Consider the following 56,526-nt stretch of genomic DNA (forward strand, 5'->3'; position numbering starts at 1 on the left):
CACCGCGACCGGTTCGGTACACCCGGGTGGCGGCCTCGTCGAGCCGCCGGGCGGCCTTCGGCGTGAGCAGATAGCCCGGACCGGAGGCCAGACGGAGCGGATGAAGCCAACCTTGTCGCACCATTCGCGACACTGCCGTACGGACTGCGGGCGCCGCGATCTGCAGTGGGGCGAGTAGGCGCACGAGGGCCGCGACCGGGGCCCGGGAGCCCCTGGCGCGCAGGTAATCGCCGTACAGGTCGAAGAGTGCGGACCGCGCCTGCATGACCGCACATTGTGACAGCCCGAAAGACGATATGCTAGACGCTGTCACATCCGCCCGGGCTGGGTTTGGGTTCGCCGGTGTTCATCAGGGAAAATGTTTGATCGGCACGGTGGGCCGCAACGCGTTGACACGTGAAACGGCCTGTACGGCCGCCGGTCGGAAACGAGCACCGCGTCGCGTGGGGCTGAGCACGTGACGTGGCTGCTGGCATTCCAGGAGCAATGGCTGTGGGGCAACCCACCAACCCTGACGTAGGTCTGAGGGGAGACAAGATGGCGGCGATGAAGCCGCGGACGGGCGATGGTCCGCTGGAGGTCACCAAGGAGGGTCGTGGCATCGTCATGCGCGTCCCGCTGGAAGGTGGTGGCCGTCTCGTCGTTGAGATGACTCCGGACGAGGCCAACGCGCTGGGTGACGCGTTGAAGTCGATCGCCGGCTGACGTTTCACGCGAGCCCGCCGGTACGGTACCGCCCGTACCGGCGGGCTTTCCACGTCTTACGGAAAGGTCATCCTCCCGTGTTCGCAATCCGCTTGACCACGACCGCTGACGAGGCGGCCACCTGGGTCGTACCGGTCGGCCCCGATGGGCCGGCCTCCGCCTCCGCCGCATCTGCCGCCTCCGCTGGGGAGCCGAACGCCGCCGCGCTGGACGCCGAGACCGCCGCACTTGTCGCGCAGACCACCGGCGCCGCGCAGGCCGGCCAGGTCACCGTGCTGCCGCGCCCCCTGAACCGCCCGGCCCGGGTGCTGCTCACCGGCACCGGCGACGGCGACGAAGCCGGCTGGCGTGCCGCCGGAGCCGCCGCCGTCCGGGCCGCCGCAGCCGACGAGGTGCTCGAGGTGCGACTGCCGGCGGACGCCGGTCAGGCCGCGCTGCGCAGCCTCGCCGAAGGGATCTGGCTGGGCGGCTACCGGTACCGCGACGCGCCGAAAGCGCCCCGGTCCGGCGAAGTGCGGATCATCACCGGCACCCCCGAGTCGTACGAGCAGAGCCTCACCCAGGCGCAGATCACCGCCCGCGCCACCTGGCTCGCCCGGGACCTGACCAACACGCCGTCCTCGGTGAAGAACCCCGAGTGGTTCGCCGGCCAGGTCGTCGCGGCCGCCGCCGAGCGCACCGGCGTCACCGTGACCGTCCGCTCCGGCGACGAACTGGCCCGGTTCGGCGGCCTGCTCGCCGTCGGCGGCGGCTCCGAGTCACCGCCCCGGTTCGTCGAACTCAGCTGGCAGCCCGCCGGCGCCCGCACCCACGTCGTGCTGGTCGGCAAGGGCATCACCTTCGACACCGGCGGCATCTCGATCAAGCCGCGCGACGGCATGAAACTGATGAAGAAGGACATGGGCGGTGCGGCCGCGGTGGTCGCGGCCGCGCTCGGGGCGGCAGACCTGAACCTTCCGGTACGCATCACCGCGCTCACCCCTCTCGCCGAGAACGCGGTGAGCGGCTCCGCGTTCCGCCCCGGCGACGTGATCACCCACTACGACGGCTCCACCAGCGAGAACACCAACTCCGACGCCGAAGGCCGGATCGTGCTCGCGGACGCGCTGGCCTACGCGGCCGAGACGCTGCGGCCCGACCTGGTGCTCAACCTGGCCACCCTGACCGGGGCCAACGCGGTGGCTCTGGGCAAACGGACCGCTGCCCTCTACAGCCCCGACGACGACCTGGCCGCCGCACTCACCGAAGCGGGCGCGGCAGCCGGCGAACGGATGTGGCGGCTCCCGCTGGCCGACGACTACGTGGAAAACCTGCGCAGCGACATCGCCGACCGGGTCAGCGCCCCCGCCGGGCCGGGCTCGGTGATGGCGGCACTGTTCCTGCGCGACTTCTTCGGCGACACCCGGTGGGCCCACCTGGACATGTCCGCGCCCAGCTGGGCCGAGGCCGACGACCTGGACCTGAGCAAGGGAGCCACCGGCTGGGGAGCGCGCACGCTGCTGCGATACCTGGCCGCGCTCTCCGCCTCGCCGTCCTGACCCCCGTCCCGGGTCGACCGTCCCGGGCCAGCGTTCGACCGTCCCGGGTCAGCGTTTGACGGCGGCCAGCAGGCCGGCGCCCGACGGGATCACGGCCGGGATCCAGTCCTCGGACTCGCGGATCGCTTTCACGGTCTCTCGCACTATCAGCGTGTCGACGTCACGGGCGGACGGGTCGGTGATCCGGCCGCCCGCGTGAGCGCCGTTCACGATCAGGATGCCGCCCGGGCGCAGCATCCGCAGGGCGGCCTCGGTGCAGGCGGCGAACTCGGTGGTGTCCGCGTCCACGAAGATCAGGTCGTAGGCGCCGTCGGCGAGGCGGGGCAGCACGTCCAGGGCACGGCCGCTGATGATCCGGGTACGCGACGGGGCGATCCCGGCCTCCTGGAACACCCGGCGGGCGATCCGCTGATGCTCGTGCTCGACGTCGATCGTGGTGAGCACGCCGTCGGGACGCATGCCTCGCAGGAGCCAGATGCCGCTGACACCCGTACCCGTGCCGATCTCCACCACCGCCTTGGCGCTGCCCGCGGCAGCCAGCAGGGACAGGACGGAGCCCGCGCCGGGTGAGACGCAGGGCAGGCCGAGCTCGTGCGCCAGGGAACGCGCGGTCTGCTGGACCGGGTCCTCGGTGGCGTAGGTCTCGGCGAACGGCGTCGCATGCGGCGCCGGCTGACCGAAGGAACGGGCTGGACCGATGATGACGACCTCCGTGCGGCAGTGGTGACGGGCGTGGCGCAACCACGCACATCGGATAAGAGAGTAGAGCGATGCTCACCGGTGATGCACCGCGCCGTCGATGCATAAACAACCCACGGTGCTCCGCACGGTGAATCGGTGGGAAGGTGGTACTCGGCAAATCCGTGTCATCCTGGATGCGCGGAGCCGGGCGGACTGAGTGGAGGACCGACGTGACCGACGGCTGGAACTGGCGCCGGCCACCGGGGTCCGCCACCCCGGGAACACCTGACCCGGCGTCGGCGTGGTGGTCCGACGCACCGGCTGATCCGTGGCGCGACCCGTGGGCCCCGGCGGCCGTGCACGTCGCGGCCGCACCGGTCAGCGGCGCGCCGCAGCCGGAGGTGGTGCCCGACCCCGACGCACCTCGTCGGCCGTTCGGCCCGATCCTGGCGATCTGCCTGGTCACGGCCCTGTTGGCGGGCGGTCTCGGCGGCACCCTGGGCTTCGTCTTCGCGGTCCGCGGCGGCTTCGCGGCCGGCGGTGGAACCCAGCTCGGCGCGGCCTCCCAACCGGCACCAGAGTCCCTCCAGCGGGCCCCCGAAAGCCTCGCCGGCGTGGCCGAGCGGGTGCTCCCGAGCGTGGTGACGGTCCGGGTCACCGGGGCGATCGGCTCCGGTTTCGTGGTCTCCGAGAACGGCTATGTGATCACCAACGACCACGTGGTCGAAGACGCCGGTGACACCCTGGCGGTCTCGTTCAGCGACGGCACCCAGGCCTCGGCCCGGGTGGTCGGCCGGGATCCGGAATCCGACATCGCAGTGATCAAAGTCGCAAAGTCGGGGCTCGCCCCGGTGCGGCTCGGCGACTCCGACACCATCGCCGTGGGTGACCCGGTGCTCGCGTTCGGTTCGCCGCTGGCTCTGGTCAACACCGTCACGTCCGGCATCGTCAGCGCCCTGGACCGTCCCATCCAGGCCGGCGAGGCAGGCGGCGCCACCCGCTACTACGCGGCCATCCAGACCGACGCCGCGGTCAACCAGGGCAACTCCGGCGGCCCGCTCGTCAACGCGGCCGGCCAGGTGATCGGCGTCAACTCGGTGATCCGCTCGGTGGGCGCGACCGACACCGAGGCCGGCAACATCGGCCTCGCCTTCGCCATCCCGATCAACCAGGCCGAGCGGGTCGCGAAAGACATCATCGACACCGGCAAGGCCAGGCGTACGGTCATCGGCGCCGAAGTGGTGACCGGTGAGACCGCCGGCGGTGCCCGGCTCCGCGCCGTCGAGCCGGCCGGCCCGGCGGCCTCCGCCGGACTGCGCAGCGGCGACGTGCTCACCAAGATCGACGGGCACCTGCTGGAAGACGGCACGGACCTGATCGCGCTGGTCCGCAAGTACGCACCCGGCTCCACCGTCCCGGTGGAATACCGGCGAGGCACCAAGGGCGACGCCACCTCGGTGACACTCGCCGCAGACACGAACTGACGCACCGGGCGGGGTGCCCTCGCACACCCGCCGTGCGTAGTCTTGGGCCGGGACGCCTGGGAGGCCGAGCTGTGTTCGAAAATCTGAACTGGTGGGAGATCGGCGCACTGCTGATGCTGGCGCTGCTGATCTTCGGGGAGCGCCTGCCGAAGGTGATCGGCGACGGCCTGCGGATGCTGCGCGGCCTGCGGTCCATGGCGCAGAACGCCACCACCGACCTGAGCCGTGAACTCGGCACCGACATCCAGCTCGAAGACCTCCACCCGAAGGCCTTCATCCGCAAACACCTGCTCAGCGAAGACGACGAGCAGGCCATCCGCAAGCCGCTCCAGACACTCTTCGACGACGTGAAGCAGGACCTCAACGGCGTCAAATCCGAGCTGAACGACGTGGCATCCGCAGCCGACTTCAAGAACGCGAGCCCGGCCGTGCCCAGCAGCGCGCCGGTCGAGAAGGCCCGGCCTGCGCAGCGGTACGACTTGGACGCGACCTAGCTGGCTGGCTGGCTGGCTGGCTGCGCTTCGCTCCGCGGCGATCGCCTTTCAACCGGCGGCAATCGCGGGAGTGGCTGGCTGGGCTCCTTCGCGGCGGTGGGCCAGGTAGGGGAGTGCGGCGTGGTGCTGGTTGCCGTTGCTCGGTTGGGGTTCCTGCTGCGGTCGGCGTTCCCCCGGTTCGCGGCGGGGATAGGTGGCCGTGGTTGGCTGCGGTGGGTTCGCATGGCGGTGTTGATCTGCTGGCGGTGCGAAATCGCGGTTTCAGCCCCATGATCACAGCGATTTCGTAGCGCTAGCAGATCAACATCTCGCCATGGTGCGGGTCTCCCGTACCGGGCCGCCCGGTACGGGCGGTATGTCCGGCGCCACCCGGCCAGAACGGCACCAGTGGAGGCAGGCCGGCGCCACCGGGAGCAACGGGCGGCTTCACCCCGGGTCAGCCCGGCTTCACCGCGGCCCAGCCCGGCTTCACCGCGGGCCAGACGGCACCAGTGGAGGCGAGCAAGCCGGCTTCACCGGGGTCAGAACGGCACCAGTAGAGGCAGGCCGGCGCTACCGGGGTCCAGGCCGGCGCCACCGGGCTAGAACGGCGCCACCGGGGCCAGAACCGGCAGTCCTGATCTGATGCGCGGGCGGCATCGGCTGGACGACGATCGGAGTGCGACGTCTGTGGGGGTCGGCCCGGCGCAGCAGTGCGGCAGTGCCCGGGCGGCGTCAGCGATCACGTAGGCGTCGCGGGCTTCGGTCTTCGCCGTGCGAAGGTGCTGGTCAGTGAGCCAGTGCGGTGCCAGGCCCGGCAGGTGGGGCCATCTGGTGCCACGCGCTCCAACCACGGCGCCGGGTAGGGCGCCGATCGAAGCGGGCTGGTCGACCATGTCCAGGATCCAGCCGCGCCGCTCGTGCCGCCGGCGCAAGCGGGTGCCGCTATTGCCGCTGGTGCCGCTCGTGCTCGTGCCGGCCGTGCCGGCTTGTGCCGCCCGTGCCAGTGTGCCGGCCGCTCCAGCCGTGCCGGGAGTGTCCGCCGTGCCAGATCCACATGCACCCCCGCCGGCCCCTCACCGATGCGCCGAGCGTGCCTGCCATGCCGAGCGTGCCCACCGCGCCCCCGTGCCTGGCGTGCCGCCCGTGCCAGTGTGACCGCCGCTCCGGGCGCGCCGGCCGTGTCTGCTGCGCCAGGCGAGCTGGTTGGCCAGGTCTACAGGCGCGCCTTGCCTGTGGGCAGCGCCGCGTCATGCAGCCGCGCCCGCTGGATGCGGTGCGACCGCGTGATGACCCGTGTTGCCGGCATCCAGGGTGAGGAACACGCCGTACCCGTTGATCACGTCTGGTCTCCGCCGGCGAGGCCTCGGTGCCCGGCCCGGCGACAACACCCCCGGATCGTGCGTGACGGGGGCAGTAAGACATGCCGGACCGAGCGACCGGCCAGCCCCGGCCGGGTGATCGACAGGCGACGGGGGCGGGGTGGCCGGCCTTGTGGCGATTGCCTGGCGGCAATCGTGGGGTGGCTGGCCTGGCGGCCGGGGCCGGGGGCTCCGGGTCAGGAGCGTTTGGCGTTGACCATCAGGCCCAGGGGTTTGCCTACGAGGGATTCGCGGCGGACGGCGAGTTTGTCGGCCACGCCGTCGAGTGCCTTGGCGGCCGGGGCGTCCGGGTCGGCGAGGACGATCGGGGTGCCGGCGTCGCCGGCTTCGCGGACGCGGGTGTCGAGCGGGATCTGGCCCAGCAGCGGGACCCGGGCGCCGACGGTCTTGGTGAGCGACTCGGCGACGATCTCGCCGCCGCCGGAGCCGAAGACCTCCATGCGGGAGCCGTCCGGCAGTTCCAGCCAGGACATGTTCTCGACGACGCCGACCAGGCGCTGGTGGGTTTGCAGGGCGATCGCGCCGGCCCGTTCGGCGACTTCGGCGGCGGCCGTCTGCGGGGTGGTGACGACGAGGATCTCGGCGTTCGGCAGGAGCTGGGCCAGGGAGATGGCCACGTCGCCGGTGCCCGGGGGCAGGTCGAGCAGGAGCACGTCCAGGTCGCCCCAGTAGACGTCGGCGAGGAACTGCTGGAGTGCGCGGTGCAGCATCGGGCCGCGCCACACGACCGCGGCGTTGCCGGCGGTGAACATGCCGATCGAGATCACTTTCACGCCGTGCGACTGCGGCGGCATGATCATTTCTTCGACGCGGGTGGGTTTGCCCTCGACACCGAGCATCCGGGGCACGGAATGGCCGTAGATGTCCGCGTCGACCACGCCGACCGACAGGCCCCGCTTGGCGAGAGCCGCCGCGAGGTTCACGGTAACGCTGGATTTGCCGACGCCGCCTTTGCCGCTGGCCACCGCGTACACCCGGGTGCGGGAACCTGGCTGGGCGAAGGGGATGACAGGCTCCGCCGATTCGCCACCACCGCGCAGCGTGCTCTGCAGCGCCTTGCGCTGTTCCTCGTTCATCACGCCGAAGTTGATCTCAACTCGGTCAATGCCGGGGATCTTGGTGACGGCGGCGGTGATGTCGTTGTTCAGCTTGTCCCGCAGGGGGCAGCCGGCGACGGTGAGCAGCAGGTCGACCTTGACGAGGTTGTCGCTGACGGTGAAACCCGAAACCATGCCGAGTTCGGTGATCGGGCGGCGGATCTCGGGGTCGTCCACGGTCGCCAATGCGGCCTGAATGGCGTCCTCGAGCGTCGATGCAGGTGCGGACATGTCAGCAATGCTACGTCGATGGTCAGGGGCACTCCGCGTCCCGGTGAGGCTGGTGCGCCGGTGATCGCCCGCAGGTCACGGCGAGGGCCGGGGCCTGGGCTATTCCAGCCGCCGCTTCTCGCGCCGCAGAGCCGCCTCGTCCAGTTCGTCGGCGAGCCGGCCCAACTCGTTGCGCAGGAAGTCACGGGTGGCGACCTCGCCGAGCGCGATCCGCAGCGCGGCGATCTCCCTGGTCAGGAACTCGGTGTCGGCCTTCTGCATGGCCGCCCGACGCCGGTCCTCCTCCATCGCCAGCCGGTCCCGGTCGGCCTGGCGGTTCTGTGCGAGAAGGATCAGCGGAGCGGCGTACGACGCCTGCAGGGAAAGGATCAACGTGAGGAACGTGAACGTGTACGGGTCGAATCGCAGGTTCACCGGCGCCAGGGTGTTCCACGCGAACCAGGCGGCGATCAGCACCGTCATGTAGACGATGAACTTGGCCGTGCCCATGGCCCGGGCGATCGCCTCGGACCAGCGGCCGAAAGCCTCGGGGTCGAATTTCGGCAGCCGCACCCGACCCGGCTCGATCGGCTGGTCCAGTCGGTCCCGGCGGGGTTCGCTCATTGCTGCACCGCCTGCTCGTCATCGTGGGCGTCGCGGTCACGCCAGTCCCGTGGCAGCGAATGGTCAAGCACGTCGTCGACCGTGACCGCGCCGAGCAGCCGGTGCGTCGAGTCGACCACCGGCATCGCGATCAGGTCGTACGTCGCCATCCGCCGGGTGATCTCCAGCAGTTTGGTCTCGGTGCGCAACGGCTCGATGCCGCTGTCCACCAGCCCACCCACGATCGACGCCGGCGGTTCCCGGAGCAGCCGCTGGAAGTGCACCATGCCGAGGTACTTCCCGGTCGGGGTGGCGCTCGGCGCACGCGCCACGAAGACCTGGGCCGCGACGACCGGGTGCAGTTCCGGTGACCGGATCCGGGCCAGCGCCTCGGCGACGGTGGTGTCCGGGGTGAGGATCACCGGTTCCGAGGTCATCACGCTGCCGGCGGTGCCGGGCCGGTAGTTCATCAGCTGCCGGACCGGCGCGGCCTCCTCCGGCTCCATCAGGTCGAGCAGTACCACCTGCTCGGCCTTCGGCAGCTCGGCGAGCAGGTCGGCGGCGTCGTCCGGATCCATCCGTTCGAGGACGTCGGCGGCGCGTTCCCGGTCCAGCCGGGCCAGGATCTCCACCTGGTCGTGCTCGGGCAACTCTTCCAGCACGTCGGCGAGTTTGCGGTCGCTCAGCGCGGCGGCCACCTCGTTGCGGCGCGCGTCCGGCAGGTCCTGGAGGGCGTTCGCCATGTCGGCGGGGCGCATCTGGTCGAGCAGCGCCAGCAGGTTCGACGTGCCCTGCATGTCGGCCGGGCCGACCAGGCCGCGGATCCGGGTGTACTCCGCCTGGTAGACGTGCCCGCGCCGGGCCAGCCGGCCGGTGTGCTCGCGGACCGCCACCCGGGTGACGATCCACTCGGTGTTCCGGTTCAGCTCCATCCCGATGTCCACCACGGTCCCGATGTGGTCCGGGCCGTCGCCGTGCTCGGGGGCCACCGTGACCCGCCGGTCCAGCAGTTCCTCGAGCGCCAGCAGCTCGTTCTGCCGCTTCTCGAACCGGCGCAGGTTCAGGGTGCCGGTGCTGAGCACGACCGACTCGGCGTCCATGCTGGTCACCCTGCCGATCGGCAGGAAGATCCGGCGGCGCAACGCCATCTCGGCCACCAGCCCGACGATCTGCGGCGGCCGGTTCGTGGTGCGCAGCCGCACCACGGCGTCGCGCACCCGGCCGACCCGGTCGCCGTTGGGGTCGAACACCGGCAACCCGGCGAGGCGAGCCAGATAAACCCTCGTCCCCATGGTCACGCCCTCAGGTTAGGTTAGGGTCCGGACATGTCCACCGTGGCGTACGAGATCGTCGACGTGTTCACCGATCGGCCTTTCGCCGGAAATCCGCTCGCGGTGGTGTACGGTGCCGATTCCCTCGCCGCCGACCAGATGCACGCGTTGGCGCGTGAGTTCAATCTGGCCGAGACGATTTTCATACTTAACCCGGCCGCGGTGGGCGCAACCTACCGTGTGCGGATCTTCACGACCGAGGGCGAGATCCCGTTCGCCGGCCATCCGTCGGTGGGTGCGGCGGTCAGCCTGATGCGCCGCGGCGACGTGCGCCCGGGCACCGTGGTGCAGGAGTGCGGCGCCGGCCTGCTCCCGATCGAGGTCACCGCCGCCGGCTCGGCCACGCTCACCGGCGGAACCCCGGTGCTGGGCGAGCCGATCGCGCACGAGCCGCTGCTCACCGGCCTTGGCCTGACGGCCGCGGACTACGCCGGGGGAGAGGCCGCTGCCGCACGATCCGCCGGGTGCGGCCTGGACTGGGTGTTCCTTCCGGTACGGCGGGACGCGCTCGCCAGGCTGCGCAGACCCACCGATGGCCCGGACGTGTGCGTCTTCGCGTGGGCGGAGGGCGTGGCGCATGCGCGTGTCTTCGTGCCGGGTGATGCCGTCTGGGAAGACCCGGCCACCGGCTCGGCGGCGCTGGGCCTGGGCGTGTGGCTCGTCGCGTCGAGCCGGCTGCCCGGCGACGGGGTGTCGTCCTACCTCGTCCACCAGGGCCACGAGATGAACCGTCCGTCGCTGCTGGAGTGCACGGTGACGGCCGCCGGGGGTGCGGCCGTCTCGGCGACGGTGAGCGGTCACGTGGTGCCGATCGCTTCCGGCCGGATCGCGGTGCCGCCCTTCGTGGGCTGAGCGGCCACCTTCAGGTCAGCGATCCCGGCCCGGCGCGGACCGGCCCCGGTCGGGGGTCAGCGCTTGCGGACCCGGTGCAGGCGGAACGGGCGGCGGGTCTCGACCCGTGCCGGTGTCTCCCGCGGGGGAGCCGCCGCCGACTCGGCGGGCAGCTCCGGGGTGCCGACGGCGGACTCGGCGGCCGGGGTGAGCCGGACCACGGCGCAGCCGGTCTCCGCCCAGCGCGCCACCACCTCCTCGGCGGTGCCGGTGGCGTTGAGCCGTTTCGCCGCCAGCTGCGGGGCGAGCTCGGCCCACTCGTCGCTGCCCGGAGTCAGCCGCGTGACGTGCGCGTCGGCGGCGACGATCAGGCCGCCGTGGTCGCCGCGGAGCCGGATCGTGGCGCGTTCCGCCTCGGCCAGCCCCGGCGCGAACTGCTCACCCGGCCCACTCACCACGAGCAGGGAGTTCTCCGCGGGCATGCACCACAACGCGTACGCCGGGCTGTCGCCCACCGAGATCCAGGCGATCGCCGCTTTCTTGATCGCCTCGTCCAGCACGCCGGAGGTCACCGGGTCATCCTGTCAGACCAGCGCCGGAGTGTGCCGGAGCAGGGTGAGCACGTCGGTGAGGGACCGGACGGTACTCCCGGCGAAGTTCGTGTCCGCGTCGAAGACCAGATGGTTCGCCAGGTCGGGCGCGGCCAGCCGGACCGGGGTCATGCCGACCGCGGCGGCGCCGGTGAGTTCGTGGCTGCCGCCGTCACCCACGTAGAGGCAGTCCTCCGGGGCGATTCCCAGCCGATCGCAGGCGGCCAGGTAGATCTCGGGATCCGGCTTGCACACGCCGAGCTCCACCGAGTAGATCTGTGCGTCGAGCAGCGGCGCCACCGGGAGGCCGGGCAGGAAGGCGGGTAGTTCGTGGGTGCAGTCGCTGATCACCGCGGTGCGTACGCCGCGGCGCCGGATCGCGGTCAGCGCGGCGACCGCGTCGGGCCGCAGCTGGGTGTCGGCGCGCAGGGCGTCGACCCGGGCCGGGACTCCGGCGCGGATGGCATCCGGGCGTGGCCGGCCACCGGCCTGCTCGATCACCCAGCGCAAGGTGGCCTCCGCCGAGCCGTAACGGCCGCAGGCGCGGGCACGGAAGGTGCGGTCGAGGACGCCTGTCACGGCCTCCGGGTCGGCACCGAGGGACCTGGCAATGTCCGCGTGCTGGGGACCACGCTGGACAGAACGGGTCAAGGTGCCGAAGAAGTCAAACACGACCGCACGGTATGCGGGCATGTAAATCGGCCTCCCGGGCATCGAGGGAAGAAAGTGGCCGAACGGCCGTCGGTGACTGTATCCACTCCGTCACTGTCCGCCAATAGAGATGTGCAACTTGCGCAGGACGGCTGTGCAAGAAGCGACGGCCGGGGATGAATATGCGCTCACCGAGTCAAGATGGCGCTGCGGTCACCCGTACGCCCGGCGCCCTGTCCGCGGCCATGCCGCCACCCGGCACCGTTCTCGCCCTGGTCGTGGCCGTCCTCGCGGTCTCCTCCTCGGCCCCGCTCATCGCTTTCGCCGCGGCACCGGCGCTCGCCGTCGCGTTCTGGCGCAACGCCCTCGCCACCGTGGCGCTCACTCCCGTGGCCCTCACCGCCCGCCGCGCCGAGGTGTCCGGTGTCATCCGCGGCCCGCGCCGCCGCGACGGCCTCTTCTGCGTGCTCGCCGGGGTCGCCCTCGCCGTGCACTTCGCCACCTGGATGCCGGCCGTCCAGCTCGGCTCGGTGGCCACCGCGACCGCCCTCGTCGCCACCCAGCCGGTCTGGCAGGGCCTGATCGCGGCCGCGCAGGGCCGGCGCCCGTCGGCCGCCGGCTGGCTCGGCATCGGGCTCGCCGTCGCCGGCGCGGCCTGGGCCACCGGTGCCGACCTGGGCGTCTCCGCGCAAGCCGTGTGGGCCGACGTGCTCGCCCTGCTCGGTGCGATGGCGGCCGCGGTCTACACGGCGCTCGGGGAGCGGGCGCGGTCGGCGCTGAGCACGACCACGTACACCTGGATCTGCTACGGCACCTGCGCCGCCATCCTGCTCGTTGTCTGCCTGGTCGCGGGGGTCGACCTGAGCGGCTACGACACGCACACCTGGGCCGCGATCCTCGCCCTGGTCGTGGGGGCGCAGCTGCTGGGGCACTCGATGTTCAACTACGCGCTCCAGCACACGTCGGCCACCGCGGTGAGCGTCCTGATCCTGATCGAGGTACCGGGCGCGGCACTCATCGCCTGGTGGTGGCTGGGGCAGGAGCCGCGGACGAGTTCGCTGCCCGGCCTGGCGCTCCTGCTGGCCGGCGTCTTCGTCGTGATCCTGGGGGCCGCCCGCGCGGGCCGCACCACACCGGCCCCGTCCTGACGCCGCGCTTTTGCCGCGTCGTGCGTGGCTTTCGCTCTGTGCGCGGCCCCGCGGTTCTTTCCCGTCCGGCGGCTTTCCCTCTTTCGGTTATGGCTGGATAAAACGCCCTATCTTGCTGCTAATCGGGCGGAACGTGGCGCTAAGGCGGTCGTTGCACCAGAGATCGAGGCCCGGCGGCGGAACCGAGGGAGTGCCATGCGACGCGTACGGTCGACACCGCTCCTGGCGATCCTGACCCTGACGGCGGCCGGCTGCGGCGCGCTCCAGCAGCCCGAGGGCTCCCAGCGGACCGGCCTCACCGGTGACCGGCACACCGCGGGGTGCGCGATGGCGAGAGCGCCGCGGCACGCGGTGACCGGAAACGTTCAGGTCCCGCTCACTCCTGCGCGGCTGACCGCCGCGATGGAACGGATCGAAGAGGGCGGGCGGGAACGCTTCGCGGAGCACTACTCCGGCATGGAGATCGACCACCGGGGCGTACGGGCTGTCGTCTACCGGGTGCCGTCGGCCCGCTTCGACGGTTTTGTTCGGAGCAGCGCCGGCACGGCCTGCGTGGTGGTCCGCGACGCCGCCCACGCCGTCGCCGAACTGTCCGGCTGGCAGGACCGGGTGATGGCCGACCTCCCGTACTGGGCGGAACAGGGCGTGCGGATCGTCACTGTCGGCAGTCGCCACGACGGAGCCGGCGTCGAGATCGGCACCCAGGACATCGACGAGGCGCGACGTCAACTGCCCGCCCGGTACGGTTCCGCGGCACCCCTGGTCTTCGTGCAGGAAGGCCCCATACCCATGCTGACCAGCACATCACCGACCGCGCCGGAGTCCGTCCGCTGACCTCCGGCGGTTGTCGGAAAGCCGTCAGTGCCGGCCGGTAGCGCCTGGCCGCGCCGGGAACGCCGAGTACGCCACGGTGACGTGATGTTTGCCCCGGCTTCGGGGAGCGGGCAGGATCGCCGCATGGTCTTCGACGCCCGTTCCGCCGGAGGAAGTCCGTCCCGGCGCGATGCCACCCGCCCCGCTGATGGCCGGCCACCCCGTTCCGGCGCGCCCGGAACGGACCCCGAACGGGCCTCCGAACCTGACATGCTTCAGGTTGTGGAAGCGGAGATCGAAGAAACCGGCGAAGCCCCGGTCACCATGCGCCTGGACGGCAAGGTCGCCCTGGTCACGGGTGCGGGCAGCCCGGACGGCATCGGGTACGCGACCGCCCGCCGCCTGCGCAACCTGGGCGCCCGGGTCGCGATCGTGTCGACCACCCGGCGCATCCACGAACGGGCCACCGAGCTCGGCGTGACCGGTTTCGTCGCGGACCTGACCGACGAGTCCGAGGTCGGTGCCCTCGCCGACGCGATCTCCGACCAGCTCGGTGACGTCGAGGTGCTGGTGAACAACGCGGGGCTGGCCAGCCGTACCAGTCCGGAGGTCCTCCGCCCGGTCGCCCAGCTCACTCTCGACGAGTGGCGGGCCGAAATCGATCGGAACCTGAGCACCGCGTTTCTCTGCAGCCGGGCGTTCGTCAGCGGCATGGCCGAGCGCGGCTGGGGCCGGATCGTCAACCTGGCCGCCACCGCGGGTCCGGTCAACGCCCTGCCCACCGAGGCGGCGTACGCGGCCGCGAAGGCAGGCGTGGTCGGCCTCACCCGCGCCCTGGCGATGGAACTGGTCGCCGACGGCGTCGTCGTCAACTGCGTGGCGCCCGGCACCATCTACACGGCCGCCTCGACAGTCACCGAGATCAAGCAGGGTCTGGGCACGCCGATCGGCCGCCCCGGCACCCCGGACGAGGTGGCCGCGGCGGTGGCGTTCCTCTGCTCACCGGCAGCGTCCTACATCACCGGCCAGATGCTGGTCGTCGACGGCGGCAACAGCGTCCGCGAGGCCCAGTTCCGCTGACCCACCCACCCGGCGACTCGTCGACCACCGCACGCGCCGGCTGGGCACGCGCCGGCTGGGGCGGTGCCGTACGCCCGCCGGGGGGGTGTCTCTATGGTTCGGTCAAGCGCATCTGCTGTACCGATTGTGGCTTTTCCGTGGGTTTGTTATTGGTGAGTTCGTGGCTCTGGGTCGCGCTGCGGGGGCTCGTGTGGGGGTGTTGATCTGCTGGCGGTGCGAAATCGCGGTCTTAGGTCCATGATCACAGCGATTTCGTAGCGCTAGCAGATCAACATCTCGGCTGCTTGTTTCGTTGCTCCAGGACCGCGGCGGCCCCGGCGATGCCGCCCGCCCGGCGGGAGTTGGTTGCGTAGGCAATACTGCCGGCTCGGCTGATGCCGGGCGCTCAGGGAGTATCAGCCGCGCGCCACCTGGGGTTGCCTTCTGCCGGCTCCGGGAGATTCGGTGGGCGGTGGCCGGGGTGCTGTACGCCCGCCGGGGTGGTGCCGTACGCCTCTCGGCGCAGGCGGATAGTCAGCGTCGGCTTCGCACTACTCTGCCTGGCTGTAAATCGGAGTCTCCGCCGGGCTGTGCACCGGAGTCTCCGCCGGGCTGTGCACCGGAGTCTCCGCCGGGCTGTGCACCGGAGTCTCCGCCGGGCTGTGCACCGGAGTCTCCGCCGGGCTGTGCACCGGAGTCTCCGCCGGGCTGTGCACCGGGGCGGGTGCCAGGCACTCTGCCGAGCTGCGAGCCGGGCCGGTCAGGTGAGTTTGGTCAGCTGTCCGACCGCGCGTTCGACGGCCAGGCAGCGGTCCTCCACGTAGTCCATGCCGGCCTCCTCGGCGATCCGCCGCGCTTCGGCCGAGACGATGCCGCTCTGCAGCCAGACCGCCGGCGCTTTTATGGCGGCCGCTTGCCGGACCACCTCCACGGCATCGTGTGCCGGCCGGAAGATGTCGACGAGGTCGACCGGTTCGGGAAGGTCGGCAAGCGTCGGTACGGTCGGAACGCCGAACACCTCGTCGACGAACGGGTTCACCGGGATGATGCGCCAGCCATGCCGCAACATCTGCAGCGGCACGGTGTGCGACGGCTTGTACGGGTCGCGGGACGCGCCCACCACCGCGATGACGTTCGCCTCGGCCAGGATCTGCTGAGCACTCCGCATTCACCAACTCTAGTTCGTGGATCCTCGACGCTCACCGGGTCGGCCCAGCGACCCCGGCCTTCGCAGGGCCGACGATGTCTGCCGGTATGCGACTGCGCGCGACCGTCGATCGAGGCCAAGGCTCGACCAGGCGGCCCGTCGGCAGCTCGCGGTGCTGGCCCTCCGGCGTGCAGGGAGAGCTGAGGACGCGTGCAGGGAGCTGAGAGCCGGGCGGCAAGGGCGTGAGAGCCGGGCGGCAAGGGCGTGAGAGCCGGGCGGCAAGGGCGTGAGAGCCGGGCGGCAAGGGCGTGAGAGCGGGCGGCAAGGGCGTGAGAGCGGGCGGGCCAGGGGGCTGAGGGAGTAGGAGGCGCCGCGCCCCCGGACCCCCCGGACCGGGGGCGCGGCAGGTCTGAGGTCAGAGCAGCGTCAGCTGTTCCGGCTGGGTGGGGCTCGGGGTGTCGGTGACCCGGCGGGAGGTGGCGGGCTCGTGGCGGTGGAGGCCGTGGCGGCGGGCGGCGAGGCGGACGCGGGCGGTCAGTTCGGCCTGGTAGGTGCGGGGGGAGTAGGAGCCGTTGCCGAAGAGTTCGCGGTAGCGCGGGAGCAGGTGGGGGTGTTCGCGGGCGATCCACGACGCGTACCACTCGCGGGCGCCGGGGCGCAGGTGCAGGGCGAGGGGGGAGACGCTTGTGGCGCCGGAGGCGGCGATGGCGGCGACCGTTTCGTCGATGGAGTCCTCGGTGTCGGTGAGGCCGGGCAGGATCGGTGCCATCAGGACGGCGACGGAGAAGCCGGTGTCGGTGAGGCGGCGGACCGCGTCGAGGCGGCGGCGCGGGCTGGGCGTGCCGGGCTCGGCGGAGCGCCAGACCTGCTCGTCGACGAAGCCGACCGAGAAGGAGAGGCCGACCCGGGTCACCTCGGCGGCCTGCTGGAGCAGCTCGAGGTCGCGCAGGATCAGGGTGCCCTTGGTGAGGATGGAGAACGGGTTGGCGTGGTCGCGCAACGCCGCCAGGATCTCCGGCATCAGGCGGTAGCGGCCCTCGGCGCGCTGGTAGACGTCGACGTTGGTGCCCATCGCGATCGACGCGCCGGACCAGTGCGGGTCGGCCAGCTCGCGGCGGATCAGCTCGCCGGCGTTCACCTTCACCACGATGCGGCTGTCGAAGTCGTGCCCGGCGTCGAGGTCGAGGTAGGTGTGCGTGTTGCGGGCGAAGCAGTTGTGGCTGACCACGCCGTCGGCGATGAAGTCACCGGTGCCCGTGGAGATGTCGAACAGGGGCAGGGTGAGGCCGAGGTCCTCGATGTCGGCCACGGCGAGCCGCCGGTCGGCGCGGACCCCGACGCCGGACGCGTCGAGCGGGGCCGCTGTCGCCCCGGTCAGGTGCCGGAACCGCAGGGCCGCTTCCAGGTTGCGCTCGGTCTCGATGCGCTCGGGGGCGGGGCGCCCGCGGCCGGCGCGGACCGGTCGCCGGGTCGCCAGCCCGAGGTGGGCGAGGGCGTCGGCGATCCACCCCAGGTAGACCGGGTCGTCGGTTTCGAAGACCACGGCCAGCCGCTCGGTGTGCCCGATCGCGCCGAAGGCCCCGGCGAGGAAACCCCGGAACCAGTCGCCGGTCGGCAGCTCCGGCCAGCGCAGCGCCTCGGTGAGGGAGATGTCGTCGAGGTAGCCGTCAGCGCGGACCCAGGCGTCGCCCTCCCGGGCCGTGCCGCCGCCGGACGCGTCGCCGCGGACCAGGCCGCACAGGAAGCCGGTCTGGTAGTCGGGGGACTCCTTGGGCGCCTCGGCGAACCGGCCGACCCCGAACATCAGGTCGCCGACCGCGAGTGCGGGCTGGTGCGCCTCGGCCGGGCTGACGTGCCGCCAGCCGCGGTCGGTGAGGAACCGGTGATCGCCGCTGGACACCAGCCGCGTGCCGTCGGAGAGGGTCACCCGGAACGCGGGTTTGCTGGTGGCCCAGTGGTCCAGGACGGTGGTGGTGACGTATCGCCGGTGCGGGCCGGCGCCCATCGTGCCCATCACCGCGTCACCGGGCCGCAGCTGGGCCAGCGGCCGGGTGGAGCCGTCGGCGAGCAGGATCGGGGTGTCGCCGGCCAGGCAGTAGGTGCAGGCGTGCGAGCAGCCGCGATAGGGGTTGACGGTCCACTCGAACGGCACCCGGGACTGGCCGGGCACCCGGTTGAGCAGCGATTTGGCCCGCACCTCGTAGAACGTCATCCCGGCGAACCCCGGGGTGTCGAACGTGCGGACGGTGGCACCGGGCAGCGCCAGCGGCAGGGGTGGAGCCGCCGGCACTGCCCTGTCCACGAGCGGGCCCCGCTCCGGGGCAGGGAGCATGCCGTCGTCGGGTGAGGCCGACAGGTGGGACCATCGCATGGCAGGTATTCGAACACATGTTCGAGCCGCTGTCCATGACGGATCAGAAAGCCATGCGGACGGCGTACCGGAAGGGAAGAGGGGCCGTGCCGGGAACGAAAAGGCCCGCGGACCGAACCGGTCCGCGGGCCTGATGTCTCGCCGGGTCAGCTGCGGCCGGCGGCCGCCGCCTCCTCCGCCTTGGCGGATTCGCCGTGCGCGGCCTTGCGGTGTGCGTCCATCTGCTCGCGCACCTCGTCCATGTCCAGCTGCTCGACCTTTTCGATCAGGCTTTCCAGCGCCGACTCGGGGAGTGCGCCCGGCTGGGCGAACACCACGATGCCGTCGCGGACCGCCATGATCGTCGGGATGGAGCGGATGTCGAACTTCGCGGCCAGGGCCTGCTCGGCCTCGGTGTCGACCTTGCCGAATGTGATCTCCGGGTGCTTCTCCGAGGACCGCTCGTAGGTCGGTGCGAAGCGGACGCAGGGCCCGCACCAACTGGCCCAGAAGTCGACCAGGACGATGCCGTCCTTGCCGGTGACCTCGTCGAAGTTCGCTGCGGTGAGCGCAACCGTCGCCATGATGCCTCCGTCTGCGGGAATCGCTTTCGTCCGGTGAAACTCCTGGTACCCAACTCTCATTCCCGCTCGACGTGTCGGCACACGTGGCGTAGGGCACCGTCCGGATATTGACCTGGACAGCTCATGGTAACTGAAAGTAGGCGTGTGGTGTCCGATAGCTGACACGATCAGAAGTGAAGATCTGTACTGCTTGGCACGATCCGAACCGTTTGTCCAGCCTCTGCGCCACCTGTGGGAGCGCGCCGATTCCGTACGGGAATAGGAAAGAAACTTAATTGTGAGCTGGCTCACATTTGAAAGTCCTTCACATGGATACGGACCGTAAGGCAAACTCTTTCCCAACAGAGCGTGGGCGGCGGGTGCCGGGGAGGGCCCCGCCGCTCATTGCGTCCCCTGTCAGGCACGTCTCTTGCCCGGCACATTCCCTGACGGCACATTCCCTGACCGGCGCTGATCCTCAGGATCGGGTTCCCGCGCAGGATGAGTAGCCTAACGCCCCATGACGGCGGGCGAGGATCAATCAACCGAGGTCGGCGTCGGCCCGTGGCCCGGCGACTGGCCGGTCGGTGAACAGTACGACCCCGAGCTGCTCGAGCACGGTGATCGCCGCAACGTGGTCGACCGGTACCGGTACTGGACCAGGGAAGCCGTGATCGCCGACCTGGACGAGCGCCGCCACGACTTCCACGTCGCGATCGAGAACTGGCAGCACGACTTCAACATCGGCACGGTGGTCCGCAACGCCAACGCGTTCCTCGCCGCCGAGGTGCACATCGTCGGGCAGCGCCGGTGGAACCGCCGGGGTGCCATGGTCACGGACCGGTACCAGCACGTGCGGCACCATCCCACCATCGAGGAGTTCGTGGCCTGGGCCGGCGACGCCGGACTGCCGGTGGTCGGCATCGACAACCTGCCGGGCTCGCGGCCGATGGAGACGACCACACTCCCGCGCAGGTGTGTCCTGCTCTTCGGCCAGGAGGGCCCCGGCCTCTCCGATCCGGCGCGTGCGGCGTGCGGCGAGCTCTTCTCGATCGCGCAGTACGGTTCGACGCGTTCGATAAACGCCGGGGTGGCCAGTGGGATCGCGATGCACGCCTGGATCCGCGCGCACGCCGGCCCGCCGCCCGCCTGAAAGGGTGGTGAAAAGGGCCGATCCGCTTGACGCCGGAGCGCCCGACCCCCACGGTATGAAGTGTGGGTGTCACGGTGAGTTGCCCCAGATGTGCTGCTCAGGTCCGCAGGCCGGACCTGATGCACAGCAACTGGCGGTGCGACAACTGTGGCGACGTTCCGCCGTTCCACGTCGCCGAGCACATCAGCGCGGAGATCGTCGGAACGGTGCTGCGGGAGTCGGCGTCGAGCGCGGAGCGGATCCCTCTCTGGTGTCCGTGGCCGCTGCCGTCCGGGTGGATGGTGACGGGTGTCGGCTGGTCGGGTGACGACCGGTTCGGTGTTCGCGCGACGGTCCTCGCGTGCAGCGGCCCGGAGCCGCTCGGTGGTGGCCCCGCCGACCTGGTCCTGGTGGCCGAGCAGCCCGGCGTCGGCCTGGGCACGCGGTTCGCCGGGATTCCGGGCCTGGACCCCGGTCACCTGCTCACCGAGGCGCTGTCCGATCCCGCCTCGCATGCCGGTCCACATGCGAAGATCAAAGCAGCCGGGCATCCCACTCCACTGTGGTGTGTAAAGTCACCCGAAGATCGAAGTGCCTACGTGAGTGAGGCCAAAGGAATGTGGCTCTATGCGGTAGCGTGGCCCGCAAGCGCGGGCTACCTTCTCGCGGAGCACGTCGTTCTGCACGACCTCTCCGACGGAGTGCCGCCCGAGCTGGTGTTCGGAGCGCCATCGCCTTACCTGCATGGTCGTGCCTAACTCTCTCAGGTGTGACCTTCAGTGTTGACAATCGGCTTTCCGGACACTTTGTTCACACGAAGCGACGAAGCTGATACCGTCAGTATTGCCGCGGCGCTGAACGTCACCCGCACCGGAGGAGAAGGCCCGCCATGATCAAGAAGGTCCTCACCTGGCTTGGTATTGCATTCTTGATCTTCTTCATCGCCTTCAACCCGAGATCCGCCGCGGCGGTCTTCGAGTCACTCGGAGGCACGATCGCCGACATCGCCCGAGGCTTCGGCACCTTCTTCACCGACCTCGTCGCATAGCATCACCACATGGATCCTGGCGAGCCGCGCGAACCGCGAGGCGAGGGTGCCCGGCGCCCTCGGGATGACGATGAGAACTTCGGGTTCCGCGACCCGGCGTTCGACGATCCTGATTACACACGGGGCGAGCCCTACGGCGACGACGCCGAGGGGTACGCACGTGGCCATCAGCGTCGCCCCGAGGACGTCTACGAGGATCCGGACGAGTACCAGCCGCCCTCCTTCACCCAGGAGGAGCTGGAGGGTCTCGACCAGGGCGGCGGTCCGCGCCGTTTCCTGCCGCTGGAGGACGAGCCGACCACTCTGGTCGCCCGCTACCTCTTCCCCACCGAGCGATACCGCGGTGAGTGGAAACGGCACTGGATCCACCTGACGACGCCGCTGGCCATCGGTGCCGGCGCCACGCTCGTCCTCGGCTACCTGGCCGGCTTCCTCACCCGGCAGAACATCGACGGCATGGTCACGGTCGCCGTCCTGGTCTGGCTCGGTGTGATCAGCTGGGTGGCCTGGAAGGTCTTCGACTGGTACTTCGACAGGTTCATCCTGACCAACAAGCGGGTCATGGTGGTCAACGGCATCGTCACCCGGAAGGTGGCCATGATGCCGCTCCTGCGGGTGACCGACATGAAGTACACCCAGTCGGCCCTCGGCCGGATGCTGAGCTACGGCACGTTCGTGCTCGAGTCGGCCGGCCAGGACCAGGCGCTGCGCGAGATCAAGCACCTGCCCAACCCCAACGAGCTCTACCTCCGCGTGGTCGAGGAGATGTATGAGCCGCAGGCCGTCGAGGCGCGGCTGGGCAAAGAGGACGACGGAGACGACGCCTGAGCATCGACCTGCACTGCCATTCGACGGCCAGCGACGGCACGCTGACCCCGGCCGAACTGGTCCGGGCCGGTGCGGCCGCCGGCCTGGACGTCCTGGCGATCACCGATCACGACACCACCGGCGGCTGGGAACTGGCGGCGGCCGCCCGGCCCGACGGGCTGGCCCTGGTCCGCGGCGCCGAGTTGTCCTGCCGATGGCACGGCGTCGAACCGGCCATCGCACTGCACCTGCTGGCGTACCTCTTCGACCCGGCGGAGCCGCTGCTCGCCGCGGAGTTGACGCGGCTGCGCGGTGACCGGGAACAGCGGGCCGAGAAGATCGTCACGAAGCTCCGGGCGGACGGCGTGCCGATCACCTGGGCCGAGGTCCTCGGATACGCGGCGGGCGGTTCGGTCGGCCGTCCGCACATCGCACAAGCGCTGATCAGGGCCGGTCTCGTGCGCACCACCACGGAGGCCTTCGCGTCCACGTGGCTGGGGGCCCGGTACTTCGTACCCAAATCCGACCTGGATGTCTTCGAAGCTGTCCGGGCGGTGCGGAACGCCGGTGGGGTGACCGTTTTCGCCCATCCCCGCGCGACCGTCCGCGGCCGGGTGGTGCCGGACCGGCTGATCGTCGAGCTCGCCGAGGCGGGCCTCTTCGGCCTGGAGGCCGATCACGAGGACCACACCCCCGCGGAGCGGGCCCAGGTGCGAGACCTGGCGGACCGGCTCGGCCTGGCGGTCACCGGATCTTCCGACTTCCACGGTACGCACAAGACGGTCAAGCTGGGCGCCTTCGTGACCGCGCCCGAGATGTACGAGAAAATCGTCTCCGCGGCGACCGGAGTGCCCGTCCTGGGGTGATCATCGCCCTACCCGCCTGCGCCGGAGGGAACCGAGCCCTACCTTGTTCGGGTGAATGTCAAGCTGTTCGGCGAGTTCTTCGTGACTCTGCTGGTGATCGTCGATCCTCCCGGCATGGTCCCGGTCTTCCTCGCGCTGACCGGCAGCCTGCCCGCGAAGGCCCGCAACCGGGCCGGTACGCAGGCGGTGCTGCTCGCCCTCGGCGTGATCGTCGGGTTCGCGATCGCCGGGCAGACCCTGCTCGACTACCTCCACGTGCAACTCCCGGCGCTGCAGGCGGCCGGTGGCCTGCTGCTCGTCCTGGTGGCGTTGCAGCTACTCACCGGCAAGACCGACGAACCGTCGGACCAGGTCGGCACCACCAACGTGGCACTCGTCCCGATTGGCACCCCGCTGCTGGCCGGCCCCGGCGCCATCGTCGCGACGATGCTCTTCGTCCAGCGTGCCGAATCACTCGACGAACACCTCATCCTGGCGGCCGCGATCCTCGCCGTGATGGCCACGGTCTGGCTGGTCCTGCGCTTCTCCGGGGTCATCGTGCGACTCCTGCGCCCGGCCGGCATCGAGGTGCTCACCCGGATCGCGGGCCTGCTCCTGGCGGCCATCGCGGTGCAGCTCATGGCGGATGCCGTCTTCGCGTTCGTCAAGTCGTACAGCGGGATGCTCTGATCCTTCGCGTTCGGTTCTTGTCGGGGGGTGCTGGCAGGATTGCCGCGTGTCCCCCACCAGACCTCGCGCGACCCGGGCCGCCGCCGTGCCCGAGCAGCTCGGTTTCGCCGGCATGCCGGAGCGACTCTTCGTCTGCACGCCCAGCAAGCTCGGGGCCTACGCCGACTGCCCGCGCAAATACCGATACTCCTACATCGACCGGCCCACCCCGCCGAAAGGCCCGCCCTGGGCGCACAACTCGCTCGGGGCGAGCGTGCACACCGCGCTGAAGAATTGGTATGCGTTGTCCCAGGAGCGGCGCGCGCCGGGCGCGTTGCCCACGCTTCTCAAAGCCACGTGGGTCCGGGAGGGATACCGCGACGTCGACCAGGAGCGGGCGGCCTACCACCGGGCGCTCGGCTGGCTGGAGACCTACGTGGGCGGCCTCGACCCGGAGGACGAACCGCTCGGCGTCGAGCGGGTGGTCGCCACCAAGACCTCGGTCCTCGCGCTGAACGGGCGGGCCGACCGGATCGACTCCCGGGTCGGTCCCGACGGCCCGGAAGCGGTGATCGTCGACTACAAGACCGGCCGCTCCGGCCTGGACGCCGACGACGCCCGGGGCTCGCAGGCGCTCGCGCTCTACGCGTTCGCCGCCGAGCGGGTCTTCCGGCGCCCCTGCCGGCGCGTCGAGCTGCACCACCTGCCGACCGGCACGGTCGCCGCCCACGAGCACACCCCCGAGTCCCTGTCCCGGCAGGTGCGCCGCGCCGAGGAGACCGCGACCGACATCGTGGCCGCCGAGAAGGCGGTCGCGGCGGGCGCCGACCCGGACGAGTCGTTTCCCGTCAACCCGGGGTCGCTGTGCGGGTGGTGCGACTTCCGGCGGGTGTGCCCGGCGGGGGCCGGGGTCGAGGGCAAGGAGCCATGGACGGCGGTGGAGCACCTGGCAAGTTCCTAGCCGCCTCGGGCCGGGCTTGGTGCGGCCGTCTCGGGCCGGGCTGGGAGTCCCCCGCGGGCTGGGAGCGGCCGTTCGTGCGGGCTGGGTGCAGCCGTCCGGGCCTGGCTTGGTGCGGCCGTCCTGCGTGGGGCTCGGTGCGGCCATCCGGCCGGGCTTGGTGCCCTGAGCAGCCGCTTCGGCCGGATGGGTGAGGCGGCTCCGGGCGGTTGGGTGGGCGCGGGGTTGCCGTCGTGGTCGAGGCCGTAGCGCGCGAGGCCGCCGGACCGAAAGTTCTCGGTCAGCTCTGGGTGGCTCGTTGGAGGGCGGCCCGGCGGGCCGGTGGCACCCGGTACTGCGCGGGCAGGGCGGCCAGCACCGCGGCGAGCAGGGCGCGCAGGCTGCGGGCGGAAAGGCGGGCGGCGAGGTCGGTGGTGGGCCAGCCGAGTCCCCCGTACATCTTGCGGGCCCAAGCCGGCAGCAAGCCGATCGCCGTGCTCGCGACGCCGAGGTAGGCCCAGCGGGGCGGGCCCAGCGTGAGCCCGAGGCGCACCGCGCGGCCGCCCCAGCCCGTCGGCGGCGGCGGCACCGTGAGGAAGAGGGCAGTTTCCGCGCCGTCCTTGGTGAGCCCGAGTTCCGGTCGCATCCGGGCGTAGTAACGCTCCACCTCGGCGGCGGTCCCCGGAACCGTGGACGGGTCGAGGCCGACCAGTTCGGCGGCGCGCAGCTGCTCGGTGTAGTACCCGTCGATCTCGTCCTCGGTGAGCCGCAGCCCGGCCTGCACCGCCGTGCTCAGGAACGACTCCACCTCGGCGACGTGCACCCAGCGCAGCAGCTCCGGCTCGTCGATGCGGAACCGGTCGCCGGTGCGCGGGTCGACCGCGGACATCTTGGCGTGCAGCCGGCGCAGGCGGGTGGAAGCCTCGGCCACCTCGCCGGTACTGCCGTAGATGACCGTCTCGACATAGGCCGACGTGCGCATGAGCCGGCCCCACGGGTCGGCGCGATAACCGGAGTTCTGGGCGACGCCGGCGACGGCGCGTGGATGCAACGCCTGTAGGTAGAGGGACCGGAGCCCGCCCAGAAGCAGGATGGGCTCGCGGTGCAGTTTCCAGGTGACCGAATCCGGCCCGAACAGACCGACGTCTCGCGTCATGTCATCCAGCGTGCCACGCGCAGGTTGCCGACCGCCCGTCGCCGAGTTCTGCCCCGGCACGATCCCGATGCCCGCCGCCGGCCGCCGATGCCCGCCGCCGGCCGCCGATGCCCGCCGCCGGCCGCAGATTGCCGGTCGGCGTCGCTGGTCGGCGGTCGGTCAACTGCCGGCGTTCTGGCGCGTCCGGCAGGTCGGGCAGACGCCCCAAAAGGTCACCTCGGCCTCGTCCAGGAGGAAGCCGTGTGTCTCGCTCGGGGTCATGCAGGGTGGCTCGCCCACCGCGCAGTCGACGTCGGCGATCACGCCGCAGCCCCGGCAGACGATGTGGTGATGGTTGTCGCCGACCCGGGCCTCGAAGCGCGCCGGGCCGCCGGCGGGTTCGATGCGGCGGGCCAGCCCGGCCCGGGAGAACGCGGCGAGAATGTCGTAGACCGCCTGCGTGGAGACGGAGTCGAGACGGGCCCGGACCCGACCGGCGATCTCATCGACCTCGAGGTGCCCGCCGCCGGTCAGGATGTCGAGTACGGCGAGGCGCGGGCGGGTTATCCGCAGACCGCGCGCACGCAGCATCTCCGCACTGTTCGACACGTGTCCATGACAGCACGCCGACGGCGGTTCACCAACCGGGACGGTGGTCACACCGGTACCGCCGTACCGGCGCGATGCCCGGCCTGATGTCCGATCGTGACCTGCGCGCACGGGGTGCACTGTGAGATGTTTGCGCCTTCACGCAATTCATCGTCCTGCGCATGGCGGATCGAGGAGGACTAGTGTTCGACCAGGTCAACGGGTTACCGGTACATATCCTCGTGCTCCACGCCGCGGTGGTGCTCGTACCCCTGCTGGCGCTCGCCGCCATCGTCTACGCCGTCGTTTCCCGTTGGCGGTCCAAGCTCGGCTGGGCGGTCGTCCTGCTCGCCGTGGTGGCACCGATCTCCGCCGTGGTGTCGAAGCTGTCCGGCACCGAGCTCTACAACCGGCTCCTCGACCAGGGCATGTCCGGTCCGGGCAAGGTCATCCTGGACGATCACATGAACTACGGCACGCTGACCATGTGGCTGTCGATCGCCCTCGGCGTGGTCGCGCTGGCCCTGGTCGTGCTCACCCTCCGCGCCGGGGCGGCCCTGCCCCGGATCGCGGAGATCGCCTTCGCGGTCGTGATCGTGGGGCTGGCCGCGGCGACGGGCTACTACATCTTCCAGACCGGCGACTCCGGTGCCACGGCGGTCTGGGGTACGTACTAGGAGGCGTTGCCCCGCCTCCAGCCGGCCGTGCGGGGCGGTGCTCGTGGTCGGCGCTCGCTCAGAAGAACACGCGGGCGCAGAGCAGGCACATCAGGATGATCGCGACCGCGCCGGCAACCAGCCCGATCCCGTACGTCACCGTCCGCGCCGAACCCTCCGCCTCGTCCAGGGCGTCGATGTCCTGCCCCGGCAGTGCCCGGGGCGGCGGCGGGTGCGCGATCGTCGGCGGCCGCCAGTGCGGCGCGGGCGGGTCCGTGCGCGGCGGACCCGGGTAAGGAGGCTCGGCCCGCTGCTGCGGCTCGTCCGGCTCCGGGCGGCCGAGCGGTTCGGCGGCCGGGTCGGGGCGTTGCCAGTACGCGTCGTCCGGCTCGCTGGTGGGGGATGTCACGTTCACCGACGGTACAGCCGGAGGGGGACGACGGCGGTGCCGCCGTCGGCTTACGCTGTTCGTCGTGGACATCCTGGATGGCCCCGAGCGGGACAGCGACGCCGAGCGTGAGGTGGACTTCGAGTCCGAAGAAGCCCCGGTGCTTCCCGATCAGACCCGTGACGACACGGAACGGGGATGGGGCGAGAGCAGCTACTCCAACGACGACCGGCTCTACGAGGACCGTCCGCCGCACTGGGGGTGAGCGCGCCCGAGTGAGCCTCGATCGGCGGGGTGAGGCCTGTTCGGGGTGTCCCTATGGTTCTTCTGTCAAGCAGCCGGGGATTCCTGTGCTGAGCGTGGCCCGCAGAGTGTGGTCGGCGCGTCGGCGAGCGAGGTGTCGGCGGCGTTCCGTCCGCGGCGATGTTGATCTGCTAGCGCTACGAAAACGCGGTTTCAGCCCTTTGATCACCGCGATTTCGTAGCGCTAGCAGATCAACATCTTGACGGGGGCGGCGCCATCGACGCCGGGGGATGAGGCTCGGTCAGTCGGGGCGGATCAATATCGCGAAACCGCGGTCGGTGGTGGCGACGGCGCGCTCGGCCTCGTCCGGGCTCAGCGCCAGGAGCAGGCCGCCGATGGTGGGATCGGATGCGCCGGTGACGTCGAGGACCAGCGCGGAACTTGCCACCGGCGTGCTCTGATCACCGGGGTCCAGCAGGTCCACCAGCTGCCCGGGGCGGACCAGGGTCAGTGCCGTGGGATCGGCAAGCCGGATCGGTACGCCTACTTTGCCCTCCGGGATCCCGGCCCGATGCTGAGCCGGCGACTCGCCTTGGCCCTCCACCGGTCTCTGGCCCGCGTCCTGCACCTGGCCTGGAGCCTGCCTCCGGTCCGGCGCTGAGGACTGGGCCGGTGGATCGGCGCGGAGTGACAGGTTGTCGGCTGGTTCGTACCAGAGCGTCGCCGCTGCCGTGATCAACAGTGCGGCGGCCAGACCCAGGCGGACGAGGGTGCCACGCCGCGCGCGGCCCCAGCGGACCGGGTCGAGCCGTTCCTTCCGCTTCTCGGCGCGTGTGTGCCGGGCCGGGCCGTTGCGGAACATCCGAACCTCCCTGATCGCCGGTGGGCGGACGTCTGATCGCCGGTGGGCGGACGTCGTTCGGGGAGCACGGTAGGCGGATTCGGCGTGCCGGCGGGTGGGGCCTGTGGACAGCGGCTGACTGTGGAAATCCAGCCGGGACTCAGGGGGTCTTGCTAAGGCGGCATCGAGGCGAGGGCGAAGCGCTCGGCGGGCTCGGGGGATGGCGGTGAGGGCGCACGACGAGGCGGTAGTCGGGCACGACGAGGCAGCGGCCGGGCACGACGAGGCAGCGGCCGGGCACGGCGAGGCAGCGGCCGGGCACGACGAGGGGACGGCCGGGCACGACGAGGCGGCGGCCAGGCACGACAAAGGCCGCTGTGAGAGAGGAACCGCGCCGGGAGTGCCGGCCGCAGCGCGTCGCCTGGGAAAGCAGAGTGCCGGCTGCCGCGCGTCGCCTGGGAAAGCGGAACGCGCCGGGTGCCCCGTGTGTGAGGGTCCGGCGCGTCCGGGGTGTTCGAGGACGTTCTAGGAGGCTGCGCCCGCGGTCGCACCGGAGGACGACGACGAGGACGACGTCGACGGCTTGGTGGACGAGGACGACGACGCCGGGGTGCTCGACGAGGACGACGAGGAGTCGCTCGACGAGGTGGTGGCGGGCGTCGACGGGGTGCCGGACTTCTCGGCGCTCACGTTCCCGGAGCGGGAGTCGTTGCGGTAAAACCCGGAGCCCTTGAAGACGACGCCGACCGAGTTGAACACCTTGCGGAGCTTGCCCTGGCAGTTCGGGCACTCGGTGAGTGCGGGGTCGCTGAAGGACTGCACTGCTTCGAGCTGCTCACCGCATTCGGTGCAGGCGTACTGGTAGGTAGGCACGGCTCCTCCGGATCGTTCGGCTGCTGGCACTCGCCAACTCCGAGTGCCAATGTTGCGGCATCGGAGGTCAGTTCGTCCACTCCGCTCCCTGCCCGAGAGGGCTCAGAAGTAGCTGACCAGCCCACCAGTGGGCGTGATCACACCCCGGACCGGGCGGTCGTGGTCCTCCACCGGCACGTCGTCGACGATCTCTCCATCGTGCAGCAGCGCGACCGTGAACGGTCCCGGACTGCCCAACCTGCCGAGGGCACGGTCGTAGGATCCGCCGCCCCGGCCCATCCGCACCCCTCCCGGGCCCACTGCCAGGGCAGGGACGAGGATCAAATCCGCCTGCTGTACGGCCTCCGCCCCCAGCCGCGGCCCCGCCGGTTCACGCAGTCCCCGGAGGGCCCGGTCGAGCTGTCCGTCGTAGGCGGCCCAGTCCAGATCGTTGTCCGGCAGCAGCACCGGCAGCAGCAGTCGCCCGCCGGCCGGTAGCGCGCCGGCGAGCAGGGCCGGCAGGTCGGGCCCGCCCGGTTCGGCGCCGACCGGCACGTAGGCGGCGATCGTGGTGGGCGCGAGATCCCGTACCAGGGCAAGGGTTTGACGTTGGATCTTTGCGGCGGCTGCCGTGAGTTCCGAGTCCGAAAGTGATCGACGCTTCGTGAGCAGTCGGGCGCGGAGGGCGATCTTGTTTTGTACTGATTTTTCCGCGTCACTGGCTAAATCCGACATGCAACACCCCCTTTCGAAAAGCGGCAAACGGTGCACACTATGTCAGCATCGCTGGAATAGAGGGCCACTCCCGGGAGGATGTGTGACACTTCGTGGCCGGCTCACCAGCGCGTTCCTGGTGGTCGTGCTCGGTCCGGTCCTGCTCGGATCCATCTTCGTCGCCCTGACCGTCGGCGCCGTGAGCCGCGAGCGAACGGCTGAGCGTCTCGATCATGCCGCGACCACCGTGAGTGCCGCGGTGAGCGCTTTCTGTAGGCAGTTGCAAGCGGTCGCGGACGCGGTCGCCGTCGTTCCGGCTACCGAGCGTGCCGCCGTGGCCGATCAGTTGATCGACCGTGGCCTGGCAACCGCCGTGCGTGTGACCGGTCCTGATCAGCGAGCGGCGCAGACCCCCACGCCCCGGGCGGTAATCGCCCAGAATCGGGGGAACAGCCGGGGGGAGGCCCCCGAACTCGGCTGGCAGAACTGCGCCGGCCCGGCGGGAAGTGCCGTGACGGCGCTCGCCGCGACGGCGTACGCCTCCGATGTGACGGTGATCGCCGCCCAGCGTGTGGATGACGTCCTGCTCCGCCGTCTCGGCGAAGCCGGCGGCGTGTCGGTCACCCTGAGCGCACCCACCGGAAGCGGCGCCCCGGAAGCGAACGGCGGAAGCGGCGCCCCGGAAACAAGCGCCGGAAGTGATGCCCGGGAAGCAGGCGCCGCGCCGACCGGAAGCGGCGCGGAAGGGGGCGGAGGCGACGCCGTCCGGACGCTTGTCGCCGAACCGGGCCAGCCGCTGCCGCTCACGCTCGCCGTGCCGGTTGCCGACCCCACCCTGCGCTACGCGATGCTGCTGCTGATCGTCCTGGTCACCGCGGCGGTGGCGATCGTGGCCGCCCGCTGGCTGGCCCGTTCCACCACCCGCCCGCTCGGGGATCTCGCCTGGGCGGCCGACCGGGTGGCCAACGGCGACCTCGACACCCGGGTGCCGATCCCGCGGCCGGACGAGCTGGGGCGGCTGGCCGGGACGTTCAACCGGATGACCCGCGAGCTCCAGTCGTACGTGCAGGCGCTCACCGCCAGCCGCGACCAGCTCCGCCGGCACCTGGCCATCCTCGGCGACACCCTGTCCAGCACCCACGACCTGGACCGCATCCTGCCGGTGATCCTGCGGACCGCGATGACCGCGACCGGCGCCCGTGCGGGGCTGCTGCTGCTCGCCGAGCCGGACGGGCGGCTGGCCGTGCGCTGCGGGGCGGGGCTCACCGGTGAGTGGGATGTGCCCGCCGCGGAGCTGGCACAGCGGCGCCTGGTGGCCGGCCGGGGTGTGCTGGGCACGGTGGCGGCGACCGGTTCGCCGTTGCGCGGTGCGAGCGGGCCGGCGCCGGACGAGCCGGCATGTGAGTCGTATCTCGCCGTGCCCATCTGTGCGCCGCCCGACATCGAGGACGGCGAGGGCGAGCCGGGCACGCTCGGGGTGCTGGCGCTCTACGACCGGCTCGGCAGTTCGTCCTTCGACGACGCCGATCTGCGGACCCTGCGTACGTTCGCCGGGCAGGCCGGGGTGGCCGTGCACAACGTGCGTGTGCACGAGGAGGCGCAACGGCTGTCGCTGACCGACCCGCTCACCGGGTTGTGGAACTACCGGTACCTGCGCGAGGTGCTGTGGCGGGAGGTGGAGCGGGCGAGCCGGTTCGGCCGGATGCTCACCGTCCTGGTGCTGGACCTGGATCACTTCAAGGAGGTCAACGACACGTACGGGCACACCGCCGGTGACCTGGTGCTGGGCGAGTTCGCCCGACGGGTCCGGCTGGGCCTGCGGGAGGTGGACGTGGCGTTCCGGCAGGGCGGCGAGGAGTTCGTGGTGCTGCTGCCGGAGACCGACGCGTACGGTGGGGTGATCGTGGCGGAGCGGCTCGGCGCGGCGGTGCGCGACTGGCCGGTGCCGATCGATCCGCGTCGCCCCGATCTCGACGACCACGTGTCGATCACTGTCTCGATCGGCATCGCGGTCTTCCCGGAGCACGGGAACACCGCACAGGAGGTTCTGGACGCTGCGGATCAAGCGCTTTACGCCGCGAAGAATGCGGGTAGAGATACGTACCGACTGGCCGAACGAAGGACTTTCGATCGCGCCGGTGCGACGACCGGTGGGCCACAGCCGCCGCGGCAAGCCCGTGGCCGATAGTCTCGCGGCATATCCGGGCACGATCCAGCGAAGGTGCGGTGACTGAATGACGACGAACGCGCAGGGGACAGGCCGGCGCGCGGTCAAGGCAGTGATTCCGGCGGCAGGTCTCGCCACTCGATTCCTACCGGCCACGAAGGCCGTGCCGAAGGAATTGCTGCCGGTGGTGGACCGTCCGGTGCTGCAGTACATCGTCGAGGAAGCGGCCGCAGCCGGCATCACCGACGTCCTGCTCGTCACCGGCCGGGGCAAGACCTCGATGGTCGACCACTTCGACCGCCGCCCCGACGTGGAGCAGCGGCTCGAGGAGAAGGGCGATACGGCCCGGCTCGAGGCGGTACGCCGCACGAGCGAACTGGCCGACATCTACACGGTCCGGCAGGGTGAGCCGCTCGGCCTCGGTCACGCGGTCGGCACCGCCGCCTCGCACGTGGGCACGGAGAACCCGTTCGCCGTGCTGCTCGGTGACGAGTTCGTCGAGGAGTCCCGGCCGCTGCTGCCGGACATGCTCGACCTGCAGGCGGAGACGGGCGGCATCGTCCTCGCGCTGATGGAAGTCGATCCGTCGGAGACCTCCCGGTACGGCATCGCCTCGGTGGAGGCGACCGACAAGGAGGACATCGTCAAGATCACTGGGCTGGTCGAGAAGCCGAAGCCCGAGGAGTCGCCGAGCAACCTGGCGGTCCTGGGCCGGTACGTCCTGCCCGGCAAGATCTTCGAGACGATCGCGGACACCAAGCCGGGCGCCGGCGGTGAGATCCAGCTGACCGACGCCATGGCGACGCTGCTCGCCGAGGGCACCCCGGTGCACGGCATCGTCTACCGCGGTCACCGCTACGACACCGGCATGCCGCTGGGTTACCTCCAGGCGGTCGTCCAGCTGGCCGTCCAGCGACCCGACCTCGGAGCGGAGTTCCGGGCCTGGCTCACCGACTTCGTCGGTGGTCAGAAGGGATGACCGCTACGGCCGATGCCGAGGCGGCCGCCAACGAGCTGATGCCTCTCGCCGAGTACCTGGGCAGCGTGCTGCGCAGGTTGCGGGCGCTGCCTCCGCTCGACCTCGACCTCACCCAGGCGCACGGGAACGTGCTCGCGGCCGACGTGATCGCGCCGCACCCGTTCCCGGCGTTCGACCAGGCCGCGATCGACGGGTACGCGGCCCGATGGGAAGACCTGGCGGGAGCCGGGCGCATCGGGTCGCACCCGTCGTTCGGGCAGTTCGACAGCAAGGGCCGCAGCGTCCGGCTCAACGTGGTCGGTGACCTGGGCGCTGCCAGCTGGCGCCCGGTCCGCCTCACGCCCGGCACCTGCTTCTCGGTGGCCGCCGGCGCGCCCCTGCCGCTCGGCGCCGACGTCGTGGTGCCGGTGAACTGGACCGATCAGGGCATGGCGGCGGTGGAGATCCTGCACGCGCCGAAACGGGGCTCGGGCGTCCGGCGGGCCGGTGAGGAGATCACCGTCGGTCAGGTGCTCGCGCCCGCCGGGACGTACGTGTCACCCGCCATGGTCGCCACCTTCGCCGCCTCCGGGATCGGCCACGTGCTGGTCCGGCCCAGCCCGCGGGTCGTCGTGGTGGCGACCGGCGACGAACTCGTCGACGTGGGCCGGCCCAGCCAGCCCGGCCAGGTGGTCGACGCGAACTCGCACGCGCTCACCGCCGCGGCCGTCGAGGCGGGCGCCCTGGCGTACCGGATCGGCATCTGCGACGACGACCCGGAAGGGTTGCGTGGCCTGCTGGAGGACCAGACCCTGCGGGCCGATCTGATCATCACGACCGGTGGCACCGGCACCGGCCCCGGCGACATGTTGCGCCGGGTGCTGTCCCGGCCCGGCACCGGCCGTGGGCTCGTCGAGTTCACCGACGTGGCGCTCTGCCCCGGCACGGCCCTCGGCTTCGGCACGGTCGGCGGCGAAGAGGTGCCGGTGGTGTGCCTGCCCGGTGAGCCCGGCGCCGCACTGATCGGCTTCGAGGTGCTGGCGCGGCCGGTGATCCAGCTGCTCGCCGGCGCCGACCCGATCTTCCGGCCAAGCGTGCGGGCGCATCTGCTGGAGACCATCTCGTCGCCGGGTGGGCTGCGCGAGTTCCGGCCGGCACACGTCGCGGAACGGCGCGGTGGCGGCCATACCGTGCAACCACTCGCCGGTGGGCCGTACACTCTCTCCGGTTTGACCGAGGCGAACGGTCTTCTGGTCCTCGGTGAACGGGTCACCACGGCGGCCGCCGGTTCGACCGTGGACGTGATGTTGCTCGACCGGAGGCGATGAATGATCGGAGCCACGCCCGGATGGCCGGCCGTCCTGGCCGATGGCCCGGTGCTGCTCCGGCCGTACAAGCGTGGTGACGCCCGGGCCTGGTCCGAGGTGCGGGTCGCGAACCAGAACTGGCTCGCGCCCTGGGAGTCGGCGCCGCCCGGCCCGTGGGCGGAGATGAACTCGTCCCGCGCGTTCGGCTACGTCTACCGCGACATGAGACGGGCCGCCCGGCGCGGCGACAGCATGCCGTTCGCCGTCTGCCTGGTGGAGAACGGCCAGGAGCGCCTGGTCGGCCACGTGAACCTGGGCAACATCGTGCGGCGGGCGTTCGCCTCGGCGTACGCGGGTTACTGGGTGGACTACCGGGTGGCCGGCCGGGGCGTGATCCCGACCGCGCTGGCGCTCGCGGTGGACCACGCGTTCGGCCCGGGTGGGCTGCACCGCATCGAGGTCAACATCCGGCCGGAGAACCAGCCGAGCCGGCGCGTCGTGGAGAAGCTGGGTTTCCGCGAGGAGGCGTACCACCAGCGCTACATGCACATCGACGGCGCCTGGCGCGACCACCTCGGGTACGCCATGACCAGCGAAGAAGTGTCCGCTGAGGGCGGTCTGCTGGCGCGGTGGAAGCGCGTACGCGCCTCTAAATGATCTTGAGCGTGTCAGCGTTGTCGGCGCGCCGCGCGAAATATCACCGCTACCGCCCGTAACCTCGCATTCGGCGTGTCATTCGGCATGTCACCGTCGTGATGTCAAATGTCGTGATGTCACCGTCGTGACGTCAGGTGTCGTCGCGCCACGTGCCGTCATGTCGCGTGTCGTCATCTGAAGGTCATGTCGTCGCGGAACGGAGGAGTGAGGGTGCCGACCTCGGTGCTCCTCGCCGTCCTCGCCGCGGCCGGGCTGCTCGCACTCGCCCCGGCGCTGGTCCGCCGGTACGACGCCACCGAGCGACTCGCCGCGGAGCGGGCGTCGTCGACGGCGCGGGTGCTTCAGCGCCACCGCCGTCGCCGCACCGTGCCCGGACGACGACCGATCAACCCCGCCCGCAAGGTGACGGTTACGGTACCCGCCCCTTCGGGTGATCCAGCGGCCGCACCCGAACGCCGGCTGCGCCTGGTCACCGGGAAGCGGCCGGTGCGCGTACCCCGCCGGCGTGGCACCCCCGCCGTCGTACGCCGCCGCCGCGTCTTCGCCGCCCTCGTCCTGCTCAACCTGATCGAACTGGTCGGCGTGGTCGCGGTCGGCCCCGGCTTCTGGATCAGCTTCGCGGTCACCGGCTCCCTGCTCGGCCTCTACCTGGTCCACCTGCGCAATCGCGCCATCGCCGACCGCCGCCGCCGGCGCATCCAGGCCCGCGAAGCCGCCTGGCTCGCCGCACGCCAGGCCGAGGTCCGCCGCGAACAGGCCCGCCGCGCCGCCGCCCGCCGCGAAGCCCAGCGCCGCCTGGCGGCCCAGCGCGAAGCCGTACGCCGCGCCGCCATGGGCCTCGACCGGGAACCCTCCGACCTGCCCCTCGCCGCCAACGGCGGCTCCGTCTCCTACCGCCGGCGAGGCGGCGGGCTGCGGGGGCGCGCCTACGAGGCCGGCGGCCGCAACCACACGGCCTGACCTCACCACGGGCGTACGCGTCTTGCACTCCTTCGTCTGACGGATGGGAGGGGCGATTCGCGAGGGGTCCGGGCGACCTGTTAGCCTTGCTTCGGTTCCAAGGTGAGCGATCACCGAGAAACCAAGGGGCTGTGGCGCAGACTGGTAGCGCACCTCGTTCGCATCGAGGGGGTCAGGGGTTCAAATCCCCTCAGCTCCACGAATGGCAGGGCCGTGTGTCCGCGGAAAGCGCGGACTGCGGCCCTTCGTCATGTCTGCTCCGGGGCCGAGCCCCCGGACGCCCCGCGGTGCGGTGGGTGCGCGGGGTGGGGCTCGCTCGCGCTGGTCTGCCGTGCGGGTCAGGGGGCGAACTCGTCCAGCCTGTGCAGGTGGAAAGCGGCTATGCGCTGGACGCGGGCCATCGTGATGCCGGCTCGCTGTTCGACCGCGAGCGGGTGGCTGGTGGGCTCGAGTTCGATGTAGGGCGGCTGCCCGACCGGGCGGGTGTGCACGTTCGTCCGCAGGTTAAGGGTGGACGGCTCGTAGCCGGCGATGGCGTTGGCGAGCCAGCCGAAGTACGGCGGTTCGTCCTCGCGGCCGTCCTGTTCCCAGATGTCGACGGCCCGGGTGAAGTTGGGGCGGCTCAGCGAGACCCACGTGCTGTACGTGAAGACGTCGCCGGTGTCCCACACCGGCAGTTCGACGAGTCCGCGGACGAAGAAGTGCTCGCCGGCGACGACGCAGAGGTCCGCGTCGAGCAGGCAACCCTCCTGGTCGGCCAGCTCCGGCCGCCATAGATCCGGTGCCGGGGCGGCGAAGCTGAGCGGCGGGCCCGGGTGCTCGGCTCCGCACGTTCCGCAGACGAACTGCTCGGTGCTCACGGAGCCGAATCCTACGACCGGCCGAATGAATCTTCGCGGGCACACGTGCCAGGTCACACCAGAGATAGTGCAAAACATGAAAATGGCTACTTTTGGGTGGTATCTCTGTATCAAGTCTCCGGAGGTGACGCCCCATGAAAGCTCCCCTGCCCGACAACGAGATCGAGCGGTTGGCAGCGCTTTACTCCCTCGACATCCTCGACAGCCCACCGGAGAAGGATTTCGATGACATCGTGGCCCTGGCCGCGAGTGTCTGCGAGGCCCCGGTGGCCATGGTCAGCCTGGTCGACGCCGACCGGCAGTGGGCCAAGGCCGCCACCGGTTCCGCGCTGGCCGAGACGGCCCGTGAGCTGTCGTTCTGCGCGCACGCCATCCTCGATCGTGACCTGCTGGTGGTGCCGGACGCGCGGGCGGACCGCCGGTTCTCCGACAATCCGGCGGTCACCGCGGCCGACGGCGTCCGGTTCTACGCCGGCGCGCCGCTGATGACGACCGACGGCTTCGCGCTCGGCACCCTCTGCGTGCTTGACACGGTGCCCCGGCGGCTCGACAACGAGCAGCAGCAGGCGCTGCGGGCATTGGCCCGGCAGGTGACGGCCCAGCTGGAACTGCGGCGGTACGCCTTCGCGCTCGCCAACACCACGGCCCGGCTGCAGGAGCTGGAACGCCGCAAGGACGACCTGGCCGGCCTGGTCGGCGGGGAACTGCGGTCGTCGCTGCGGCTGATGTCGGCGTACCTGGACCGGCTCGGTGACACCGGTTTCCACGAGGCCGAGATGGCTGACCTGGTGGGCCGGGCGACGGCCGCGCACGTCCGGGGTTTCCGGGAGCTGCTCGACCACCTCACCTCGATGGCGGAGGCCGGTCTGGGCGGGGAGAGCCTGCACATGCGGCAGTGCGACCTGACCCGGGTGACGCAGCGGGCGGTGGAGGCGGTGCGGCCGATCGCGGCCAGCAAGCACATCTGGATCCTGAACCAGGCCGGCGGGCCGTCGCTGCCGATCATCGCGGACCCGGTCCGGCTCGAGCAGGTGCTGACGCACCTTCTTTTCGCGGCGGTCAAATACACCCCGGAGGGCGGCCGGGTGCGGGTCGGCACCGAGATGGAGTCCGGCCCGGCGGTACGCCTCGACGACATGGACCTGCCCGACGGGATGCGGCCGGACCTCTTCCCGCACCTGTACTACGGCGCCATCGCCAACCCGGCCGACGTGCCCGGACCGGACCGCGGGCTGGCCGTGGCGAAGCGGATCCTGGACGCCCACCACGCCACCGTGGCCCTGTCCGACCGGCCCGGTGACGGCACGTCCCTGCACGTGGTCTTCCCGTACGCGGACCTGTCGCCCGCCGAGCTGATCCGAGACCTGGCTGTGGCCTGACCGGAGGCCGGCCCGCGCCCACCGGCTGCAGTTCGGCGGGCGCGGACCGGCGCGTTCACCCGGCGCGACCGGCGCGTTCACCTCGCGCGGACCGGGGCGATCACCTCGCGCGGACCGAGGCGATCACCCCGCGTGGACCGAGGCGATCACCCCGCGCGGACCGGGCCGGAGCCTCCGGCCGGGGGCGAGCCGGCGGACGGAAGCTCGGAGGCGAAGTCGTCGTAGGGCCCGGCCTGCGCCGGGACACCCTGGTGCGGGCCTGCTTGGTGCGGACCGGCCTGCGGCGAGCCGGACCGGTGCGAGGCGGCTTGGTGCGAGCCGGTCCGGTGCGAGGTGACCTGGAACGGCACGGACCGGGGCGGTACGGCCGGCGGCGCCACTGCGCGGCCGGTGGGCGTACGCCTCGTCGGCTTGATGTCCGGTCCGACCGGCGGCCAGGTGTCGACCGCGGGCGCGACGGTGCCGCCGGGGCCGATCGGGTCCGGTGAGGAGCGTGCGACCAGGCCGGCCCGGTTAAGTTTGTGCCAGCGCAACCGGCCGCCGGTCAGCGCGGTGGTCGCCGACTGGAGCAGCACCAGGTACATCAGCTGCCGGTACGCGAACTGCTGCAACGGCAGCCGCAGCAGCGGGCCGAGCGACTCCTTGTCGAACCGGAACGCGACGGCCGCGGTGAACATCTGCAGCGCCAGCATGCCGAGCCAGGCGACCATGGTCTCGCTGAGCTCCCAGAAGACCAGGCCGTAGATCAGCATGATGTCGACGACCGGCGCGAGCATCGGCAACGCCACCCCGAAGAGCGCGAGGAACGGGAGGCCGACCCGGCCGAACCGGCCGGAGGCGCCGGACTCCAGGATCGACCGGCGATGCTTCCACATCGCCTGCATCGTGCCGTAGCTCCAGCGGTACCGCTGCCGGTACAGCTGCTCCAACGTGGTCGGCGCCTCGGTCCAGGCCTTGGCGTTCTCCTCGTAGACCACCCGCCAGCCGGCCCGGCACAGTGCCATGGTGACGTCGGTGTCCTCGGCGAGGGTTTCGTCGCTGACGCCGCCGACTTCGGCGAGGGCCTCCCGGCGGAACGCGCCGATCGCGCCGGGCACGGTCGGCATGCAGTTCATCATCTCGTAGAGCCGACGGTCCAGGTTGAACCCGATCACGTACTCGATGTGCTGCCAGAGCGCGACCATGCTGGACCGGTTGCCGACCTTCACGTTGCCGGCGACGGCCCCCACCGAGGGGTCGGCGAACGGCTGCACGAGCCGGCGGATCGAGTCGTCTTCGAAGATGGTGTCCCCGTCGACCGTGACGATCAGGTCGTGCCGGGCCAGGGCCACACCGGTGTTGAGGGCGTTGGGCTTGCCGCCGTTCGGTACGCGCACCACCCGGACATTCGGCAGACCCATCCGGTCCACCAGGTCAGCGGTGCCGTCGGTGGACCCGTCGTCGACCACCACCACCTCGATGTGCGGGTAGTCGCCGCAGGCCAGCGAACGGACGGCGGCCTCGATGCCCTCTTTCTCGTTGTAGGCCGGAACGATCACCGAGACCGGTTCGGTCACCGGCGGGCCCCAGCGCCAGTCCGGCCTGCGGCGCTGCCGGGCGTGCCGGGTGGCGAGCAGGAGCAACAGGGCGGTACGGCCGATGGTCAGCGCCCCGACCACCACGAACAGCGTGGCGACCGCCAGGACCAGGCCGTCGGCGAGCCGTACCGTCCAGATCAGAGCCAGGCCACGCCACTCGTCGTGCTTGGGGGCGTCCGGGTTCAACGGCAGCGGCGAGATCGCCTCGGTGCTCTCCGCCCGGTCCTTGCCGGCGTTCGCGGCCTGCTCGGCGATGCTCAGGTTGAGGCCTTCGGTGACCGTGGTGAACCGGTACCCCCGCGCCTTCATCTTCGGGATGAACTCGGCCAGGGCCGCCACGGTCTGCGACCGCTCACCACCGGCGTCGTGGAACAGGATGACCGCCGAATCGGTCCCGGCCGGCGTCGCGTTCTCAATGATCCGCTCGGCGCCGGGCCGCTTCCAGTCCTCGCTGTCCTTGTCGTTGACCACGACCAGGTAACCGAGTTTCCCGGCCTCCTTGACCAGCTTCCAGTTCACCTCGTCGATGGCGGCGTTCTTCGACGAGTACGGGAACCGGGCCAGGTTCGTCCGCACCCCGGTGGCCCGGGCGATCGCCACCTGATTCTGGGACAGTTCCAGTTCCCGCCGCCACGGTGCCAGCCGCTGCATGTTCGGGTGGGTGAACGTGTGCAGGCCGAGCTCGTTGCCGCCGTCCACGATCTGCTTGGTCAACTCGGGGTGGCGGGCCACCTGCGACCCGACCAGGAAGAACGTGCCGTGCGCGTCGTTGTCGCGCAGCACCTTGAGGATCTTCGGCGTCCACGTCGGGTCGGGTCCGTCGTCGAAGGTGAGCGCGATGGTCCGGTCCGGCAGCCGGCTGGTGCTCTCCTGCCCGCCGGTGGTGTTGATGATCGGGCCACCGGCGCGGATCGCGGCCGGCACCCCGGCCTGGTCACCGACCTCGGTCTGCACGTGGTCGTTCTTGAACTCGGCGTTGATGTAGGCCTGCACGACGAGTACGGCCACGAAGAAGCCGATCAGCAGGGTGCCGAGCATGACGCGGGGGCGCGGCAGCAGGCGCCGGCGGCTCCGGCCCCGGGCTCGGGACCGCCGGGTGGGGGTGGTGGTCGAGGGGGTGGTTGTCACGGTGTGGTCCCGGTCCTTGGTGAGGGAACGTCGACGGGGTCGTCGTCGGCCGGCGGAACCGCCGGCGGCGGGGAGGCGGGCGCGGGGGGCTTGGCTGCGGTGGGCTTGGGCTTGTTGGCTTGACTGGCCGGCTTGGGTTCGTTGGCCGGCTTGGGTTCGTTGGCCGGGCCGGCGGGTTTCGGGTTGCCGGCCGGGCCGGCGGGTTTCGGGTCGTTGGCCGGGGCGGCGGGTTTCGGGTTGCCGGCCGGGTCGCCGGAGACGACCTCGCCGCCGGCCGTGCCGCCGGTGCCGGGCGGGACCGGTGCGACCGGACCCGGCTGGTTCGGCGCGGGCTGACCTGGCCCCGGCTGGTTCGGCTGACCCGGCTGGTTCGGCTGTCCCGGCTGGCCGGGCTGCTCCGGTGCGGGCGACGACGTGCCCGGGGCCGGCACCGACTTGCTGGGCTTCGGCTTAGGCTTCGTGGTCGACTCCGTCGTGCGCGAGGTGGTCGGCGCCGGGGTCCGGCCGGCCGGCGTCCTGCTGGCGGCCGGCTTCGACGACGGCTTGGCGGACGGCTGAGACGACCTCGGTGCGACGCTGCGCCGCGGCGGGTAGTCGACACGCCGCTGGAACGACTCCACGACGTAGCGCTGCGCGGTGGTGGTGCTCGGCTGCGGTGTGGGGCTGGGCCGCGGCTTGGGCGTGGTGGCGGGTTCGTCGTCCCGTTCGTCGTCCAGTCCGGGCAGCGGTAACACCGCACTGGAACTGACCGGCCCACCGGCCAGGCTGACACTGAGCAGCCCCCCGTAGGCGACGACGAGTACGCCGAAGGCCAACGCGAGGCGCCGAAGCAGCCGGCTGCGCCGCCCGGTGGTGTCCACGAACACCGGGGCGGGCGCGGACACGGCGATCACTTCCGTGTCAGGTGCGTTCTGGTCGGCGGATTGCGAAGTTCTTGGCTCCTGCGAAGTCACGCGGCGAAGCTTAAGAACATTTATCGCGATCTTGGCACAGATCACTCACAAGGGGGACGGCCGACGGATCCCCTGAAAAGGGACGAAATGATGATGCCGTGGAATTGACCGATGAAGGCCGGTGTGTGCGCTTCGGAATGACGTTCCGCTGAGCAGCAGTGCGGTAGCCGGCGAGAAGACGTTACGCCGATTCCGGTCTCAATTTGCTGTCGCATTCCCGACCGTACAATTGAGCATTTCTCGCAATTCGATTAAACCCATAAGTTCTATTCAAGGCTAATGTCCGGTTCGCTCGGAAGGTGGGTGCGACACGGCAATCTTGTGGGTACACCCGTTGTGCAGGTCATCCGACCTTCGTTAAGCTCCCTCTTGCACGCCCCTATCGCCCGCTTCCCCCGTGGCAGGCGATCGGGGCGTGCCCTATTTCCCGCGCGCCGCCGACACACAGAACCAGGCCGCCGCGAGGCACCGAACCGAGCCGCCGCGGGCGCACCAGACGTGGCCGCCACAGCCACACCAGACTTGGTCGCCAGGGGCGCACCAGACGTGGTCGCCGCGGGCGCTACGGAGCCAGTCGCCGCGGAGCACCGGACTTGGTCGCCGCGTTCGACGAACGCAGCGACCATGGGTGCACCAGAATCAGTTTCCGCGGGCGTTGAAGCCGGCTGCCCGCAAGCCAAGACCCACGGCTGCGGAAGGTGAGAGTCGGCGGATGCGAAGAGTCGGCTGGCACCCGGCAGCAGCGACCCGGCCCGGCCAGGGTTGGTGTCCGTGAACGATCACCGGATGCGCCATCGGTGTCGTCCCGGGAACGCGCCGCCGGGCAGCGCCCCAACCCACGCATGCTGACCTCAGGGACGCGGGCCGTCGAGTGGTCGTCTGCGATGTCGTCGTCAGTCGTGTGCGGCCCGGCTGTCGCTCAGGGCTGTTGCGGAGCGATTATCGCGACCGTGGGTGACAGCCGCGCGCGTCTGGCTGTCGCTCAGGGCTGTTGGGCAGCGATTATCACGACCGTGGTGACAGCCGCGCGTCTGGCTGTCGCTCAGGGCTGCTGCGGAGCGATTATCACGACCATGGGTGACAGCTGAGTGGGTCTGGCTGTCACGCACGGCTGTTGGGGAGCGGTTTCCGTTGACCGTGGGTGACAGCCGCGTGCATCTGGCTGTCGCTCACGGCTGTTGGGGAGCGGTTTCGGCGACCGTGGATGACAGCTGAGCACGTCCGGCTTGTGCTTGTGGTCGCTGAGATCGCTCTCCGACGATCGAGAGCACAACCCGCCGCCCCGATCCGGCCACCCGGGAGGCGACAGGGCGGCGAGAGCCGAACGGCCGGACCCCGCCCAGAGCTGAGCCCGCCGGGAGCTGAGCCCACCGGGAGCTGAGCCCACCGGGAGCTGAGCCCACCGGGAGCTGAGCCCACCGGGAGCTGGGGCCGCCGGGAGCTCAGCCGCCGGAACCGCGGCGGCCGGATTTGTCGGGCCTGTGTGGGCGGTGTGTCAGATCCAGCGGCTTCCGAGCCACATCCGGACCGACCAGTCGTCGTACGGCATCAGGGTGCCTACGAAGATCGGGTAGAAGTAGGCGAAGCAGAGCGCCACCAGGACCACGAACGTGGTCAGTACGACTGTGCCGATGAGTTGGCGGTCGGAGCGGTGGGGGCCGGCCAGCAGGCCGCCGGGTGGGGTCATGATCGCGCCGAGGACGTAGACGACGGCCAGGATCAGGAAGGGCAGGGCGGGGAGGGCGTAGAACGAGAACATCGTGCGGCCGTCGGCTACTGCGAACCAGAACCAGGGCAGCAGGCCGGCGGTGACGCCGGTGAAGATGGCGTAGGCCCGCCAGTCGCGCCGGGCGACGCCGAGCCAGGCCAGGGCGGCCAGGGCCGGCAGGAACGACCACCACAGGATCGGCGTGCCCAGTAGCAGGATCTCGGCGGCGCAGCTGGAGGCGCCGCAGTCGCCGTTGCCGTTCCAGTAGAACGCCACCGGGCGGCCCAGCAGCAGCCACTGCCACGGCCACGACTGGTAGGTGTGTTTCTCGGTCAGGCCGCTGTGGAAGTTGTACGCCTCGGAGTGATAGTGCGCGAGGTTGAGCAGCGCGCCCAGGATCGGCGGCTCGCTCAGCCCGTTGGCCTCGCGGTAGTGCCGGAAGTAGCCGGTGTCGGTGACGAACCAGCCGGTCCAGGTGGCGAGGTAGATCAGGACGGTGAGTCCGAAGCTGAGCAGCAGCCAGCCCAGGTCGCCGAGGATGCCGGCGACGATCGGGCCGCGGACGCCGGCCGAGCGGCGTGCCTGGACCCGCCAGACGATCACCAGCACGGCGAAGAACGGCGCGAAGAAGAGGGCACTCCACTTGACGCCGCAGGCGAGTCCGAAACTGACCCCGGCGGCCAGCAGCCACCACGGCACGATCCGGGGGACGTGCGGTGTGGCCGTGGGGTCCCAGCCCTGTTCCAGGGCCCGCAGCAGGCCGCGCCGGTAGTGGTCGCGGTCGATCACCATGGCGGCGAAGGCCATCAGGATGAACAGGCCCAGGAAGATGTCGAGCAGCGACGTGCGGGAGAGCACCAGCTGGAAGCCGTCGAGCGTCATCAGCAGGCCCGCGACGCCGGCCAGCACGATCGAGTGGAACAGCCGGTAGGTGAGCCGGATCAGAACCAGGACCATCACGGTGCCGGCGAGCGCGGTGGAGAAGCGCCAGCCCAGCTCGGTGTTGCCGAACAGCTGCTCCCCGAAAGCGATGAGCCATTTGCCGAGCGGGGGGTGCACCACGTACGCCGGGCCGTTGTTCTTCTCGTCCCATTCCACGCCGTGCTGGAGCATGTCCCAGGCGTCGGTCGGGTAGTACACCTCGTCGAAGATGTAACCCTTCGGGGTGCGCAGCCCGGAGAACCGCAGGATCGCGGCGACCGCCACGATGATCGCGGTGACCAGCCAGGAGTACGGGTTGAAGCGCTGGTCCAGCGTCGACAGCCGACGTCGCACGATCTCGGGAACCGCGCGCACGCCGGTGGGCGAGCCCGCCTCGGCGGGGGGGTCCGGGGTGGTGAGGTCATTCTCAGCTGTGGCCGCCGTCGTCACTCCGCGATCGTAGGCCCCACGCCTGAGAACTGATGCCCGCCGTCGCCGCGTCCTGTCATGTGATGGACTTTTCGCCATGGCACGAGATGAAGACGGCAGCGGGCGGGTCGTGCTCGCGGGCGCGCCACTTGGCAACATCGGCGACGCCTCGGCACGGCTCCGCGAGGTCCTGGCCTCGGCCGATGTCATCGCCGCGGAGGACACCCGGCGGCTGAACCGGCTGGCCCGGGACCTCGGTGTCACGGTGCGCGGCCGGATCGTGTCCTACTTCGAGGGCAACGACGAACGGCGTACGCCCGAACTGGTCGAGGCGCTCGCCGCCGGCGCCGTGGTCGCGGTGGTCACGGACGGTGGCATGCCGAGCGTCTCCGACCCCGGGTACCGGCTGGTCCGGGCCGCGCTGGACGCCGGGTTCCCGGTGACGGCGGCGCCCGGGCCGAGCGCGGTCACCACCGCGCTGGCGCTTTCCGGGCTGCCCAGTGACAGGTTCGTCTTCGAGGGTTTCCTGCCGCGCACCGGCTCGGGTCGCCGGTCCCGGCTGCGCGAGCTCGCGGCCGAGCCGCGCACCCTCGTGTTCTTCGAGGCGCCGCACCGGATCGTGGGTGCGCTGGCCGATCTGGCGGCGACGTTCGGCGCGGACCGGCCGGGCGCGATCTGCCGGGAGCTGACGAAGACGTACGAGGAGATCCGTCGCGGCACCCTCGGTGAGCTGGCCGAGCAGGCCGCCACGAACGAGCCGCGCGGCGAGATCACCCTGGTGGTGGCGGGCGCGCCGGTCGTGCCGGCGACGGTCCCGGACGACGAGGAGCTGCGCGCGGCGGTGGCCGGGCGGGAGGGCGCCGGTCTTTCGCGGCGGGACGCGATCCAGGCGGTGGCCGACGAGTACGGGCTGAAGAAGCGGGACGTCTACAACATCGTCCACAGCTAGATCGTCCACAGCTAGTAGGCGGCCACCAGGAAGCAGAGCAGGAGCAGCACGGGCGCGGCGAAGCTGAGCAGCACGGCGCGGCGGCGCTTCATGTGCGACTCGAGCCGGTTGGCGCCGGTGGCCTGCGCGATGCCGTGACCGCAGATCAGCACGAGCAGGAAGCCGAGCACCCAGCGCAGGTGCACGATCGTGCCGGTCGGGCCGGCGTAGGCCTGGTCGCTGCCGGGGCTGACCATCCGGGCCGGTGTGACGGCGCCCGGCGTGCGGCCGTCGCCGGAGATGCCCAGCAGGGCCACGGGGGAGACCGTGCGGCCGTCGGCGCTGGTGAACCGGCCGACGCAGCGCTGGGTGAGTCCGTCGCCGCGGCAGTGCTCGGTGGTGGCGTACCCCTTGTCGCCGTGCCCGGTGGCGAGCCAGAACGGCTCGGCGCTGACCCACCCGAAGAACGCCGCCACCAGGCTCAGCGCGACGAGGGCGAGGAGGGGCGCCGCCGGGTTGCCGACCGGTGGGCGGCGCCGCGGCGTGGCCTGGTGCGTCACCGGCCGGGACGCCTCCGCCTCCGCCCGCTCGGCCGCCTCGGCCTTCGCCCGGTCGGCCTCGCTGAGCCAGAACGGCGAGTTCTCCATCCGTTCCAGGCGGGCCTCCACCGCGGGGGGCACCGGGACATCGGGGCGCGGGCGCTGGGTGTCCAGGACCACGGTGGGCCGGTTGCGGTCGGTGGGTGGCTGGTCCGCCACCCCTTCGAGTACGGCCGGAGCGGCGTCCCGCCCGTCCGGCTCGATGATCATGAGTTCGCCGGCGGTGGCGAGCCGTGAGCCCTCGGTCAGGTCGCGTGCCGCGGCCGCGCGGGCGTCCACCTGTGCCTCGGCCGGCGGCACCTGATCGTGGCGGCCTCGCCACCAGGCGGCCCCGGGGTCGGCGAGGGTCCAGGGATTGTCCTGGTCGCCCGGCGTTCCTCCGGGCTGCGGCGCGTCTCCGGTCACTGGATCATTGAACGCCCCGGTGCGCCGTGGATCGCGTCACACATGGGGTGTGTCGTGACAATTTGGGCGGGCGGCACGCCGCGTGGCAATCCGTTCGCGGCGCAGCGGAGGCAATCACTACGCTTTACCTCATGAGTCACGTTCTTGCCGCGGTCGCCTGGCCTTATGCCAACGGCCCGCGCCACATCGGTCATGTTTCCGGCTTCGGGGTGCCGTCCGACGTCTTCAGCCGGTACATGCGGATGGCCGGACACGACGTGCTCATGGTCTCCGGGACCGACGAGCACGGCACACCCATCCAGGTGCAGGCCGACGCCGACGGGGTGACCCCGCGCGAGCTCGCCGACCGGTACAACCGGGTGATCGTCGAGGACCTGCACGGCCTCGGGCTCTCCTACGACCTGTTCACCCGGACCACGACCCGCAACCACTACGCCGTGGTGCAGCAGCTGTTCGAGGGCCTGCACGCGAACGGCTACATCGTCGCGCGGACCACGCTCGGTGCGATCTCGCCGTCCACCGGCCGCACCCTGCCCGACCGCTACATCGAGGGCACCTGCCCGATCTGCGGTTACGAGGGCGCCCGCGGCGACCAGTGCGACAACTGCGGCAACCAGCTCGACCCGGAGCAGCTGATCAACCCGCGTTCCCGGATCAACGGCGAGACCCCGCAGTTCGTCGAGACCGAGCACTTCTTCCTGGACCTGCCGGCCTTCGCCGAGGCGATCGGCTCCTGGCTGGACCACCGGGAGAACTGGCGGCCCAACGGCCTCAAGTTCTCCCGCAACCTGCTCGACGACCTCCAGCCGCGGGCGATCACCCGGGACCTGGAGTGGGGCGTGCCGATCCCGCTCGACGGCTGGCGCGACCGCAACGACAAGCGGATCTACGTCTGGTTCGACGCGGTCATCGGTTACCTGTCGGCGTCGGTCGAGTGGGCCCGCCGCACCGGCGACCCGCAGGCCTGGCGCAAGTGGTGGTCCGCCGACGGTGAGGGCAAGGACGCCTCGGCCTACTACTTCATGGGCAAGGACAACATCGTCTTCCACTCGGTGATCTGGCCGGCGCTGCTGCTGGGCTACTCCGGCGAGGGTGACAAGGGCGGCCAGGCCGGCGAGTTCGGCAAGCTGAACCTGCCGACCGAGGTGGTGTCCAGCGAGTACCTGACGATGGAGGGCAAGAAGTTCTCCTCGTCGCGGCGGGTCGTCATCTACGTGCGCGACTTCCTGGAGCGCTACGACGCCGACGCCCTGCGGTACTTCATCGCGGCCGCCGGGCCGGAGTCCAACGACACCGACTTCACCTGGTCCGAGTTCGTCCGGCGCAACAACGACGAGCTGGTGGCCGGCTGGGGCAACCTGGTGAACCGGTCGATCTCGATGGCGGCGAAGAACTTCGGCGAGATCCCGGCCGCCGGCCCGCTCACGCCGGAGGACGAGGCCCTGCTGGCGGTGGCCCGCGAGGGTTTCGGCACGGTCGGCGAGCTGATCCGCAAGCACCGGCAGAAGGCGGCGATCGGCGAGGCGATGCGGGTGGTCGCCGAGGCCAACAAGTACCTGTCGGAGCAGGCGCCGTGGAAGCTCAAGTCCGAGGCGGACAAGCCGCGGCAGGCGACCGTCCTGCATGTCGCGCTCCAGGTGGTCAGCGACGCCAACACGCTGCTCACGCCGTTCCTGCCGCACTCCGCGCAGAAGGTGTTCGAGCTGCTCGGCGGCGTCGGCGTGCACGCGCCGATGCCGGAGATCGTGGAGGTCGACGATCTGGACGGCGGCCCGGCCTACCCGGTGCTGATGGGTGACTACACGGCCGGCGCCCGCTGGGAGTCCGTACCCCTCGTGGCGGGCACCCCGCTCGCGACGCCGAAGCCGGTGTTCAAGAAGCTGGAACCGTCCGTGGTGGACGAGGAGCTGGCCCGCCTGGGCGGGGAGTCCTGACGCCGCGACCGTAAATATCCGCCGATGCCCGCCGATGTCCATTCGTGACAGCGGCGGGCATCGTCGTCGATGGCGAAGATCGCAGCGAAACAGTGTTGATCGAAGTCCGCAAGATCAGATACGGTCACGTCCACCACGGGGGAACGTGTTCGTATCGTCGCTCCGGTCGCGTAGCGACGCGGAGCCCGCGATGACCCATGCCTTCCTTCGGTGGCCGATTCATCGAAGGAGCACCAGTGAAACGCACCCTCCTCACGGCCATCGTCAGCGGCGCGCTCGTCGCCGGCGGCGCTCTGCACGCGTCGCCCGCGCTCGCCGTCGACCCGGACACCAAGGCGCCGACCGGGTCCTTCCGGCTCGGCCCGACCTCGGTCTGGACCGGTCAGAAGATCACCTTCAGTCAGAGCGCCGGCGAGTACGCCGACGACCGGGACGCGGACGCCGCCATCACCCGGAAGATCAACTGGGGTGACGGCACCAGCACCACGCTCGCCGCGAGCGCCACCGGCTACGCCAAGAAGTACACCCGGGCCGGCCGGTTCACCGTCACCGAGACGCTCACCGACTCCAGCCGCAACAGCTGGACCACCCCGGGCCGGACGGTCACGGTGGCACTGCCGGCCGCGTACGGCGTCAGCAAGAAGACCGTCTACCAGGGTGAGCGGTTCTTCGTGAACATCACCAAGGTGCAGTCCGGCACCACGAAGATCGCCCTGGACTGGGGTGACGGCTACCAGGACACCCTCAAGGGCCAGAACCAGTCGCTGCCCGGCGTGATCCTGTACCGCAAGGGCACCAAGACGAAGATCAGCGGCAAGGTGCCGATGCGGATCGCCTTCGCCAACAAGAACGGCTCGACCGGCTGGCTGCCGCTCGCCACGCTGACCGTGGTCAAGGACAGCACCAAGCCGAAGCTGACGATCACGAAGCCGAAGAACGCCAACCGGATCAGCTCCTGGCGCACGGTCCGCGGCACGGTCGCCGACAAGCAGGCCGGCCCCGGCTTCGTGGGCGCCACCGTCGTCCGCATCACCACCTCTGGCAAGTACTACTGCCTCACCCCGAAGAAGAAGTGGAAGCGGTACACCACCGACGCGCAGTTCGGGAAGTACTGCGGCACCGCGAAGAACGCGGCGAAGGTGGCCAAGGGCAAGTGGACGCTGAAGGTGCCCGCCGGCATCACCAAGGGCAAGGTTGTCGTCGTCGCCTGGACCTACGACCGGGCCGGCAACTACACCGGCGCCGAACGCACCGCCAAGATCACTCGCAAGTAGACCGGGCTCCCGAAGGAAACGCCACTGTGAAACCACGTCTCTCGCGCCCGCTGCTCGCCGCCGTCGTCGGTGGCGCCGTCCTGGCGGGTGGCACCGTCCTCGCACCACCGGCCCAGGCGGCGCCGGTGGGCGGCGGAGCCGACAACGGCTACCGCACCACCGCGCCGGCCGAGGCGCCGGACGTCCCGGCGCAGGCCACCGGCACGGACCCGGCCCCGGCCGCCGCGGCCACCACGCCGCCCGCGGCCGCGGCGGTACCGCCGGTGACCGTGCCGGACACCGAGAAGCCGAAGGGCTCCTTCCGGCTCAGCGCGACCTCGCTCTGGATCGGACAGAAGGTCACACTCGGCCAGAACGCCAACGAGTACAGCGACAACGTCGACCCGGACGCGTACCTCACCCGGAAGATCAGCTGGGGTGACGGCACGACCACGACGCTCGCCGCCAACGCGACCTTCGCCACGAAGCAGTACGCCCGGACCGGCCGATTCACCGTCACCGAGACGATCACCGACCGGAGCGGCAACAGCTTCACCACCGCCGGCCGGGCGGTGACGCTGACGTCTCCGGGCAAGTTCTCGCTGAGCAGGTACACCGTCTACCAGGGCGCGCCGTTCACGGTGAACTTCGCGGGCATCCCGGCCGGGACCACGAAGATCCGGCTGGACTGGGGCGACGGCTGGCTCAGCGACCACGCCGCCTCGGAGAAGTCGGTGCGTGGGCTCATCCTGTACCGCAAGAACACCAGCAGCAAGATCAGCGGCAAGGTGACCCTGCGGGCCCAGCTGTTCAACAAGTACGGCCCGACCAGCTGGCTCAAGGTCGGCACCACGAACGTCCTGAAGGACAAGTGGAAGCCGAAGTTGACGATCACCAAGCCGAAGAACCCGAACCGGATCAGCTCCTGGAAGACCGTCCGGGGGACGATCAGCGACAAGGGCGCCGGCGTCCGCTTCGTGGGCGTCACCGTCGTGCGGGTCACCACCTCGGGCAAGTACTACTGCCTCACCCCGAAGAAGAAGTGGAAGCGCTACACCACCGAGGAGCAGCTCTTCAAGTACTGCGAGACCGGGAAGAACGCGGCGAAGGTGTCCAAGGGCAAGTGGTCCCTGAAGGTGCCCGCCGGCATCACCAAGGGCCGGATCGTGGTCCTGCCCTGGGCGTACGACCGTGCTGACAACTACGCCGACACGTACCGCGGGTTCAAGATCACTCGCAAGTGATCGCAGCGGGGGCCGGCTCCGGCCGGTCCCCGTCTCACAGCGAGTAGGCGATGTCCGCGATGTGGTGGTCGGCCAGCTCGTCCACCGGTGCCCACGCCTCGTAGACGCCGCGCTCGTAACAGCGGGCCCCGGTGGTGCCGATGCCGTCCACCTCGGGCCGGACCAGCCGCAGCCGGGCCCAGGTCTCGTCGCGCTGGAGCACCCAGGCCGCCACGCCGCGCCACATCGCCTGCTCGGCCCGGCGGCTCAGGGTCTGCACCGGGTACCGGGCCGCGCGGGTCAGCGCCCGCACCCGGAACTCGCCGGGCGGGTCGGCGACCGCCTCGTACTCCTTGTCGTCGATCCGCCCCACCAGCCGCGCCGACCCGGCCGCGGTGCACGGCACGTACTCCCGGTCGGGGCTGGCGCCGGGGATCTCGCCGAGCAGGTTCCGCCAGCGCGGGCCGGCCAGGCGCAGCCACCCGTGCTGCTCCGGCTGGTACGTGTACAGCACCACCTCGTCGCCGCCCGGCACGTACGCCAGCAGCTGGGCGTTCGCCGGCATCGGCAGATCGGCGAAACCGGCCGTCACGTACTCCGGGATGAGATCGTCGGTGCTCGGCGAGAAACCGGTGCCGAGAACCATCGCGCCGACCCGGGAGTGCGCCGGCAGCGCGGCCAGGCCGGGCTGCGCGGGACTCGCCGGCACCTCGTAGTCGATCGGGTCGACGGCGCGCCAGCGCAGCGCGAACGTGACGGACGAGTCGCCGGCGCCGTCGGTGCGGAGCAGCGCCAGCTGGTCCGGCTCGCGCAGATGCGCGAGATCACAGGCGCGGTAGCAGAACCCGTAGGGCAGCCAGCCGCCGAGATGGCCGGCCACCTGCGCCGCGGAGAGCACCTTGATCATCCGAGTGCCCCGCCGGATCGCCGCCGTGGCCCGGATCCGGCGCAGGCCGGCATCCTCGCGGTACGACACCGACTGGCTCATCGACTGAACCTGCTGCCAGCTGAGATCCCGGCGCAGCGGTGCCATCAGGGGTGGGTCGAGCGGGTCGGCGCCCAGCTCGCTGTCCTCACCGATCACGGTCACGCGGCGCAACCTAAGTGACTACGGTGGATAACCGGTGAACGCGCGGTTACCGAAAAAAGCGCCGTGCACAATGTCTCACATGTCTTCACCCTCCGAGTCCCGCCGGGCCAAGGCGGCCCGCCGCGCCGGCGAGTTCCCGCCCGCACCCGAGCCGCTCGCCGTCCCGGTCTTCGACAGTCACACCCACCTCGACCTGACCGTCCAGGAGGCCGGCGTGCCCGGCGACGGCGATGGCGACCCGGTCGAGGCGCTGATCGCCGCGGCCGCGAAGAGCGGTGTGGACCGGCTCGTGCAGGTGGGCGTGGACGTGGCGTCGTCCCGGTGGGGCGCCGACGCCGCCGACCGGCACCCGGCCCTGCTGGCCGCGGTGGCGCTGCACCCGAACGAGGCGCCCCGGCTGTCCGATCTGGACGAGGCGCTGCGGGAGATCGAGGCGCTCGCGGCCCGGCCCCGGGTGCGGGGGATCGGCGAGACCGGGATGGACACGTTCCGCACCGGCGACGAGGGCCGTGCGGCGCAGGAGGCGAGCTTCCGGGCGCACATCGCGATCGCGAAGCGGTACGGCAAGGCGCTGATCATCCACGACCGGGACGCCCATGACGACGTGCTGCGGATCCTGGACTCGGAGGGCGCACCGGACACCGTGGTGATGCACTGCTTCTCCGGTGACGCCGCGTTCGCCGCCGAGTGCGTGCGCCGCGGGTTCCACCTGAGCTTCGCCGGCACTGTCACGTTCGCGAGCGCGGGCAACCTGCGCGAGGCGGCCGCGATCACCCCGCCGGAGCAGATGATGGTGGAGACCGACGCGCCCTATCTGACGCCCGTGCCGTACCGGGGGCGGCCGAACGCGTCGTACCTGATCCCGATCACGGTGCGGGCCCTGGCCGGGGCGCGCGGCGTCGACCTGGACGAGCTCTGCGGCACCATCTCGGCGACCGGGGAGCGGGTCTTCGGTCCGTGGTGAGCGGGCCGCTCTAGGCTCATGCCCATGGCTGACACACTTCTCGGCCCGGCGGAGATCCGGGAACTCGCCGCACGCCTCGGCGTCGCGCCGACCAAGAAGCTCGGCCAGAACTTCCTGCACGACCCCAACACCATCCGGCGGATCGTCGCGGCGGCCGGCCTGCGCCCCGACGACGTGGCCCTCGAGGTCGGTCCCGGCCTGGGCTCGCTGACGCTGGGCCTGGTCGGCGCGGTCCGGCACGTGCACGCCGTGGAGATCGACCCGACGCTCGCCGCGGCGCTGCCGGAGACGGTGGCCGCCGCGCACCTCACCGTGCACCCGGCCGACGCGCTGCGGGTCACCGGCGACCGGTTCGACCCGGCGCCGACCATGCTGGTGGCGAACCTGCCCTACAACGTCGCGGTGCCGGTGGTGCTGCACCTGCTCGCCGAGCTGCCCACCCTGCGCGGGGGCCTGGTCATGGTGCAGAAGGAGGTCGCCGACCGGCTCGTCGCCGGTCCCGGCTCGAAGGTGTACGGCGTGCCGTCGGTCAAGCTGGCCTGGTACGCCGAGGCCAAGTCCGCCGGCAAGGTGCCGCCCGCGGTGTTCTGGCCGGTGCCCAACGTGGATTCCGGCCTGGTCGCCTTCACCCGGCGCGAGCCGCCGGCCGGTGCCTCCCGCACGGATGTCTTCGCGGTCGTCGACGCGGCCTTCGCCCAGCGCCGCAAGACGCTGCGCGCCGCCCTGGCCGGCTGGGCCGGCGGTCCGGACCGCGCCGAGCAGGTGCTGCGCGCGGCCGGGGTGAGCCCGCAGGCCCGGGGGGAGTCGCTCACGGTGGGCGAGTTCGCCGCGATCGCAGCGGCGGCCACACTGTCGGGGTCCGGCGGTAAGCTCAGCCCGTCGACCGGCGCGCAGCCTGAGGAGGTGGACTCGTGACCGCTGAACCAGTCGGTGACGTGGTCTGGCACGAGGACCTCGGCAAACAGAAGCGTGCTGGTTACACCGTCGAAGACGTTCTCAACCTGCCTGCGGGCGCCCCCCGCGTCGAGCTTTCCGATGGAGTCCTCAGAGTGGTCCCATCACCGACCGGTGGTCATCAGAAGATCAACTGGAGGCTGGTGGGCTGGCTCGACCGGCATTCACCGAAAGGCTTCGAGCCGCAGATGGCGGTGGGCGTCGTCATCGACTTCGACTCCACCCTCGAACCGGATGCCCTGATCCTGCACAGCCCCGTCGACCTGGGTCACCACTTCTTCCAGCCGGAGCAGGTGGTGGTCGCCATCGAGATCGTGTCGCCCGGCACCAGGAGACGTGACCGTCTGGAGAAGCCCGGTCTCTATGCTGCCGCCGGTGTTCCGCATTACTGGCGAATCGAGCAGGATCCCATGCACATCTTCGCCTACGACCTGGTGAAGGGGAAATACGACTTGGTCGCCGACTCGAGTGAGGAACTGGTGTTGAGCGCGCCGTTCGAGATCCGGCTGCCGATCCGGGACATCGCTCCGTGACCGAGGCCTGGGGCCCGGACGACGAGGGCCCGCGTCCGCACGCCGGCCCGGTCCGGGTGCGGGTGCCCGCGAAAATCAACCTGCACCTCGGCGTGGGCCCGCTGCGGCCCGACGGCTACCACGAGCTGAACACCGTCTACCACGCGATCAGCCTCTTCGACGAGCTCACCGCGCGGCGCGGGGACACCCTGACGCTGACCATGGAGGGCGTCGGGGCGGGGGAGTTGGCGCTCGACGAGAGCAACCTGATCATCCGGGCCGCGCGGGCGCTCGCCGCCCGGGCCCGGGTGCCCGCCTTCGCCCGGCTGCACCTGCGCAAATCCATCCCGCTCGCCGGCGGGCTGGCCGGCGGCAGCGCCGACGCGGCCGCCACGCTCATCGCCTGCGACATGCTCTGGGGTCTCGGCATGTCCCGTGACCAGCTGGCCGAGGTCGGCGCCCAGCTCGGCTCGGATGTGCCGTTCCTGCTGCACGGCGGGACCGCGCTCGGCACCGGCCACGGCGAGGCGGTCAGCCCGATCCTGGCCCGGCCGACCATCTGGCACTGGGTGGTGGCGATCGCCGACGGCGGCCTCTCCACCCCGGCCGTCTACCGCGAGCTCGACACCCTGCGGGACACCTCCTGGCCGCCGGCGCCGCTCGGCGGCCCCGACCAGCTGATGGCCGCGCTGCGCCAGCGCGATCCCGAGGTGCTCGGCGCCGCGCTCGGCAACGACCTGCAGCCGGCCGCGCTGTCGCTGCGCCCGCAGCTCGCCGACGTGCTGAAAGCCGGTCACGACGCGGGCGCGATCACCGGCATCGTCTCCGGTTCCGGACCGACATGTGTCTTCCTCGCCGCCGACGCCGGGCACGCGCACCGGATCGCGGCCGATCTGAACGCCGCGGGCGTCTGCCAGGAGGCGGTCACCGCGCGCGGGCCACAGCCCGGCGCGCGGGTAACCTAGACGCATCGTGGCCAACATCATCAACCTGGACCGGGTCAACAAGGGTTACGGCGCCGCCGGTCAGCTGCTCACCGACGTCTCGATCGGCCTGGACGACGATGCCCGCCTCGGCATCGTCGGCCTCAACGGAGCCGGCAAGTCCACCTTGCTGCGCCTCCTCGCCAAGATCGAGGAACCGGATTCCGGCCGGGTCACCCACCGGCGTGACCTCCGGGTCGCGAGCCTGCCGCAGAACCTCGCACTGGCCGCCGATGCGACCGTGCGCGACGTCGTGCTGGGCACCGCCTGGCTCGCCGAAGGCATGGGCGCCGAGCACGAGTGGGCCGGCGACGCCGGTGTCCGCACGATCCTCGACGGCCTCGGCATGGGCCACCTCGGCCTGGAGACGCCGGTCGGGCCGATGTCCGGTGGCGAACGCCGCCGGGTCGCCCTCGCCGCGCTCCTGGTCCGCGAGAGCGACCTGCTGATCCTCGACGAGCCGACCAACCACCTCGACGTGGCAGGCGTCGACTGGCTCGCCAAATACCTGCTCACCCGCAAGGGCGCGCTGGTCGTGGTCACCCACGACCGCTGGTTCCTGGACGCGGTCTGCACCATGACCTGGGAGGTCGTGGACGAGCAGGTGTTCGCCTACGAGGGCGGTTACGCCGCCTGGACACTCGCCCGTGCCGAACGGCTGCGGGTCGCCGCCGCCATCGAGTCCCGCCGGCAGAACCTGCTGCGCAAGGAGATCGCGTGGCTGCGCCGGGGCCCGCCGGCCCGCACGTCGAAGCCGAAATTCCGGATCGACGCGGCGAACGAGCTGATCGCCGACGTCCCGCCGGCCCGCGACACGGTGAGCCTTCAGCGTCTGGCCACCACCCGGCTCGGCAAGCAGGTCTACGACCTGGAGGGCGTGGAGCTCAACGCCGGCCCCAAGCCGATCTTCAAGAACCTCACGTTCCAGGTCGGGCCGGGCGACCGGCTCGCCATCCTCGGTGCCAACGGCGCCGGCAAGACGACCCTGCTGCGGTTGCTGGCAGGCGTCACCAAGCCGGACGGCGGCCGCCTGGTCACCGGTTCGACGGTGCGGCCCGCGTTCCTCTCCCAGGAGCTCAAGGAGCTGCCCGGGCACCTGCGCCTGCTGGAGGCCGTGGAGGAGGTCGCCAAACGGGTCAAGCTGGGCGACCGGGAACTCTCCGCC

Annotated in this window: 54 protein-coding genes, 1 tRNA gene and 1 pseudogene (2 of these 56 cut by a window edge); 33 read left to right on the forward strand and 23 right to left on the reverse strand. The window is 71.0% G+C overall.

Going from position 1 to position 56,526, the window contains the following annotated elements:
* On the reverse strand, window positions 1-265 hold the 5' portion of the coding sequence (locus LPA41_RS02730; RefSeq protein ID WP_229067980.1) for a PaaX family transcriptional regulator C-terminal domain-containing protein. It extends 539 nt beyond the left edge of the window; only the first 265 of its 804 coding nucleotides appear in the window; its start codon is at window positions 263-265; its stop codon lies off the left edge, out of view.
* 272 nt (window positions 266-537) lie between these two features.
* Between LPA41_RS02730 and LPA41_RS02735 the strand changes: the two genes are divergently transcribed.
* Complete coding sequence (locus tag LPA41_RS02735) at window positions 538-705, forward strand: DUF3117 domain-containing protein (RefSeq protein WP_014447667.1); 168 nt, start codon at window positions 538-540, stop codon at window positions 703-705.
* 77 nt (window positions 706-782) lie between these two features.
* Window positions 783-2,243: a M17 family metallopeptidase gene (locus LPA41_RS02740; protein ID WP_229067981.1), complete on the forward strand. Its 1,461-nt coding sequence runs from the start codon at window positions 783-785 to the stop codon at window positions 2,241-2,243.
* Between the two features lie 48 nt (window positions 2,244-2,291).
* Here the strand turns inward: LPA41_RS02740 and LPA41_RS02745 are convergent, their stop codons facing one another.
* A complete protein-coding gene (locus LPA41_RS02745; RefSeq protein ID WP_229068111.1) occupies window positions 2,292-2,843 on the reverse strand; it encodes an O-methyltransferase in 552 nt (183 codons plus the stop codon).
* Window positions 2,844-3,154: 311 nt separating this feature from the next.
* Between LPA41_RS02745 and LPA41_RS02750 the strand changes: the two genes are divergently transcribed.
* Window positions 3,155-4,408 (forward strand): S1C family serine protease, encoded by a 1,254-nt coding sequence (locus LPA41_RS02750; protein WP_229067982.1) that lies wholly within the window; start codon window positions 3,155-3,157, stop codon window positions 4,406-4,408.
* Window positions 4,409-4,479: 71 nt separating this feature from the next.
* Window positions 4,480-4,902, forward strand: coding sequence for a preprotein translocase subunit TatB (locus tag LPA41_RS02755; protein ID WP_229067983.1), 423 nt, complete (start codon window positions 4,480-4,482; stop codon window positions 4,900-4,902).
* A 692-nt stretch (window positions 4,903-5,594) separates the two neighbouring features.
* Here the strand turns inward: LPA41_RS02755 and LPA41_RS02760 are convergent.
* The 4 genes and pseudogenes from LPA41_RS02760 to LPA41_RS02775 all read right to left on the reverse strand — a co-directional run.
* Window positions 5,595-5,807 (reverse strand): annotated as a pseudogene (locus LPA41_RS02760) (transposase); the annotation flags it as partial.
* A gap of 632 nt (window positions 5,808-6,439) precedes the next feature.
* Window positions 6,440-7,591: an Mrp/NBP35 family ATP-binding protein gene (locus LPA41_RS02765; RefSeq protein WP_229067984.1), complete on the reverse strand. Its 1,152-nt coding sequence runs from the start codon at window positions 7,589-7,591 to the stop codon at window positions 6,440-6,442.
* 99 nt (window positions 7,592-7,690) lie between these two features.
* On the reverse strand, window positions 7,691-8,194 hold the full coding sequence (locus tag LPA41_RS02770; RefSeq protein WP_229067985.1) for a DUF1003 domain-containing protein: 504 nt from the start codon (window positions 8,192-8,194) through the stop codon (window positions 7,691-7,693).
* Entirely contained in the window at window positions 8,191-9,471 is a 1,281-nt protein-coding gene (locus LPA41_RS02775) for a magnesium transporter MgtE N-terminal domain-containing protein (protein ID WP_229067986.1), read from the reverse strand. The genes LPA41_RS02770 and LPA41_RS02775 overlap by 4 nt, the downstream gene beginning before the upstream one ends.
* Window positions 9,472-9,498: 27 nt before the next feature.
* On the opposite strand from LPA41_RS02775, the gene LPA41_RS02780 reads away from it, so the two are divergent.
* Window positions 9,499-10,356, forward strand: coding sequence for a PhzF family phenazine biosynthesis protein (locus LPA41_RS02780; RefSeq protein ID WP_229067987.1), 858 nt, complete (start codon window positions 9,499-9,501; stop codon window positions 10,354-10,356).
* Window positions 10,357-10,412: 56 nt separating this feature from the next.
* On the opposite strand, the gene LPA41_RS02785 is transcribed toward LPA41_RS02780, so the two are convergent.
* Both LPA41_RS02785 and LPA41_RS02790 read right to left on the reverse strand, forming a co-directional pair.
* On the reverse strand, window positions 10,413-10,907 hold the full coding sequence (locus LPA41_RS02785; RefSeq protein WP_229067988.1) for a hypothetical protein: 495 nt from the start codon (window positions 10,905-10,907) through the stop codon (window positions 10,413-10,415).
* Between the two features lie 12 nt (window positions 10,908-10,919).
* Window positions 10,920-11,618: an HAD family hydrolase gene (locus tag LPA41_RS02790; RefSeq protein ID WP_229067989.1), complete on the reverse strand. Its 699-nt coding sequence runs from the start codon at window positions 11,616-11,618 to the stop codon at window positions 10,920-10,922.
* Window positions 11,619-11,821: 203 nt separating this feature from the next.
* Here LPA41_RS02790 and LPA41_RS02795 point away from each other — a divergent pair, with 203 nt between their 5' ends.
* The 3 genes from LPA41_RS02795 (at window position 11,822) to LPA41_RS02805 (ending at window position 14,617) form a co-directional block, all read left to right on the forward strand.
* A complete protein-coding gene (locus tag LPA41_RS02795) occupies window positions 11,822-12,724 on the forward strand; it encodes a DMT family transporter (protein WP_229068113.1) in 903 nt (300 codons plus the stop codon).
* Between the two features lie 195 nt (window positions 12,725-12,919).
* Window positions 12,920-13,558, forward strand: a complete 639-nt coding sequence (locus LPA41_RS02800) for a hypothetical protein (protein WP_229067990.1) — start codon at window positions 12,920-12,922, stop codon at window positions 13,556-13,558.
* Window positions 13,559-13,807: 249 nt separating this feature from the next.
* Complete coding sequence (locus tag LPA41_RS02805; RefSeq protein WP_374238094.1) at window positions 13,808-14,617, forward strand: SDR family NAD(P)-dependent oxidoreductase; 810 nt, start codon at window positions 13,808-13,810, stop codon at window positions 14,615-14,617.
* A 739-nt stretch (window positions 14,618-15,356) separates the two neighbouring features.
* Here the strand turns inward: LPA41_RS02805 and LPA41_RS02810 are convergent.
* From LPA41_RS02810 to trxA, 3 genes are all read right to left on the reverse strand, one after another.
* A complete protein-coding gene (locus LPA41_RS02810) occupies window positions 15,357-15,764 on the reverse strand; it encodes a CoA-binding protein (protein WP_229067992.1) in 408 nt (135 codons plus the stop codon).
* A gap of 394 nt (window positions 15,765-16,158) precedes the next feature.
* Window positions 16,159-18,114, reverse strand: coding sequence for an intein-containing Rv2578c family radical SAM protein (locus LPA41_RS02815; protein WP_229067993.1), 1,956 nt, complete (start codon window positions 18,112-18,114; stop codon window positions 16,159-16,161).
* Between the two features lie 146 nt (window positions 18,115-18,260).
* Window positions 18,261-18,677: a thioredoxin gene (gene trxA, locus LPA41_RS02820; RefSeq protein WP_229067994.1), complete on the reverse strand. Its 417-nt coding sequence runs from the start codon at window positions 18,675-18,677 to the stop codon at window positions 18,261-18,263.
* A gap of 499 nt (window positions 18,678-19,176) precedes the next feature.
* On the opposite strand from trxA, the gene LPA41_RS02825 reads away from it, so the two are divergent.
* The 7 genes from LPA41_RS02825 (at window position 19,177) to LPA41_RS02855 (ending at window position 24,118) form a co-directional block, all read left to right on the forward strand.
* A complete protein-coding gene (locus tag LPA41_RS02825) occupies window positions 19,177-19,809 on the forward strand; it encodes an RNA methyltransferase (protein ID WP_229067995.1) in 633 nt (210 codons plus the stop codon).
* 74 nt (window positions 19,810-19,883) lie between these two features.
* Window positions 19,884-20,546, forward strand: coding sequence for a DUF6758 family protein (locus tag LPA41_RS02830; protein WP_374238095.1), 663 nt, complete (start codon window positions 19,884-19,886; stop codon window positions 20,544-20,546).
* A gap of 131 nt (window positions 20,547-20,677) precedes the next feature.
* Window positions 20,678-20,836 carry a hypothetical protein gene (locus LPA41_RS02835; RefSeq protein WP_014447648.1) on the forward strand — a complete coding sequence of 53 codons (159 nt, stop codon included), beginning with the start codon at window positions 20,678-20,680 and terminating at the stop codon, window positions 20,834-20,836.
* A 9-nt stretch (window positions 20,837-20,845) separates the two neighbouring features.
* The gene (locus LPA41_RS02840; RefSeq protein ID WP_229067997.1) at window positions 20,846-21,664 is read left to right on the forward strand and encodes a PH domain-containing protein; all 819 of its coding nucleotides are present in this window, start codon (window positions 20,846-20,848) and stop codon (window positions 21,662-21,664) included.
* On the forward strand, window positions 21,661-22,509 hold the full coding sequence (locus LPA41_RS02845; RefSeq protein ID WP_229068118.1) for a PHP domain-containing protein: 849 nt from the start codon (window positions 21,661-21,663) through the stop codon (window positions 22,507-22,509). The genes LPA41_RS02840 and LPA41_RS02845 overlap by 4 nt, the downstream gene beginning before the upstream one ends.
* A 51-nt stretch (window positions 22,510-22,560) precedes the next feature.
* Window positions 22,561-23,178: a MarC family protein gene (locus tag LPA41_RS02850; RefSeq protein ID WP_229067998.1), complete on the forward strand. Its 618-nt coding sequence runs from the start codon at window positions 22,561-22,563 to the stop codon at window positions 23,176-23,178.
* 46 nt (window positions 23,179-23,224) lie between these two features.
* Window positions 23,225-24,118: a RecB family exonuclease gene (locus LPA41_RS02855; protein WP_374238096.1), complete on the forward strand. Its 894-nt coding sequence runs from the start codon at window positions 23,225-23,227 to the stop codon at window positions 24,116-24,118.
* 277 nt (window positions 24,119-24,395) lie between these two features.
* On the opposite strand, the gene LPA41_RS02860 is transcribed toward LPA41_RS02855, so the two are convergent.
* Window positions 24,396-25,250, reverse strand: a complete 855-nt coding sequence (locus tag LPA41_RS02860; protein WP_229067999.1) for an oxygenase MpaB family protein — start codon at window positions 25,248-25,250, stop codon at window positions 24,396-24,398.
* Window positions 25,251-25,409: 159 nt separating this feature from the next.
* On the reverse strand, window positions 25,410-25,838 hold the full coding sequence (locus tag LPA41_RS02865; protein ID WP_308036511.1) for a Fur family transcriptional regulator: 429 nt from the start codon (window positions 25,836-25,838) through the stop codon (window positions 25,410-25,412).
* Window positions 25,839-25,999: 161 nt separating this feature from the next.
* Here LPA41_RS02865 and LPA41_RS02870 point away from each other — a divergent pair, with 161 nt between their 5' ends.
* The gene (locus LPA41_RS02870; protein WP_255689034.1) at window positions 26,000-26,494 is read left to right on the forward strand and encodes a DUF2231 domain-containing protein; all 495 of its coding nucleotides are present in this window, start codon (window positions 26,000-26,002) and stop codon (window positions 26,492-26,494) included.
* 58 nt (window positions 26,495-26,552) lie between these two features.
* Here the strand turns inward: LPA41_RS02870 and LPA41_RS02875 are convergent, their stop codons facing one another.
* On the reverse strand, window positions 26,553-26,882 hold the full coding sequence (locus LPA41_RS02875; RefSeq protein WP_306469442.1) for a translation initiation factor 2: 330 nt from the start codon (window positions 26,880-26,882) through the stop codon (window positions 26,553-26,555).
* Window positions 26,883-26,946: 64 nt separating this feature from the next.
* Between LPA41_RS02875 and LPA41_RS02880 the strand changes: the two genes are divergently transcribed.
* The gene (locus LPA41_RS02880; protein ID WP_229068136.1) at window positions 26,947-27,126 is read left to right on the forward strand and encodes a hypothetical protein; all 180 of its coding nucleotides are present in this window, start codon (window positions 26,947-26,949) and stop codon (window positions 27,124-27,126) included.
* 280 nt (window positions 27,127-27,406) lie between these two features.
* On the opposite strand, the gene LPA41_RS02885 is transcribed toward LPA41_RS02880, so the two are convergent.
* The 3 genes from LPA41_RS02885 to LPA41_RS02895 form a co-directional block, all read right to left on the reverse strand.
* Window positions 27,407-27,967, reverse strand: coding sequence for a hypothetical protein (locus LPA41_RS02885; RefSeq protein ID WP_229068002.1), 561 nt, complete (start codon window positions 27,965-27,967; stop codon window positions 27,407-27,409).
* Window positions 27,968-28,471: 504 nt separating this feature from the next.
* On the reverse strand, window positions 28,472-28,819 hold the full coding sequence (locus tag LPA41_RS02890) for an FmdB family zinc ribbon protein (RefSeq protein ID WP_229068003.1): 348 nt from the start codon (window positions 28,817-28,819) through the stop codon (window positions 28,472-28,474).
* Window positions 28,820-28,921: 102 nt separating this feature from the next.
* Window positions 28,922-29,533 carry a 5-formyltetrahydrofolate cyclo-ligase gene (locus tag LPA41_RS02895; RefSeq protein WP_229068123.1) on the reverse strand — a complete coding sequence of 204 codons (612 nt, stop codon included), beginning with the start codon at window positions 29,531-29,533 and terminating at the stop codon, window positions 28,922-28,924.
* A gap of 82 nt (window positions 29,534-29,615) precedes the next feature.
* Between LPA41_RS02895 and LPA41_RS02900 the strand changes: the two genes are divergently transcribed.
* The 6 genes from LPA41_RS02900 (at window position 29,616) to LPA41_RS02925 (ending at window position 35,760) form a co-directional block, all read left to right on the forward strand.
* Entirely contained in the window at window positions 29,616-31,700 is a 2,085-nt protein-coding gene (locus LPA41_RS02900; RefSeq protein ID WP_229068004.1) for a diguanylate cyclase, read from the forward strand.
* Between the two features lie 46 nt (window positions 31,701-31,746).
* Entirely contained in the window at window positions 31,747-32,658 is a 912-nt protein-coding gene (locus LPA41_RS02905; protein WP_229068005.1) for a UTP--glucose-1-phosphate uridylyltransferase, read from the forward strand.
* The gene (gene glp, locus LPA41_RS02910) at window positions 32,655-33,965 is read left to right on the forward strand and encodes a gephyrin-like molybdotransferase Glp (RefSeq protein ID WP_229068006.1); all 1,311 of its coding nucleotides are present in this window, start codon (window positions 32,655-32,657) and stop codon (window positions 33,963-33,965) included. The genes LPA41_RS02905 and glp overlap by 4 nt, the downstream gene beginning before the upstream one ends.
* Window positions 33,966-34,601: a GNAT family N-acetyltransferase gene (locus LPA41_RS02915; RefSeq protein WP_229068007.1), complete on the forward strand. Its 636-nt coding sequence runs from the start codon at window positions 33,966-33,968 to the stop codon at window positions 34,599-34,601.
* Between the two features lie 204 nt (window positions 34,602-34,805).
* The gene (locus LPA41_RS02920) at window positions 34,806-35,561 is read left to right on the forward strand and encodes a hypothetical protein (RefSeq protein ID WP_229068008.1); all 756 of its coding nucleotides are present in this window, start codon (window positions 34,806-34,808) and stop codon (window positions 35,559-35,561) included.
* A 125-nt stretch (window positions 35,562-35,686) separates the two neighbouring features.
* Window positions 35,687-35,760, forward strand: a tRNA-Ala gene (locus tag LPA41_RS02925).
* A 139-nt stretch (window positions 35,761-35,899) separates the two neighbouring features.
* Here the strand turns inward: LPA41_RS02925 and LPA41_RS02930 are convergent.
* Window positions 35,900-36,421 (reverse strand): DUF2199 domain-containing protein, encoded by a 522-nt coding sequence (locus LPA41_RS02930; RefSeq protein ID WP_229068009.1) that lies wholly within the window; start codon window positions 36,419-36,421, stop codon window positions 35,900-35,902.
* Between the two features lie 134 nt (window positions 36,422-36,555).
* Between LPA41_RS02930 and LPA41_RS02935 the strand changes: the two genes are divergently transcribed.
* Entirely contained in the window at window positions 36,556-37,800 is a 1,245-nt protein-coding gene (locus tag LPA41_RS02935) for a GAF domain-containing sensor histidine kinase (protein ID WP_229068010.1), read from the forward strand.
* Window positions 37,801-37,946: 146 nt separating this feature from the next.
* Here LPA41_RS02935 and LPA41_RS02940 read toward each other — a convergent pair whose 3' ends face one another.
* The 3 genes from LPA41_RS02940 to LPA41_RS02950 all read right to left on the reverse strand — a co-directional run bounded on the left by LPA41_RS02940 (window position 37,947) and on the right by LPA41_RS02950 (window position 44,537).
* Window positions 37,947-40,415, reverse strand: a complete 2,469-nt coding sequence (locus tag LPA41_RS02940; protein ID WP_229068125.1) for a bifunctional polysaccharide deacetylase/glycosyltransferase family 2 protein — start codon at window positions 40,413-40,415, stop codon at window positions 37,947-37,949.
* A gap of 86 nt (window positions 40,416-40,501) precedes the next feature.
* The gene (locus tag LPA41_RS02945) at window positions 40,502-41,458 is read right to left on the reverse strand and encodes a hypothetical protein (RefSeq protein WP_229068011.1); all 957 of its coding nucleotides are present in this window, start codon (window positions 41,456-41,458) and stop codon (window positions 40,502-40,504) included.
* Window positions 41,459-42,953: 1,495 nt separating this feature from the next.
* A complete protein-coding gene (locus LPA41_RS02950; RefSeq protein WP_229068012.1) occupies window positions 42,954-44,537 on the reverse strand; it encodes a dolichyl-phosphate-mannose--protein mannosyltransferase in 1,584 nt (527 codons plus the stop codon).
* Window positions 44,538-44,613: 76 nt separating this feature from the next.
* On the opposite strand from LPA41_RS02950, the gene rsmI reads away from it, so the two are divergent.
* Window positions 44,614-45,465, forward strand: a complete 852-nt coding sequence (gene rsmI / locus LPA41_RS02955; protein WP_229068013.1) for a 16S rRNA (cytidine(1402)-2'-O)-methyltransferase — start codon at window positions 44,614-44,616, stop codon at window positions 45,463-45,465.
* A gap of 11 nt (window positions 45,466-45,476) precedes the next feature.
* Here rsmI and LPA41_RS02960 read toward each other — a convergent pair whose 3' ends face one another.
* Window positions 45,477-46,448: a hypothetical protein gene (locus LPA41_RS02960; RefSeq protein WP_229068014.1), complete on the reverse strand. Its 972-nt coding sequence runs from the start codon at window positions 46,446-46,448 to the stop codon at window positions 45,477-45,479.
* A 131-nt stretch (window positions 46,449-46,579) separates the two neighbouring features.
* Here LPA41_RS02960 and metG point away from each other — a divergent pair, with 131 nt between their 5' ends.
* From metG to LPA41_RS02975, 3 genes are all read left to right on the forward strand, one after another.
* On the forward strand, window positions 46,580-48,382 hold the full coding sequence (metG, locus tag LPA41_RS02965; RefSeq protein WP_229068015.1) for a methionine--tRNA ligase: 1,803 nt from the start codon (window positions 46,580-46,582) through the stop codon (window positions 48,380-48,382).
* 236 nt (window positions 48,383-48,618) lie between these two features.
* Window positions 48,619-49,656: a hypothetical protein gene (locus tag LPA41_RS02970; RefSeq protein WP_229068016.1), complete on the forward strand. Its 1,038-nt coding sequence runs from the start codon at window positions 48,619-48,621 to the stop codon at window positions 49,654-49,656.
* Window positions 49,657-49,682: 26 nt separating this feature from the next.
* Window positions 49,683-50,879: a hypothetical protein gene (locus LPA41_RS02975; protein WP_229068017.1), complete on the forward strand. Its 1,197-nt coding sequence runs from the start codon at window positions 49,683-49,685 to the stop codon at window positions 50,877-50,879.
* A gap of 34 nt (window positions 50,880-50,913) precedes the next feature.
* Here LPA41_RS02975 and LPA41_RS02980 read toward each other — a convergent pair whose 3' ends face one another.
* Window positions 50,914-51,948: a hypothetical protein gene (locus LPA41_RS02980; protein ID WP_229068018.1), complete on the reverse strand. Its 1,035-nt coding sequence runs from the start codon at window positions 51,946-51,948 to the stop codon at window positions 50,914-50,916.
* A gap of 79 nt (window positions 51,949-52,027) precedes the next feature.
* On the opposite strand from LPA41_RS02980, the gene LPA41_RS02985 reads away from it, so the two are divergent.
* The 5 genes in view from LPA41_RS02985 to LPA41_RS03005 are tightly spaced (at most 24 nt apart) and all read left to right on the forward strand, a layout consistent with a single transcriptional unit that may run on beyond the window.
* On the forward strand, window positions 52,028-52,912 hold the full coding sequence (locus LPA41_RS02985) for a TatD family hydrolase (protein ID WP_374238097.1): 885 nt from the start codon (window positions 52,028-52,030) through the stop codon (window positions 52,910-52,912).
* A 24-nt stretch (window positions 52,913-52,936) separates the two neighbouring features.
* Window positions 52,937-53,827, forward strand: coding sequence for a 16S rRNA (adenine(1518)-N(6)/adenine(1519)-N(6))-dimethyltransferase RsmA (rsmA, locus tag LPA41_RS02990; protein ID WP_229068020.1), 891 nt, complete (start codon window positions 52,937-52,939; stop codon window positions 53,825-53,827).
* Window positions 53,824-54,399: a Uma2 family endonuclease gene (locus LPA41_RS02995; RefSeq protein WP_229068021.1), complete on the forward strand. Its 576-nt coding sequence runs from the start codon at window positions 53,824-53,826 to the stop codon at window positions 54,397-54,399. Before rsmA ends, LPA41_RS02995 begins: the two co-directional genes overlap by 4 nt.
* Entirely contained in the window at window positions 54,396-55,343 is a 948-nt protein-coding gene (locus tag LPA41_RS03000; RefSeq protein ID WP_229068022.1) for a 4-(cytidine 5'-diphospho)-2-C-methyl-D-erythritol kinase, read from the forward strand. Before LPA41_RS02995 ends, LPA41_RS03000 begins: the two co-directional genes overlap by 4 nt.
* 7 nt (window positions 55,344-55,350) lie before the next feature.
* Window positions 55,351-56,526, forward strand: the 5' portion of a protein-coding gene (locus LPA41_RS03005) for an ABC-F family ATP-binding cassette domain-containing protein (protein WP_229068023.1). 621 nt of this gene lie beyond the right edge of the window; 1,176 of the gene's 1,797 nt are visible here — the first part of the coding sequence; the start codon lies at window positions 55,351-55,353; the stop codon falls past the right edge of the window.

The organism is Actinoplanes sp. DH11 (genome assembly GCF_020873875.1).
GTDB lineage: Bacteria > Actinomycetota > Actinomycetes > Mycobacteriales > Micromonosporaceae > Actinoplanes.

Excerpts from the sequence above, each read along its gene's own strand:
- LPA41_RS02770 (WP_229067985.1), bottom strand. The coding sequence starts at position 8,194 with ATGAGCGAACCCCGCCGGGACCGACTGGACCAGCCGATCGAGCCGGGT.
- LPA41_RS02780 (WP_229067987.1), top strand. The coding sequence starts at position 9,499 with ATGTCCACCGTGGCGTACGAGATCGTCGACGTGTTCACCGATCGGCCT.
- LPA41_RS02940 (WP_229068125.1), bottom strand. The coding sequence starts at position 40,415 with ATGCTCGGCACCCTGCTGATCGGCTTCTTCGTGGCCGTACTCGTCGTG.
- LPA41_RS02765 (WP_229067984.1), bottom strand. The coding sequence starts at position 7,591 with ATGTCCGCACCTGCATCGACGCTCGAGGACGCCATTCAGGCCGCATTG.
- LPA41_RS02840 (WP_229067997.1), top strand. The coding sequence starts at position 20,846 with ATGGATCCTGGCGAGCCGCGCGAACCGCGAGGCGAGGGTGCCCGGCGC.
- LPA41_RS02810 (WP_229067992.1), bottom strand. The coding sequence starts at position 15,764 with ATGCGGAGTGCTCAGCAGATCCTGGCCGAGGCGAACGTCATCGCGGTG.
- LPA41_RS02790 (WP_229067989.1), bottom strand. The coding sequence starts at position 11,618 with ATGCCCGCATACCGTGCGGTCGTGTTTGACTTCTTCGGCACCTTGACC.
- rsmA (WP_229068020.1), top strand. The coding sequence starts at position 52,937 with ATGGCTGACACACTTCTCGGCCCGGCGGAGATCCGGGAACTCGCCGCA.
- LPA41_RS02735 (WP_014447667.1), top strand. The coding sequence starts at position 538 with ATGGCGGCGATGAAGCCGCGGACGGGCGATGGTCCGCTGGAGGTCACC.
- LPA41_RS02835 (WP_014447648.1), top strand. The coding sequence starts at position 20,678 with ATGATCAAGAAGGTCCTCACCTGGCTTGGTATTGCATTCTTGATCTTC.
- trxA (WP_229067994.1), bottom strand. The coding sequence starts at position 18,677 with ATGGCGACGGTTGCGCTCACCGCAGCGAACTTCGACGAGGTCACCGGC.
- LPA41_RS02870 (WP_255689034.1), top strand. The coding sequence starts at position 26,000 with ATGGCGGATCGAGGAGGACTAGTGTTCGACCAGGTCAACGGGTTACCG.
- metG (WP_229068015.1), top strand. The coding sequence starts at position 46,580 with ATGAGTCACGTTCTTGCCGCGGTCGCCTGGCCTTATGCCAACGGCCCG.
- LPA41_RS02885 (WP_229068002.1), bottom strand. The coding sequence starts at position 27,967 with ATGTTCCGCAACGGCCCGGCCCGGCACACACGCGCCGAGAAGCGGAAG.
- LPA41_RS02905 (WP_229068005.1), top strand. The coding sequence starts at position 31,747 with ATGACGACGAACGCGCAGGGGACAGGCCGGCGCGCGGTCAAGGCAGTG.
- LPA41_RS02860 (WP_229067999.1), bottom strand. The coding sequence starts at position 25,250 with ATGACGCGAGACGTCGGTCTGTTCGGGCCGGATTCGGTCACCTGGAAA.
- LPA41_RS02825 (WP_229067995.1), top strand. The coding sequence starts at position 19,177 with ATGACGGCGGGCGAGGATCAATCAACCGAGGTCGGCGTCGGCCCGTGG.
- LPA41_RS02805 (WP_374238094.1), top strand. The coding sequence starts at position 13,808 with ATGCTTCAGGTTGTGGAAGCGGAGATCGAAGAAACCGGCGAAGCCCCG.
- rsmI (WP_229068013.1), top strand. The coding sequence starts at position 44,614 with ATGGCACGAGATGAAGACGGCAGCGGGCGGGTCGTGCTCGCGGGCGCG.
- LPA41_RS02815 (WP_229067993.1), bottom strand. The coding sequence starts at position 18,114 with ATGCGATGGTCCCACCTGTCGGCCTCACCCGACGACGGCATGCTCCCT.
- LPA41_RS02800 (WP_229067990.1), top strand. The coding sequence starts at position 12,920 with ATGCGACGCGTACGGTCGACACCGCTCCTGGCGATCCTGACCCTGACG.
- LPA41_RS02935 (WP_229068010.1), top strand. The coding sequence starts at position 36,556 with ATGAAAGCTCCCCTGCCCGACAACGAGATCGAGCGGTTGGCAGCGCTT.
- LPA41_RS02915 (WP_229068007.1), top strand. The coding sequence starts at position 33,966 with ATGATCGGAGCCACGCCCGGATGGCCGGCCGTCCTGGCCGATGGCCCG.
- LPA41_RS02895 (WP_229068123.1), bottom strand. The coding sequence starts at position 29,533 with ATGTCGGATTTAGCCAGTGACGCGGAAAAATCAGTACAAAACAAGATC.
- glp (WP_229068006.1), top strand. The coding sequence starts at position 32,655 with ATGACCGCTACGGCCGATGCCGAGGCGGCCGCCAACGAGCTGATGCCT.
- LPA41_RS02795 (WP_229068113.1), top strand. The coding sequence starts at position 11,822 with ATGCCGCCACCCGGCACCGTTCTCGCCCTGGTCGTGGCCGTCCTCGCG.
- LPA41_RS02985 (WP_374238097.1), top strand. The coding sequence starts at position 52,028 with ATGTCTTCACCCTCCGAGTCCCGCCGGGCCAAGGCGGCCCGCCGCGCC.